This is a genomic window from Solirhodobacter olei, from assembly GCF_004010155.1.
GTDB classification, from domain to species: Bacteria; Pseudomonadota; Alphaproteobacteria; order Rhodobacterales; family Rhodobacteraceae; genus Solirhodobacter; species Solirhodobacter olei.
Map to the genome: position 1 here is coordinate 1 of NZ_RRYH01000038.1, position 42,277 is coordinate 42,277.

34 protein-coding genes and 1 pseudogene are annotated in these 42,277 nt (G+C 62.1%); 16 read left to right on the forward strand and 19 right to left on the reverse strand.

Annotation, left to right across the window (positions count from 1 at the left end):
• Nucleotides 1-261 (reverse strand): hypothetical protein (locus EIP85_RS20125; RefSeq protein ID WP_164871825.1); only part of this gene is annotated, 261 nt, incomplete at its 3' end.
• Between the two features lie 65 nt (nucleotides 262-326).
• Between EIP85_RS20125 and EIP85_RS20130 the strand changes: the two genes are divergently transcribed.
• The 4 genes from EIP85_RS20130 (at nucleotide 327) to EIP85_RS20145 (ending at nucleotide 3,926) form a co-directional block, all read left to right on the forward strand.
• Complete coding sequence (locus EIP85_RS20130) at nucleotides 327-545, forward strand: hypothetical protein (RefSeq protein WP_127904015.1); 219 nt, start codon at nucleotides 327-329, stop codon at nucleotides 543-545.
• Nucleotides 539-832 carry a biotin/lipoyl attachment domain-containing protein gene (locus EIP85_RS20135; protein WP_127904016.1) on the forward strand — a complete coding sequence of 98 codons (294 nt, stop codon included), beginning with the start codon at nucleotides 539-541 and terminating at the stop codon, nucleotides 830-832. The genes EIP85_RS20130 and EIP85_RS20135 overlap by 7 nt, the downstream gene beginning before the upstream one ends.
• Nucleotides 833-1,051: 219 nt before the next feature.
• Nucleotides 1,052-2,599, forward strand: coding sequence for a Fic family protein (locus EIP85_RS20140; protein WP_127904017.1), 1,548 nt, complete (start codon nucleotides 1,052-1,054; stop codon nucleotides 2,597-2,599).
• 910 nt (nucleotides 2,600-3,509) lie between these two features.
• Nucleotides 3,510-3,926 carry a GNAT family N-acetyltransferase gene (locus tag EIP85_RS20145; RefSeq protein ID WP_127904018.1) on the forward strand — a complete coding sequence of 139 codons (417 nt, stop codon included), beginning with the start codon at nucleotides 3,510-3,512 and terminating at the stop codon, nucleotides 3,924-3,926.
• Here EIP85_RS20145 and EIP85_RS20150 read toward each other — a convergent pair.
• The 9 genes from EIP85_RS20150 to murA form a co-directional block, all read right to left on the reverse strand.
• Complete coding sequence (locus EIP85_RS20150; RefSeq protein WP_127904019.1) at nucleotides 3,923-5,038, reverse strand: anhydro-N-acetylmuramic acid kinase; 1,116 nt, start codon at nucleotides 5,036-5,038, stop codon at nucleotides 3,923-3,925. The two genes, EIP85_RS20145 and EIP85_RS20150, sit on opposite strands and share 4 nt — an antisense overlap.
• 2 nt (nucleotides 5,039-5,040) lie before the next feature.
• Entirely contained in the window at nucleotides 5,041-6,036 is a 996-nt protein-coding gene (locus tag EIP85_RS20155) for a serine hydrolase domain-containing protein (protein ID WP_127904020.1), read from the reverse strand.
• The gene (locus tag EIP85_RS20160; protein ID WP_127904021.1) at nucleotides 6,033-7,763 is read right to left on the reverse strand and encodes an ABC transporter ATP-binding protein; all 1,731 of its coding nucleotides are present in this window, start codon (nucleotides 7,761-7,763) and stop codon (nucleotides 6,033-6,035) included. Before EIP85_RS20160 ends, EIP85_RS20155 begins: the two co-directional genes overlap by 4 nt.
• Nucleotides 7,760-8,599 (reverse strand): ABC transporter permease, encoded by an 840-nt coding sequence (locus EIP85_RS20165; protein WP_127904022.1) that lies wholly within the window; start codon nucleotides 8,597-8,599, stop codon nucleotides 7,760-7,762. The genes EIP85_RS20160 and EIP85_RS20165 overlap by 4 nt, the downstream gene beginning before the upstream one ends.
• Entirely contained in the window at nucleotides 8,599-9,555 is a 957-nt protein-coding gene (locus tag EIP85_RS20170; RefSeq protein ID WP_127904023.1) for an ABC transporter permease, read from the reverse strand. Before EIP85_RS20170 ends, EIP85_RS20165 begins: the two co-directional genes overlap by 1 nt.
• Nucleotides 9,556-9,604: 49 nt before the next feature.
• Nucleotides 9,605-11,119, reverse strand: a complete 1,515-nt coding sequence (locus EIP85_RS20175) for an ABC transporter substrate-binding protein (RefSeq protein WP_127904024.1) — start codon at nucleotides 11,117-11,119, stop codon at nucleotides 9,605-9,607.
• A gap of 25 nt (nucleotides 11,120-11,144) precedes the next feature.
• A complete protein-coding gene (gene murQ, locus EIP85_RS20180) occupies nucleotides 11,145-12,077 on the reverse strand; it encodes an N-acetylmuramic acid 6-phosphate etherase (RefSeq protein ID WP_127904025.1) in 933 nt (310 codons plus the stop codon).
• Nucleotides 12,078-12,217: 140 nt separating this feature from the next.
• On the reverse strand, nucleotides 12,218-13,087 hold the full coding sequence (locus EIP85_RS20185) for a BadF/BadG/BcrA/BcrD ATPase family protein (RefSeq protein WP_127904026.1): 870 nt from the start codon (nucleotides 13,085-13,087) through the stop codon (nucleotides 12,218-12,220).
• Nucleotides 13,084-14,340 (reverse strand): UDP-N-acetylglucosamine 1-carboxyvinyltransferase, encoded by a 1,257-nt coding sequence (gene murA, locus EIP85_RS20190; protein WP_127904027.1) that lies wholly within the window; start codon nucleotides 14,338-14,340, stop codon nucleotides 13,084-13,086. Before murA ends, EIP85_RS20185 begins: the two co-directional genes overlap by 4 nt.
• A 104-nt stretch (nucleotides 14,341-14,444) precedes the next feature.
• Here murA and EIP85_RS20195 point away from each other — a divergent pair, with 104 nt between their 5' ends.
• Nucleotides 14,445-15,305 (forward strand): MurR/RpiR family transcriptional regulator, encoded by an 861-nt coding sequence (locus EIP85_RS20195; RefSeq protein ID WP_127904028.1) that lies wholly within the window; start codon nucleotides 14,445-14,447, stop codon nucleotides 15,303-15,305.
• 407 nt (nucleotides 15,306-15,712) lie between these two features.
• Here EIP85_RS20195 and EIP85_RS20200 read toward each other — a convergent pair whose 3' ends face one another.
• The 3 genes from EIP85_RS20200 to EIP85_RS20210 form a co-directional block, all read right to left on the reverse strand.
• Nucleotides 15,713-16,459, reverse strand: coding sequence for an alpha/beta fold hydrolase (locus tag EIP85_RS20200; RefSeq protein WP_127904029.1), 747 nt, complete (start codon nucleotides 16,457-16,459; stop codon nucleotides 15,713-15,715).
• 74 nt (nucleotides 16,460-16,533) lie between these two features.
• Complete coding sequence (locus EIP85_RS20205) at nucleotides 16,534-17,268, reverse strand: hypothetical protein (protein ID WP_127904030.1); 735 nt, start codon at nucleotides 17,266-17,268, stop codon at nucleotides 16,534-16,536.
• A 348-nt stretch (nucleotides 17,269-17,616) separates the two neighbouring features.
• The gene (locus EIP85_RS20210) at nucleotides 17,617-18,489 is read right to left on the reverse strand and encodes a beta-keto acid cleavage family enzyme (RefSeq protein ID WP_338325356.1); all 873 of its coding nucleotides are present in this window, start codon (nucleotides 18,487-18,489) and stop codon (nucleotides 17,617-17,619) included.
• A 58-nt stretch (nucleotides 18,490-18,547) separates the two neighbouring features.
• Between EIP85_RS20210 and EIP85_RS20215 the strand changes: the two genes are divergently transcribed.
• From EIP85_RS20215 to EIP85_RS20230, 4 genes are all read left to right on the forward strand, one after another.
• On the forward strand, nucleotides 18,548-19,429 hold the full coding sequence (locus EIP85_RS20215; RefSeq protein WP_127904032.1) for a MurR/RpiR family transcriptional regulator: 882 nt from the start codon (nucleotides 18,548-18,550) through the stop codon (nucleotides 19,427-19,429).
• 6 nt (nucleotides 19,430-19,435) lie between these two features.
• Nucleotides 19,436-20,776, forward strand: coding sequence for an aspartate aminotransferase family protein (locus EIP85_RS20220; RefSeq protein ID WP_127904033.1), 1,341 nt, complete (start codon nucleotides 19,436-19,438; stop codon nucleotides 20,774-20,776).
• 112 nt (nucleotides 20,777-20,888) lie between these two features.
• Nucleotides 20,889-21,857: a TAXI family TRAP transporter solute-binding subunit gene (locus tag EIP85_RS20225; protein ID WP_127904034.1), complete on the forward strand. Its 969-nt coding sequence runs from the start codon at nucleotides 20,889-20,891 to the stop codon at nucleotides 21,855-21,857.
• Nucleotides 21,858-21,957: 100 nt separating this feature from the next.
• The gene (locus EIP85_RS20230; protein ID WP_127904035.1) at nucleotides 21,958-24,564 is read left to right on the forward strand and encodes a TRAP transporter permease; all 2,607 of its coding nucleotides are present in this window, start codon (nucleotides 21,958-21,960) and stop codon (nucleotides 24,562-24,564) included.
• 624 nt (nucleotides 24,565-25,188) lie between these two features.
• On the opposite strand, the gene EIP85_RS22905 is transcribed toward EIP85_RS20230, so the two are convergent.
• On the reverse strand, nucleotides 25,189-25,458 hold the full coding sequence (locus tag EIP85_RS22905) for a DUF1344 domain-containing protein (protein ID WP_164871826.1): 270 nt from the start codon (nucleotides 25,456-25,458) through the stop codon (nucleotides 25,189-25,191).
• Nucleotides 25,459-26,284: 826 nt separating this feature from the next.
• Between EIP85_RS22905 and EIP85_RS20240 the strand changes: the two genes are divergently transcribed.
• From EIP85_RS20240 to EIP85_RS20255, 4 genes are all read left to right on the forward strand, one after another.
• Complete coding sequence (locus EIP85_RS20240) at nucleotides 26,285-26,749, forward strand: outer membrane lipoprotein (RefSeq protein ID WP_127904037.1); 465 nt, start codon at nucleotides 26,285-26,287, stop codon at nucleotides 26,747-26,749.
• A 38-nt stretch (nucleotides 26,750-26,787) separates the two neighbouring features.
• Complete coding sequence (locus EIP85_RS20245; RefSeq protein ID WP_206615606.1) at nucleotides 26,788-28,044, forward strand: MgtC/SapB family protein; 1,257 nt, start codon at nucleotides 26,788-26,790, stop codon at nucleotides 28,042-28,044.
• Nucleotides 28,045-28,183: 139 nt separating this feature from the next.
• The gene (locus EIP85_RS20250; RefSeq protein ID WP_127904038.1) at nucleotides 28,184-29,194 is read left to right on the forward strand and encodes a sodium:calcium antiporter; all 1,011 of its coding nucleotides are present in this window, start codon (nucleotides 28,184-28,186) and stop codon (nucleotides 29,192-29,194) included.
• Nucleotides 29,195-29,236: 42 nt separating this feature from the next.
• Entirely contained in the window at nucleotides 29,237-30,184 is a 948-nt protein-coding gene (locus tag EIP85_RS20255; protein ID WP_127904039.1) for a universal stress protein, read from the forward strand.
• A gap of 286 nt (nucleotides 30,185-30,470) precedes the next feature.
• On the opposite strand, the gene EIP85_RS20260 is transcribed toward EIP85_RS20255, so the two are convergent.
• The 3 genes from EIP85_RS20260 to EIP85_RS20275 all read right to left on the reverse strand — a co-directional run bounded on the left by EIP85_RS20260 (nucleotide 30,471) and on the right by EIP85_RS20275 (nucleotide 34,572).
• On the reverse strand, nucleotides 30,471-32,234 hold the full coding sequence (locus EIP85_RS20260; protein WP_127904040.1) for an SLC13 family permease: 1,764 nt from the start codon (nucleotides 32,232-32,234) through the stop codon (nucleotides 30,471-30,473).
• Between the two features lie 518 nt (nucleotides 32,235-32,752).
• Nucleotides 32,753-33,076 (reverse strand): YdcH family protein, encoded by a 324-nt coding sequence (locus tag EIP85_RS23520; RefSeq protein ID WP_127904042.1) that lies wholly within the window; start codon nucleotides 33,074-33,076, stop codon nucleotides 32,753-32,755.
• On the reverse strand, nucleotides 33,076-34,572 hold the full coding sequence (locus EIP85_RS20275) for an isocitrate/isopropylmalate family dehydrogenase (RefSeq protein WP_164871827.1): 1,497 nt from the start codon (nucleotides 34,570-34,572) through the stop codon (nucleotides 33,076-33,078). Before EIP85_RS20275 ends, EIP85_RS23520 begins: the two co-directional genes overlap by 1 nt.
• Before the next feature lie 97 nt (nucleotides 34,573-34,669).
• On the opposite strand from EIP85_RS20275, the gene EIP85_RS20280 reads away from it, so the two are divergent.
• Nucleotides 34,670-35,611: a hydrogen peroxide-inducible genes activator gene (locus EIP85_RS20280; RefSeq protein WP_127904044.1), complete on the forward strand. Its 942-nt coding sequence runs from the start codon at nucleotides 34,670-34,672 to the stop codon at nucleotides 35,609-35,611.
• 428 nt (nucleotides 35,612-36,039) lie between these two features.
• A pseudogene (locus EIP85_RS20285) lies at nucleotides 36,040-38,715 on the forward strand (cation-transporting P-type ATPase); the annotation flags it as partial.
• A 690-nt stretch (nucleotides 38,716-39,405) separates the two neighbouring features.
• On the opposite strand, the gene EIP85_RS20290 reads toward EIP85_RS20285, so the two are convergent.
• Complete coding sequence (locus EIP85_RS20290) at nucleotides 39,406-40,860, reverse strand: ATP-binding protein (RefSeq protein ID WP_127904046.1); 1,455 nt, start codon at nucleotides 40,858-40,860, stop codon at nucleotides 39,406-39,408.
• Between the two features lie 217 nt (nucleotides 40,861-41,077).
• On the opposite strand from EIP85_RS20290, the gene EIP85_RS20295 reads away from it, so the two are divergent.
• The gene (locus EIP85_RS20295; RefSeq protein ID WP_164871828.1) at nucleotides 41,078-41,386 is read left to right on the forward strand and encodes a transposase; all 309 of its coding nucleotides are present in this window, start codon (nucleotides 41,078-41,080) and stop codon (nucleotides 41,384-41,386) included.
• Between the two features lie 575 nt (nucleotides 41,387-41,961).
• Here EIP85_RS20295 and EIP85_RS20300 read toward each other — a convergent pair.
• A partial coding sequence (locus tag EIP85_RS20300; RefSeq protein ID WP_164871829.1) for a helix-turn-helix domain-containing protein occupies nucleotides 41,962-42,277 on the reverse strand: 316 nt, incomplete at its 5' end.

Sequence of the window (42,277 nt, forward strand, 5' to 3'; positions counted from 1 at the left end):
CGGGGACCATCTCAAACCCATCCAGGCAAGTTGACAAAGCCAGCTCGCGACCGCGCTGAAAAACACGCCACGATTCAGAGACAACTGACCGAACGCCGCCAGCTTCAGCGGCGGATCGAAGCTGCGCGCCAGAAGCAGCAAGAACAGATCGCAGCGCTGAACCGCGATGTCGCCCAGTACATGATGATGGGCGGCCGCGCGCCCGTGGAACTCACGAAACCTGCCGACGCTGCGCGCAAACGCGCGGTCCGTCAGCGGCAACAAGGCCTTACGCGCGAGCGCAGACGTGGCCCGGATTTTACCCCGAAATAGGAAAGGAGACCCCTATGCGACGAACCTTCATGCTCAATCTCGATGACAAACATGCGGCCCAACTCGACGAGCTGTGCCGCCACTTCAGCCTGGCCTCGGACGATACGCTGCGGCTGGCGATCCGCCTGACGCATGCGCGCTGCAAGCAAAAGGCCGGTGCCCTGGTGCCGGAGTTCAAACCGCGCGCCGCAAAGCTCGATGACCACAACAAGGATGACTTTTCGCCATGGTGATGATGACCGACTATTTCCTGATCACGGGCGAGCGCGTCATAGCGACGGATGCCTTCATGCGCGTGAGCCTCAGTGCGCGCCTGCGCGTCTACACCGGCAATCTTGTCTATCTGCACCGCATTGCCGAGACCGGCCAACCCGTGCGCCGCGGTGATGCCGTGGTCGTGGTTGAAGGCTATCTTGGGGCCGTCGAGCTCTATGCGCCCTGCGACGGACAGCTCCATTGGGTGGATGAAATGCTGACCAGCCCGTTCGGCTGGCTGTTCACGATCCGCCGCGCGGAGTGATCCCTGCCGGGGCGTCGTAACGGTGCGCTCCCGCGCATGCGGCCTCTATCGTGGTCGCTGGTTGCCATCGATTCTGGGAAATGGTTTTCCGCGAGAGCGTGGCATGTGAGTAATTTTCGACGCTTGTGATTGATTTTCGATGCGTTTCGATGTATATATATTTTCTACATGGGATAGCCATGTAATCAATTTTCGACGTAGGTGAATGGTTTTCGACTGATGAAGCTAGACGAACTGAGCCCAGACTTCCTGAGAGACGAACCGCTACCGTACGGCACAAGTCTGGCCGGTTGGTCTGCGCTGGTTCACACTCTACAGATTGCCGCTCCGCTTCGCCATCTATCCTGTATCTCCGAAAAGCATGTCCGTGGGAACAAGCGAACCGAGGGGCCATGGGAAGTCTTCGACAAACGTTATCTGCCTGAGGGCAGCCTGGAGGGTCATCTTGGCTTTGCCCTGCGCCACGAGCCTATCGATCTGCTCGTTCTCAAACGCGTCTTCGACGCCGTGCCCGAAGGCGAGATCAAGAAGATCGTCGAGGCAACGCCAACAGGGACCCTCTCACGGCGGATATGGTTCTTCTACGAGACGTTGACGGGACGCGTTCTCGATCTGCCGGATGCTCCCAAGGTCACGGCGGTCGATGCTCTTGATCCGGCTGCATACTTCACGGGCAAGCCGAACTTTTCACAGCGCCACCGCGTTCGGGACAATCTGCTTGGAACCGGCGCGCTTTGTCCCGTCATTCGGCGAACGGAGAAGCTGCAAGGTCTTGTCGCGCAGGACCTGTCGGCCAAGGCGCAGGAAACGATAGGCCGAACGGGCGCGCAGGTGATCGCGCGCGCAGCAAGTTTCATGCTGCTGGCTGACAGCCGCGCAAGTTTCGAGATCGAGGGCGAGCGCGCGCCGGTCAATCGTCTGGAGCGTTGGGGCCGCGCGGTTCTTGAAGCTGGCAAGAGGCCGCTCAACCAGACCGAAATCTACCGCCTGCACCGCATCCTCATCGGCGATGACCGCTTCACCCCCATCGGCTACCGTGAGGAAGGCGTTTTCCTCGGCGAGCGCGATGTAGACGGAGCCCCGCTTCCCGAATTCATCGGCGCGCGCCATCAGGACCTGTTCGAGCTGATGACGGCGCTGAATGAATGCAACAACCGCATGCGGATCAGCGACCAGGATGATGCCGATCCGGTCGTGCAGGCTGCCTGCATCGCCTTTGCCTTCGTCTACATTCATCCGCTGGCCGATGGAAACGGGCGGCTTCATCGCTGCCTTATCCATCACGTTCTGGCGGAACGCGCATTCACCCCGCCGGGCATGGTATTCCCCGTTTCTGCCGCCATGCAGGACCGTATCGACGACTATAGAAACGTGCTTCAGGGACACTCCGGGCCTCTGATGGACTTCATCGACTGGCGCGCGCTGCCAAGCGGGAATGTCGAGGTCCTGAACGAGACGGCCGACCTCTATCGCTATTTCGACTGCACGGCCGAGGCCGAGTTCCTCTACGAATGCGTCCTGCGCACGGTTGAGGAAGACCTGCCTCGGGAGATCAACTATTTGAAGCGACATGATCGGGCGATGTCGGCGATCATGAATGCTGTGGAAATGCCGGATCGGTTGGCCGAAGACCTGATCATGTTCATCCGCCAGAACGACGGCTCGCTCTCGAAGCGCCGGAGGGAGCGTGATCCGGTCAACAAGCTGACCGACGAAGAAATCCGGCTGGTCGAGGAGATCATCGCCGAAGCGTTCGACGGCGTGTAGCTAGCCGATACGGCTCCTCTTTTCAGTCAAGAAACAGAATAGGAGTGGGATATGAGCCCCCCAAAAAACAGGCCCCCAGTTGCAAAGGGAGTTAGATTTCCGTTCCAAGTCTCTATCGCCGCTTGGGGTGATCTTCTTGGTTATGGAAAGAAGATTGCTGAGTCCAAATTCAACCCTCTTGATGATCGCGCGAAGGAAAGTATTCGACGCATACAGTGCGATGGCTCTGAGGCCCGTCCGCTCGCTCAGGTGAGTTATAATATTACATAAGAAGTCTTATCTGCCTTAGGCCTCGGTTTTTCGGACGGAAGACAACATTTGCACTATATAACAATAATTTACCTACATGCGCGGATTTAGAAGCTCCCTCTGGCGAACGAGGATGGCGGCCGAAGTTCATCAAAACCCCTGTAGATCATAGCGCCCAACGAGCGGTCACCCCGCGCTAACCGGTTCCGCCGCAAATGTTGCCGGAGGAGAGGAGCTCCGCCGGCGGATACAATCATGCTGCAAGCCCGGCGAAGATCTGGAAGGCGGTCGCCTCGTGCGGTGGGATCTGCACCTTGCGGATTTGTGTGTATGGTCTTGATCCTGGCGATGGTGGTGGGAAAGGCAAGTTTGGGGCTGTCTGCGGACCGGCAGGTTATGGTGACGATGGCGATTAATGCTGCCGCTCGGGGGAAACCGATGGTCGCCAAGTGCGTGTCGGTCAAAGCCATCCGCATCATGGCAACCCGCCATGTGGTGAACTCGAACTGCACGGATGCTTCTACCGGTTCAATTCTCAATCCGGAGGCTTGCCGAGGACCCAGGCTGGCGCAGCCCGGCGATCGCGGAGTAGAAAACTGTGATCCCGACAACGCGTCCCAGATCGCGGAAATTCGGGAGCGTCAATCATCGGAATTCAGCCATGTCGCCGAAGCTAGAGATCACCGCGTCCCCGTCGCAAGAGGACCTAGATTTTCTTGGCCGATCCCTGGCCAACTTCAATGACGCGGATGTCGGGCCTTCGGATAGGCAGGCGCTTGCAGTGTTCCATCGCGACGGAGACCGGATCGTCGCCGGCCTATCGGGTTATACCGGCTGGGGCTGGCTTTACGTCCAATGGCTCTGGGTCGACGAGGACTGGCGCGGTCGCGGTCTCGCGGGAAGGATGCTGGACGCCGCAGAGGATGAGGCCCGCCGCCGCGGCTGCCACGGCGCGCTAATCGACTCCTTCAGCCCGACGGGCATCCGAAGTTACGAAAAGCAGGGTTATCGCCGCTTCGGCCAATTGTCCGATTTTCCAAAGGGACGCAGCCGGGTCTTTTTACAAAAGTCCCTTTAGCGGGCCACGCGGCCGCCGCTCAGCGGCGCACGCGTACCGGTGGTGCCCGGGAAGCTCGTCGGAAGGTCACGCAGGCGGCGCAGTGCGAGGAATGCAAAGCACTCCGCCTCGATCGCATCCCCGCGCCAGCCGAATTCTTCCGCCGGAACTGCCTGCACCGCGGCCCTTTGCTCTAAAGCTTCCATAATTGCCGGGTTGTGGCGGCCGCCGCCACAGACGACGAGGCGTGTGGGGCGCATGGGCAGCAGATCAAGTCCACGGCCGACTGCCGCCGCTGTGAAGGCGGTCAGCGTGGCGGCCCCGTCGGCGGGGGAGAGCCCATCCGCCATGGCGGCGCTAAAGTCAAACCGATCAAGCGACTTGGGCGCAGGTGCGGAAAGGTACGGATGCTCGAGCAGCTTCGTCAAGCGGACCTCATCGACGCGGCCGGAACGGGCCGTGGCCCCACCGATGTCCATTTCGCCCAGGCCGTGGGACTTCATCCAGTCGTTGATCGGCGCGTTCGCCGGGCCGGTATCGAAGGCCAGAAGCCCCTCGGACCCGTCCCACCAAGTTACATTCGCGACGCCCCCAAGATTAAGCACCGCGGTCTTCCCCGGTGCTCCCGCACGCGCCAGTAACGCACGGTGATAGGCGGCCGAGAGCGGTGCCCCCTGCCCTCCAGCTGCCATATCGGCGCTGCGGAAGTCGTAGACGACCGGGACGCCGAGGAGCTGGTGCATCAGAGCCCCATCGCCCAGTTGCCGCGTCTGCCCAAGACGCTCGGCCTGCGGCGCGCGGTGCAGCACCGTCTGGCCGTGGAAACCCACAGCCGCGATGTCCGACATCGACATGCCGGCATCTTCCACCAGCGCGCGCACGGCCGTTGACTGAGCCCGGGTGATGGCAAGTTCGGCCACGGCGAAAATATCCGGCTCCGGCCCCTCGAAGGCCCAGTCGCGCGCCTGATCGAGCGTTTCCGCCAGCAACGCCCGGATCCAGTCCGGATAGGGGGCAAGGCGATAGGGTCCGAAATCTGTGACCGTTTCGCCGTCCGACCGGATCATCGCGACGTCTATATTTCCGTCAAGCACCGTGCCGGTCATCAGACCGACCGACCATGCAGGTTCCATATTCAATCCTCGTTTAGGCCATCGCCAGTCGCCCGGCGCAGTGAAGCGATGCCGCTGTCGAAGTGCCGAGTGGGGTGGATGCGGTTTGTAAGCAGCGTCCAGGCGCGGCCTCGATCGAAATCGATCCAGAGACCAGTGCCGGTAAAGCCGGTGTGTCCGATCGTGCCTGGCGGGCACAGGTCCCCGCCCATCCAGCCCGGATGGGCGCATTCCCAGCCATGGGTGCGATGGGGCGAGAGCTTTTCTCGCATGAGCAGCGTCGCCGGGGCATCCGGAGCGGCCAGCAGCCCCTCAGCGAAATCGAGAAGGCTTGCGGCAGTCCCGAAGAGGCCGGCATGGCCGGCACCACCGAGCGCCGAGCAATTGTCGTCATGCACTTCGCCGCAGAGGACCCGGTGGCGCCAAGTACAATCCTCCGTGGCCGCGGCATGGATCGGCTCGGCTGCGAAGGAGAAGCCGGGGCCGGGGTCCATCTCGCGGATCCGCCTGCCCATGTGGCGTTCGAGCGCGAAACCCAGGAGGATGAAGTTTATGTCTGAGTAGACTGGCTCCCCCTTACGCCATTCGCGCTGCAACACGAAGGCGCGCAGCAGATCGGCGTCGCGCCCATAAGTGTAGATAGGCTCTACCGCCGGAAACGGGGTCTGGTGGCCAAGGCACTGCCGGAACGTGACCTGGCGCTCCCAGGCGCCGACATCATACTGGCGCAGGTCTGGCAACAGCGTCGTCAAGGGTGCATCTAGATGGATCACCCCTGCTTCCGCCAATGCGAGAATTCGCGGCGTCGTGAAGACCGCCTTGGTCAGAGATGCGAGATCGAACCAGGTCTCCTCTGTCATCGCCCTCGTACTCGGCACGATCTGGGCCTGCCCGGTCGCGCGAAGGATGCGGCCCTGCCCCGACTCTGTTACGGCAAGTACGCCTCCGGGAACGCGCCCGGCCTCAACCGCCGCATGGAGCGGTGCGAAGGCCTTCTCGAAGCGGGTGGAGAGCGTCATGCCACCTCCTCACGAGCAAGATGACCGGGGCCGACCTCTAACCAGCGGACCTCCGGCGGTTCCCATCCTGCTGGATGGAGGATCGAGGGCACCTGGCTGGTGTCGAGATCAAAATGTACCCGCCTGCGGGCGATGTTCGGCACGGCGGCAATCAGTCGCCGTGTGTAGGAGTGGCGCGGGTCGGAGAGAACCGCTGCTGAAGGCCCCATCTCCACGATCTCGCCTCGGCAGACGACCGCCACGCGATGGGCAATCCGTTCAACCACGGCCATGTCGTGCGAGATGAAGAGATAGGCGAGTTGGAATTCCCGCTGCAGATCTACAAGGAGGTCGAGCACCCGAGCCTGTACCGAAACATCGAGCGCCGATACAGCTTCGTCCAGCACCACTACTGAGGGATTGAGCATCAACGCGCGGGCGATGCAGATCCGCTGGCGCTGACCGCCGGAGAATTCGTGCGGGTAGCGCGTGAGGCTGTCGGCCGGAAGATCGACCCGGTCGAGCAGCATATGCATCCGCTCCCGCGCATCGGCATCGAACCGATGGCCCGCCGCAAGAACCGGCTCGGCGAGAAGATCCTCGACGGCAAGCCGCGGGTTAAGAGAGGCATAGGGGTTCTGGAACACCATCTGAACCGGCCGCAGGCCCTGACCAGTGGCGGAGATCCTGCCGCTTGAGGGGGCCAGCCCGAGGATCGCCCGCGCCGTAGTGGACTTGCCCGACCCGCTTTCACCAACGATGCCGAGCGTCTCGCCCGGCAGCAGATCAAAACTGACGCGCTCTACCGCATGAATATTGCCCTGCGAGGGGCGGAATAGCGTGCGCTTGATATTGAAACGAACCGTAAGATCATCGACCTTCAGCGCCGGCGCGGGCCGCTCTGATCCATCCGCGCCAGGGCCATCGCAGCGCACAGCCTTGCCATGTGCGAAATGCGGCACCGAGTGTAGGAGATGTTTTGTGTAGGGGTGCTGCGGATCATCCAGCACCGCGCCCAACGCGCCCTGCTCCACTGAGCGACCGTCCCGCATCACCATCACCTTGTCGGCGATCCCGGCCACAAGCCCGATGTCGTGAGTGATGAAGATCATCCCCATGCCAGTCTCGTCTCGTAACTCGGCCAGAAGCGCCATAATCTGCGCCTGGATGGTCACGTCGAGCGCCGTCGTCGGCTCGTCGGCGATCAGCAGACGCGGATTGCATGCCAGGACCGAGGCAATCATCACCCGTTGCAGCATTCCGCCGGACATCTCGTGCGGGAACTGGCCAAGACGCCGCACTGGATCGGGAATGCGCACCCGCTCCAGCGCCTCCCGCGCAGCCGAGGTGACCGCCCGGCCGCTCAGCCCATGGTGCAGACGGAAGGCCTCCCCAATCTGAGCTCCAACCGTCTTCACCGGGTTCAGCGAGCTCATGGGCTCCTGGAAGATCATGCCGATCTCAGCGCCCCGGATGCGAGAAAGCTCCGCTTCGGGAGCACCGACGAGATCGAGCTGGCTGCCATCCTGCCGCTCGAGCAGGATCGTCCCGCGCGTGACGCGCCCGCCACCAAAATCGATGAGCCGATTCACTGAAAGGGCGGTCACTGACTTGCCTGACCCGCTTTCGCCGACCAGGGCCAAGGTCTCTCCGGCGGCCAAGTCGAAGCTGACCCCATGGACGACCTCACTCTTCTCCGGATCGCGGCCAAAGCCGACGTGGAGATCGCTTACCGACAGCAGTGTCATGCGCGCGCCACCCTGGTTTTCGGGTCAAGGATATCGCGCAAGGCATCGCCGAGAAGGTTGAAGCCGAGGATGCCTCCCATGATGGCGATGGCCGGGCAGATCATCAGCCAGGGCGCCATTTCCATCAGGTTCCGGCTGTCCGATAGCATCACGCCCAGCGAGGCAGCGGGCGGCTGTGTGCCGAGGCCAAGAAAACTCAGCCCGGCCTCGGTCAGAAGCGCCCAGGCAAGTGCGAGCGTCACCTGCACGGTCAGCGGCGCAACGATGTTCAGCAGAAGGTGGCGGGTAACAATGTAGCCGGTGGAACTGCCGAATGTGCGGGCCGCATCGACGAACTCACGGTTCTTCAATGATAGCGCCGGGCCGCGGACGACGCGGGTGAAGATCGGCATGTATACGAATGCGATGGCGAGGACCGATGTCCATGTCCCCGGCCCCAACACGGCAACCACCAGCATCGCGAGCAGGATCGCCGGGAAGGCAAGGAGTATGTCCATGCTACGCATCAGGATGCCGTCCCAGAACCGCTCGAACCAGGCCGCCACAAGGCCCAGCACAGTGCCGACGCTGGCGGCAACGGCGACCGATAAAAAAGCGATCAGGAACGACTGGCCAATCCCCGTCATCAGCCGGCTCGCCACGTCGCGCCCGAAGAGGTCTGTGCCGAGCCAATATCGCGCGCTCGGCGGCTGCAGCCGTGCGATCCGGTTCTGTGCGAGCGGGTCATGTGGGGTTAGCCCAATCCAACCCATCGCGGCGAGCAGAAGGTAGACCAGCACGATCGTCGCGCCGATGCGCCCGCTCGGATGACGGAAAAGGGCTTTAAGGAGGGACATCAGCCCCGCGCCCTGATGCGCGGGTCGAGCCAGACATAGGTCAGGTCCACGAGCAAGTTCACCACCATGAAGTTGAACGCGATGAACAGGACGGTTCCCTGCACCAGCGCGTAATCACGCTGAAGGATCGCGTCGAGTACCATGCGCCCGAGGCCCGGTAGTGCGAAAAGCTGTTCCACGATCACGGCGCCTCCGAGAAGATAGCCAAATTCGATACCAGAGACGGTGACGACGGGGATCAGGGCATTGGGCAGGGCGTGACGCCAAATCACGCCGCGCGCCGGGACGCCCCGGCTACGCGCGGTGCGGACGTAGTCCTCGCTCAGCACATCGAGCATCGCGGAGCGCGCAATGCGGGTGACCGCGGCAGCAAAGGCGGCACCCAACGTCAGGGCCGGCAGGATGAGCTGGCCGAGATTGGCTAACGGATCTTTTAGAAGGGGCGTAAAGGTGCCCATTGCGGGCAACACACCGAACCCCGCCGATAGCACGTAGATGATCACCAGGCCGAAAACGAAGCTCGGTGTCGACTGGCCGATCATCGCCCCGATGCGAAGCACCAAGTCCGAGCGCCGCTCTGCGTGGGTGGCGGCATAGACACCGGCCGGAACCCCAATCACCAAGGCGATGGCCATGGAAAGAAGCGCTAGTTCGAGCGTCAATGGGAAGCGCTGCAAGATCACCTCCAGCACCGGTTTGCCATAGGTGACGGAAATGCCCAGATCGCCGTGCAGAAGCGCCCGCAGCCAGTGCCAATATTGCGCGATCCAAGGCCGATCGAGGCCGAAATAGGCCGCCAGTGCTGCTTTCTGGGCGGGTGTCAGTAGCCCCGCTTGGGTGCCCAGCATCGCGGTAATCGCGTCGCCAGGCACCAGGCGGATTGCCACGAAGACGAGGCTGGAGACGCCCAGAAGCACCAATGGGAAGGCAGCCAGTCGTCGAATGAGGGTATTCATCGCGGGCCTTTCAGGCCCCCGGCCCATGCACGGGCCGGGGACGCCGGGTTCATTTCTTCAGCGTGACCGCGGAAAGCCCGAAGAGAGACCCCATCGGCGAGCCCACGAAGCCCTGAACGTCGGAGCGTTCGGCCACGTAGGTATCCGGCGTAAAGAGCCAGATCCACGGCGCCATCTCGGCCAGATGCAGGTCGAACTTGGCGAAGATCGCCTTGCGCTTGGCGGGATCTGTCTCCACCCGGCCCTGGTTCAACAGGCTGTCGAGCTCGTTGTCGGTGTAGTTCGACACTTTCAGCAGGTTGCCGGTCTTGGTGAAGTAGCGATTATACATCGTGTAGGGATCGGGCCGACCGCCGTTCAGTGCCACGGCCATATCAAAGTCCGCTTTCAACCAGGCGTCGACGTAGACGTTGAGCTGCATCATCTTGATATCGAGCTTGATGCCGATCTTCTTCAGCTCGGACTGGATCACCTGCGCCTCGGCCTCCGCGGTCGCGGGCTCGCCTGTCGCTGCAATCACGGTTGCGGTGAAGCCCTTCGCATAGCCCGCCTCCTTCATCAACTCCTTCGCCTTGGCAAGATCCGGCTTGTAGCAGAAGAGCTTGGAGGGATCTGTCGCATAGGCCGGCGCCGTGATCGGGCCGGTCACCTTGCCCTCCCCGAGCGCGGCTGTATCGAGCACGGCCTTGCGGTCGATCGCACAGGATATCGCCTGTCGTACCTTCAGCTCGGTCATCGGCTTGCGCGACGGGTTGAGCTGAAGGACGTTGTAGGAAATGGATGGCGTGCGCACGAGTTTCAATCCCGACACCTTCGGCACCATCGTTGCGACGAGAGGATCGTTGAGCAACGCGAAGTCGATCTTGCCTGTGCGGAGCGCGGCGACGATAGCCGTCTCATCGGGCAGAACCGAGATGTCGATCTGGTCGACGCCCGTCTTGCCTCCCGCCCAGTGGGGATTTGCGACGAGCACCTCACTGGCGTTCGGATCCCAGCTCTTCAGCATGAAGGGGCCCGAGCCGATTGCCTTTGTGCCGACGGACCCGTCCTTGATCGCGCTCGCCGGCAAGATGGCGGCGTTGACGCTCGCCATGGCGGCCAGGATAGGTACGTCCGGCTGGGACAGCTTGAATATGACGGTCTCGGGATCCGGCGTTTCGATCGAGGCGATCGAAAGGTAGTTGGACCGCGCGGCGGCTGCAGTCTTCTCGTCCAGCAGCCGCTCGAAGGAGGCCTTCACGTCCGAGGACGTCACTGCTTCGCCGTTCGAGAAGCTCGCCTTCGGATCGAGATGGAAGGTCAACGACTTGCCGCCATCGCCGAACGCCCAAGACTTGGCGATCGCCGGCACCACCTCCAACTTGGCATCAAGCCGGACGAGCGGTTCATAGATCAGTTCCAACAGGCGGATTGAGGAAAAGGCCGTCTGCTTTTGCGGATCAAGCCCCGTCGCGTCCTGCGACCAGGCCATCTTCAGCGTATCCGCGTGGACCGGCGCAATCGCCGGTATGGCAAGAAGCGCCGCGAGTGCGAGTGTTGACAAGCCTTTCTTGGTGGTACTCATGTTCGTCTCCCTGGCAGGTTGCTTTTTATCTTTCGTTCAGGCTCTTGGTCAGTTGCAATGCCGACCGCAGCACGCCACCAGCGGCGTCAAGTCGGGCACGGGCCGCGCGGGCGTCGTCTCCAGTCAACAGCATGAGAATGGCCAACTTGACCTCCTGCTGTGACGCTTCGAGCGCCGCCTCGGCGTCAGCCATGCTGCAGCCGGTCGCCTGCATCACAATGCGAGTGGCGCGGGCGGCGAGTTTGTCGTTGGTGACGCGCAGATCGACCATCAGGTTGCCATAGGCCTTGCCGATCCGGATCATGCTCGCCGTTGTCAGCATGTTGAGGACGAGTTTCTGCGCTGTGCCGGATTTCAGTCGAGTGGATCCGGTCAGGACCTCCGGACCGACGACAGGGGCGATTGCGATATCGGCAAGCGCATCGGCCGCAGAGCCAGGGTTGCAGGAAATCGAGACCGTCGCGGCGCCGCGCTGGCGGCCTTCCTTGAGCGCGCCCAGCACATAGGGCGTACGCCCTGACACGGAAATGCCCACGACAACGTCGCGATCGGAAACCCCGATCCGGTCGAGATCGTTACGGGCGGATTCGACCTCGTCCTCTGCACCCTCCATCGCGTGGCGAAGCGCATGATCTCCCCCGGCGATGAGGCCCACCACCATTCCCTCCGGCACGCCGAACGTCGGCGGGCATTCGGAGGCGTCCAGAATGCCGAGCCGGCCGCTCGTGCCGGCGCCGATATAGATCAGCCGGCCGCCAACACGGAACGCATTGGTGATCCGCTCCACCGCCTCGGAGATCTGCGGAAGAACGGCCGCGACCGCTGCGGGAACCCGCGCGTCCTCCTCGTTCATCCGCGCCAGAAGCTCGCGCGTCGGCAGCAGGTCGATATCTTCGGTGCGGGGGTTGCGCTCTTCCGAGACGAGGCTTTCGAGTTCGCTCAGAAGATCCCGACGCATTCCCATCCTCAACTTCACCCTAGCTGCGGCAGAGATTCCCCCTGCACTCACGTGTCAGCGGCAAGTGTGAATATTGAATTCCAATTGTCAACTGTCATCTGGAATATTATATTCTTAAGAATGACCAGACCCGGCAGGCGTCAACCTGCGGCCCGCTTTGCCAAGAGAATCGCGCCGCTCACCGCATCGCCGTCGGCGGGCTTGAGCCGGCGCCGCACGTCTGGTGCCAACCAGGGCTCAAGCGCGCTAGACAATCCCCCAAGCAGCGTAATGCGGGCCGCACCCATTGATGCAAGGGTACGCACCAGCGCGTCGATTTGTTCTGCCCCGCGCTGCACGATCTTCCGGGCCGCGCTGTCACCCTGATCGGCGTGCCGCAGCACGACCGGCGCAATCGTGGCATAGTCCGAGGCCGTTGCCTGATCCATCCAGCTCACAACCTCGAACGGATCGTCCCTGAAACGCTGCATGACCTCGGCAAGCAGGGAGGTCTGCTCCACCCGCCCATCCTGCGCTCGCAAGGCCATCTGCAGCGCATGCAGCCCCAGGGCCGCACCACTGCCCTCGTCGGAGACAGGGAAGCCGTAGCCGCCCACGCGCAATTCCCTACCGTCAACATATCCGATCCCGATCGAGCCCGTACCGGCGATCACAATCGCGCCGTCCTGCCCGGAGTGCGCCCCGAGGCAGGCCGCCTCCGCGTCGCTCGCGTAAACGGCGGAGGCGAACCGGCCAGGCATATCGGCAAGGGCAGCACGCGCGCCTTTTCGCCCGATCCCGGCGAGCGCGATCCCAGCCGTGAGATGCTGCCAGTCATCGGAAGACAGCCCGGCTTCGGCCATGGCGGCCTCGGCTGCAGCGTGAACGGAGGCCAGCGCGCGTTCCGGTCCGAGTCGCAGTGTAGCAGGGCCGGACAGCCCCTGGCCAAGCACCCGCCCTGTGGCGTCCTCGATCCTCGCCCGGCAACCGGTACCGCCTCCATCCACGCCGAGAAACATTTGTCCGGTCATTGCGCGGCCCGCTCGATCTGCGCCCCACAGCGGCGTAGCTTCAGGTCGAGTTGCTCATACCCCCTGTCGAGATGATAGACGCGGTTGAGAACCGTTTCGCCCTCGGCGATAAGCCCCGCGAGCACCAGCGACACGGACGCGCGCAGGTCGGTCGCCATTACCTGTGCGCCATGTAGCCTTGCCCCGCCCCGAACAACGGCCGTCCTCCCCTGCAGGCGAATGTTGGCCCCAAGGCGCACCAGCTCCGGCACATGCATGAAGCGGCTTTCGAAGATCGTCTCCCGGATCATCGACGCACCGTCCGCTTGCGTCATTAGCGCCATGAACTGCGCCTGCAGATCGGTCGGGAAGCCGGGATAGGGCTCCGTCGTGACATCCGTGCCACGAAGTGCGCCATCGCCCGAGACCACGAGACCACGGTCGCCCGGCCATACTCGTGCGCCGGCCAACTCAAGTGCCTGGACGACCGAGGCCATATGCTCCAGCCGAGCACCGGACAGCTCGATCTGGCCACCGGTGATAGCCGCCGCGATGGCATAGGTCCCCGCCTCAATCCGGTCCGGCATGATCCGATGCGCAGCTGGCCGCCAGGAAGCCGGGCCGTTGATAAGAATGCGGTGCGTACCCGCACCCTCGATGACTGCTCCCATCGCGCCAAGGCTTGCGGCTAGGTCAATTACCTCCGGCTCCCGTGCGGCATTGAGGATCTCGGTCTCGCCCGCGGCGGCGGTCGCGGCCATGATCGCCGTCTCTGTTGCCCCGACCGACGGAGACGGCAAGACCAAGCGGTTACCACGAAGCCCCTTAGGCGCACGCGCATGGATGAACCCGCCTTCCACCCTAACGTCGGCCCCAAGCGCCGAAAGCGCCGAGACATGCATGTCGACCGGCCGCGCTCCGATGGCGCAACCGCCCGGAAGCGAAACACGCGCTTCTCCGAAGCGGGCGAGCAGCGGACCCAGCACCAGAACAGTGGCGCGCATGCGGCGGACAGTGTCATAGCCGGTCTCGGCCGGCCGAGCCGGGCCCGCGTCGATGATGGCGTCGCGGTCGGTGCGGACGATCCGGGCGCCATATTGCTCGAGAAGGGTCAGCATATTGGCGACGTCGGAGACATCGGGCAGATTGGCTAGCTCAACGGGATGGGGGCTGAGTAGCGTGGCTGCCAGCTGAGGCAGTGCGGCGTTTTTCGCTCCGGCGATCGCGACGGACCCGTGCAGCGCCCGCCCGCCTTGAATTCTCAGCTTGTCCATCGCGCCTCGCTTTCCTGGGAGATCTTCACCTGCCATTCCCTGCTGTCAATATAGGTTGGAATAATCTATTCAAACTCACAGAGCAGACGACAAAGGGAGGCTCAATGTCAGTCATCCGTAAGATTCTCGCAAATCTCGATCGTATGTCCCCGGCCGACCGCGAAATCGGGCAGTTCATCGCGGATCATCCGGAACGGATGTTGAGCCTGTCTTCTGCCGCGCTGGCGGCCGAGACGGGGCGCAGCCAGTCAAGCGTGGTGAAATTCTCTCAAAAACTGGGTTTTGCCAGCTATCAAGACCTCAAACTGGCGATTTCGGCCGGTCAGGCGCGGGACTGGCGGATCCCCACCGGACCGATCCACGGTTCCATCGAGCAAGGCGATGGCTATACGACCATTGCCGAGAAGCTGGTTTCCTCCAAATATCGCGCGATGCGGGAGACGGTGGCCGCCAACGACTCCCGCGAGGTCGGGCGGGCAGTCGAAGCGATCATCTCCGCCCGTCGGGTCTTCCTGGCGGGGGTTGGCGCCTCGTCGCTGGTCGCAAGCGATCTCTGCTACAAGCTTCTTAAGCTTGGTCGTGCCGTCATTCACACAGTCGACAGCCACATCCAAATGGCGAATGTCGCCGGGGCGGAAGAGGCCGACGTTCTGATAGCCATCTCCTATTCCGGTTCCAGCATGGAGACCTGCCGCATTGCAGAGCTTGCCCGCGCTCAGGGCGCTCAGGTGGTGGCGATCACCGGAATGCAGGATAACCCTCTTGCCAAGTTGGCTGATGTTCTCCTCTACACGGTTGCCGACGAAGAACATGTGCGCTCCTCGTCGATCATGGCCCGCGACGCCCAGCTCGCACTGGCCGACCTGCTCTTCTTGCTGACCGTCCAACGCCAAGAGGATGCGCATGACTTCATCCATCGGAGCGAAATCGCGGTTACAGCCCTTAAAGCGGCCGGGCAGGTCTGATGCGCGCGCAAAGCGAGTTTTGTCATTTGTGGACGTATATGAACCCCACCTGATTGCAACGGTCTCGCTGGTTCTGGGTCGAGCGTCACGATTGCTGACGTATATCCGGCTTCCTGATGCGGCCCGTCTACTGGAAGGCGGATGTCTTGCCGTCGTTGATCGCGGTGGCAGTTGGTGCGTTTGCCGACTCAGCCTTCGCCCCATCACTAAGACTGGAGTCGTCAACCTACACAGCCTTATGTCCTGCCGCGACGGTCATGATGATCCGGGGAAGTGCGAGGCGTTGATGGTGTAACCACGCCACAACTTCCGATTGAAGGGCAGATGTGGATCTGTGCTTCAGTTTATGGTGTGGCTTTCATTCGTTGCACGGTCCTTGCGTCGCGGTCGGCTACCAAGAAAGTCCGTTAGCTCAGCCCATTGAGGAACCGATTTATTGTCTCGGCGGCTGCTTGGGGTTGCTGACACATCCACCAGTGGCCAGCACCTTCAAGTACCGCAACCTGAGCGCCCGCCCGCGCGGCCGAGCGCCGTATCAGTCTCTCGCCGCCGCAGAAATGATCTTCGGTCGGGATCAACGCGAGGCCGGGTCGTTCAGCTGCCGCGTCCAAGTGCTTTCCGGCTTCAAGCATGACGGGCTGTACGGCTGAGCGGTAAAGCGCCAGAATCGCCCGTCCCATGTCCGTACTTCGTGCCGACAGGATTTTTTCCGCGGTCGACCGCGTCATGCCCAAGCTTTCGTAGCGGTTCACAGCCGCCTCTATTGGCGCCTTCATCATTTGGGCGATCGCCTGTTCGCCCGTTTCGGGCGCCTGCCAAGCCTGCGCAAGATCATGCCAGACATAGTCAGGGTCATAGAGGCCCAGAATATCGGTGGTCCATGATCGGATCAGGTCAGGACGTTGCATCGCAACGCCCAGTACGTGGCCTCCTCCCCAATCGTGTCCGATCAGATCGACAGGTCGGGCCAGCGTCTCAAGCTCTCTGACAAGCCAAGTTCTGTAAGCGGCCATTGTGCAGTCGAAACCTTTGGGAACGGGCGCGCCGAAGCCCGGAGGCGAGAGGCAAACAACATCATCATCCGCCAGATGCGGAATCAGATCGTCCCATATTGCTGCGGTCTCGGGATTGCCATGCACGAGGACGGTCGTCATGTCGGGCTTCCTTTCGCCAAAGGGCCAAGCTGTCGAGGGAGCCAGGCCTGCCGGCTACGGGGGCAGCGCGAATCTCAACCGGACATTTCGAGTACCGGGTCACTGCCGCCCCAAACGCCCTTGCTGGAAATGATGCGGCCGCGGCTGAACGAGCTTCGATCGAACAGACCGTTCACACGGTGATAGTCGATCTGCGATCGGTGATGTCCGGGCTTATAGGCTGCGGCCATCATCGACGCGTCGTCCCGCCAGAGCGACACCGTGATCCCATCGTGTCCGTCCACGCCAGCTCCGCTATAGACTGCGCGCCGGATATTGCCGGGAAGAGTGGCGTAGTAGGCTTGGACATTGCCGATCTCTTTTAGGAACAACACGATGCGGGGCACATCGTCCCGCCCTGGATTTTCATATCCCGCCGAGGTGAAGACCATCAACGGGCCGCCAGGATCTGTTCGGGCCGCCGCAATGGTACCATTATGTCTTACCTCGCCACGCCAGTTCACCTCCCCCCGATGTGCGAACGGCACCACCAGAGCGTGATACTCCTCGGCCGCATCACCGAGAAACGAGAGATGGCTCTGTGGATTTTCATAGACCTCCTCGGCGTCAGCACGCGTCTGATAAAGACCGAACCCACCCCATTCGTCCGAGACGTTGGTACTCATGCCATCGGGGCCGAGTGGTGAGGCCGGATAGAACCGCCACGCCTCGGCCTTCCCTGGCCCAGGCAATGGTTTTCCGCTGCCGTCAATCGGATTTGTAAATCGAACACGGTGAAACACGATCCAATCGTGGTTCTCAGCAGTCATCGGTCCTCCCCCCCCATGACGTTTCTCTGTTAATGCGAGGATACTACCGAGTCCTCCAAGCGCAAAGCGGCGGCGCTTGGCGTCGACGGAGCACGAAAGCGCTCGCTCGTGTAATCCAAGAGGTCTTGCGCCGACCCGGTCTCACGGAGGCGGAAAGGCCTGCTTTCCTGCGCATCGCGGCCATTCGTGGTCATCGCAGCGAACGCGCGCGTCGCGCCCAGACTACCCAATGCTGCCTGGCAGCGCTGCGCAGAAAGATCCGTTTGGAGCGTCTACCCGCCAAGCATGATGGGCAGGCAGAACCGGCCCTAAGAAGGCCTCGGTGCGAAAGCCCAATTCGGCCATCGATTAGCGAAGAACGCTTTGAAGATCGGCGCGTAGTCGGTCGGCGCTCGCCAAGCTCCATCCAGCGTCACCCAGGATGCCAGCGATCGCACGCACGAGGTCGGCATTGCTGTCGGCCCGGCGGCCATCGGGCAAGTGAAGGTTGTTCTCAAACCCGACCCGGATATGCCCGTCCATGAAGGCGCCGGCGGTGACGCAGGCCGCCTCGTCCCGGCCGAAGGCGCAGGTGGTCCAATGGTCGAAGCGTGGGATATCCGGCGCCAGGAATGGCAGCAGGTCGGCCGGACAGGATATTTGGCCCGCAGCGTACCGGCCCAGAACGAAGAGCACCGGCACAGCGTTCCACGGCACGAGGCCGCGCTTCATCAGCGCGGCCAATGCCACGGCCTCGGCGGGGTCGTACAGGATGATCTGCGGTAGCACGCCTTCCCGCGCCATCCATGCCAGCGTTTCGGCAAAGGCTGTCTCGTGGCCCTGGTCCGGCACGAATTCGCGCAAGGCGAGGGACGCGGCCTCTGGATGCGTAGCGCGCAGCACCGCGGCCTGCTCCTCGGGCGCATATCGGCCGACGGACTCGGTGGTGATCTGGATCACCATGTCCTGCCCCACGGCGCGGCGAATGGCGGCGATCGCATCGTGGTAGGCCTCGGCATCAAGGAGATGCCGCCCGGCACCGTCGCGAACATGGACGTGGATCATTGAGGCCCCGCCATCGCGACATTCGGCTGCCGTTTCAGCAAGTTCCTTTGGCGTCAGCGGTAGCGCAGGGTGATCGGCCTTGGTGCGCCGACCGCCATTCGGCGCCACCATCAGGGCCACAAGTGGGGCCGCTTCAGCGATCGATTGAGAGGAGGGAACATGATTCATCTGAATCATTGTAGACCACTATGATACAAGTGTTGCAATCCCGGATTTGTGATCCTAGGCTCGGCGAATGGATTCTGCTCCTCTCGCCACAACCATCGTCGAAGCATTCGACAGCCTGCCCGGCCAGCTCCAGTTGGCCGCGCGCTTCGTGCTCGATCACCCGCATGACGTGGCGCTGCTGTCGATGCGCGAGCAGGCGCGGCGGGCCAAGGTGAAGCCCGCCACGATGATGCGGCTGGCCCAGCATCTGGGCTTCGATGGCTATGACGCCCTACGGCAACGATATGCCGAGGCGGTGCGCGATGGCGGCCTGGGTTTCGCCGGGCGGGCGAGTGATCAGGTCAGGAGCCAGCAACTCAAGGGCGAAATGGCTTTGGCCGCAGACATGTTGTCGTCGCTCGGGCGGCAGTTCGGCCAGATGGCGGGTCCTGAGACGATCGCGCGGATTGCCGCTGCGGCTCGGGAGCTCGGGGCGGCGCGGCGCATCTTCTGCCTCGGGCTGCGGTCGAGCTACGGCGCGGCCTGGCACTTCAGCTATATCCTGTCGCTTTTCGGCGATGCCGGAGTGATGCTCGACGGCACGGGCGGGATGAGCGCCGACCGGCTCCGCAGCGCGTCGTCCGAGGACGCGCTCGTCGTTGTCAGTGTCTCTCCTTACACCCGCGTGACGCTGGAGATCGCAGGGTATGCCGCCAAGCGGGGTGTGCCCATTGTCGCAGTGACCGACAGCGAGGTTGCCCCGCTCGCGCAGATCGCCCGCCACACGCTGGTGGCGCCGATCGAAAGCCCGTCCTTCTTTCACACCATGGCGCCAACCTTCGCGCTGGCCGAGATCCTCGCTGTGCTGGTTGCGGGGCGCGGCGGCGAGGCAGCGCTCGACACGCTGCGAAAGTCCGACGCCCTGATGGCCGAATTCCAGACCCACCATTCCCGCAACCCGAGGTCCTGAACGCCCATGAGCCAACTGCTGCATCGCCAGATCAAGACGGACCTCCCGATCGCAGTGGGAGGGGACGGCATCGAGTTGATCGACAAGGCCGGCAAACGCTATATCGACGCCTCGGGTGGGGCAGCTGTGTCCTGCCTTGGCCACAACCATCCCGACGTCATTTCCGCTCTGCATTCTCAGCTCGACAAGCTCGCCTATGCCCATACCGGCTTTTTCACCACCGAGGTAGCTGAGGCGCTGGCCGAAAGGCTGATCGCAGACGCGCCCGGGGACCTCTCGCATGTCTACCTGGTCTCCGGCGGCTCGGAGGCCGTCGAGGCGGCACTGAAGATGGCGCGGCAGTATTTCGTCGAGATGGGCGAGCCGCAGCGCCGCCACATCATCGCGCGCCGCCAGAGCTATCACGGCAACACGCTCGGGGCGCTGGCCGCGGGCGGCAACGCATGGCGGCGCCGGCAGTTTCAGCCGCTCCTGGTCGAGACCCATCACATCGACCCGTGCTTTGCCTATCGCCATCAGGATCCGATGGAAAGCGCCGAGGATTACGCAGCCCGCGCCGCCCAGGCGCTCGCCGACAAGGTCGAGGAACTCGGCGGCGAGAATGTAGTCGCCTTTGTCGCAGAGACGGTGGTGGGCGCCACGGCAGGGGCGGTGCCGCCCGTTGCGGACTACTTCAAGCGCATCCGCGAGATCTGCGACCGCCATGGAATCCTCCTCATCCTCGACGAGGTGATGTCGGGCATGGGCCGCACCGGGACGCTGCATGCCTTCGAGCAGGAGGGCGTCGTGCCGGACCTGCTGACAATCGCCAAGGGTCTTGGCGGCGGCTACCAGCCGGTCGGCGCGGTGCTGCTCGGGCGCCACATCTACGACGCCTTCGCAGGTGGCTCCGGCTTCTTCCAGCACGGGCATACCTACATGGGCCACCCGATGGCGGCGGCAGCGGCGCTGGCGGTGCAGGAGGTGATCGCCCGCGACAACCTGCTGGCCAACGTACGGGAAATGGGAGGTGCTCTCGCCGACCGGCTCACATCGCGCTTCGGCAATCACCCGCATATCGGCGATATCCGCGGCCGTGGCCTGTTCCAGGCCATCGAGCTTGTCGCCGATCGAGGGACCAAGGCAGCGTTCGATCCCGCACTGAAGCTCAACGCAAAGATCAAGGCAGCCGCCATGGCCCGCGGCCTCATGGTCTACCCGATGGGCGGTACCATCGACGGGGTACGCGGCGATCACGTCCTGCTGGCGCCGCCTTTCATCGTGACGGAAGAGCAGATCGACACCATCGCCAACAGGCTCAGCGAAGCGGTCGAGGACGCGCTCGCGCAGATCGCGCCGGGGCGATGAAGAGAAGACCGGCCGACCGATGCATCGGTGCCGGGAAGACCGCCCCGGGGGCAACAATCCGAGGCGCAAAACATGTCCCCGGCCGGGGGCACAACCACATGGGAGACATTGAATGTCCAGAGTCTTGAAAACCCTGTTCTCGGCGGCCATCGTCGCGGGCGGCCTGAACGCCGCCCCGGTTTCGGCGGCCGATCAGTTCATCACCATCGGCACCGGTGGCGTGACGGGCGTCTACTACGCGGTTGGCGGCGCAATCTGCCGGCTGATGAACAAGACCCGGGCCGAGACCCATATCCGTTGCTCGACCGAATCTACCGGCGGCTCGGTTTTCAACGTCAACGCGATCCATACTGGCGACCTCGACTTCGGCATGGCGCAGTCCGACGTGCAGTATCAGGCCATCAACGGCACCGGCCATTTCAAGGGCAAGAAGGTGGGCGAACTGCGCGCCGTCTTCTCCGTCCATCCCGAGCCGTTCACGGTGCTGGCCCGCCCGGGCGAGGGCATCAAGACCTTTGCTGACTTCAAGGGCAAGCGCTTCAATATCGGCAACCCCGGCTCCGGCACCCGCGCCTCGATGGAGGAACTGCTGAAGCAGATGGGCTGGAGTGACAAGTCCTTCTCGCTGGCCGCGGAGCTGAAAGCCGACGAGCAGGGCTCCGCGCTCTGCGACAACAAGATCGACGGCTTCTTCTACGGCGTGGGCCATCCGTCGGCCGCCATTCAGGACCCGACGACCCAGTGCAACGCCAAGCTGATCCCGCTGACCGGGCCGGCGGTCGACGCGCTGGTCAAGGCGCACCCCTATTACTCCTACGCCACGATCCCGGGCGGCATGTACAACGCCAACCCAAACCCGACCAAGACCTTCGGTGTGCGGGCGACGCTGGTCACGAGCGCCAACACGCCCGATCAAGTGGTCTACGACCTGGTGAAGTCGGTGTTCGAGAACTTCGATGAGTTCAAGAAGCTGCACCCGGCCTTCGCGCATCTCGATCCGAAGGAGATGATTACGAAGGGGCTGTCCGCGCCGCTGCATCCGGGCGCCATCAAGTATTACAAGGAACGCGGCTGGATGTGATCCTGCCGACGGCGGAGGGCGCGTCATGGTGCCCTCCGTGCCTTTTCGTCGTGACAGATGACGAGCGCCAAACAGCAAGAGAAGAACGGGGAGACCGGCCATGAGCCAGGTTGACGACGGACACCAGCATGTCGATGTCGATGCGCTCAACGAGATGGTCGCAGAGGCCGATACCGGTGGGCGCAAGCCCGGCGGATTGACCGGCAAACTGATCGTCGCGGTCGCTATCGCCTGGTCGCTCTTCCAGATCTGGTATGCGTCGCCGATCCCCTACGCGATCACCTGGGGCGTGATCAGTGACAGCATCGCGCGCGACATCCACCTCGCCTTCGCGCTTTTCCTCGTGATGCTGACCTTCCCAGCCTTCAAACGGTCGCCTCGGGACCGAGTGCCGCTTTTCGACTGGGCGCTGGCCATCGCGGGCGCCGCCTCGACCCTCTACCTCGTGGTCTTCTACGTTGCGATCGCCAATCGGCCCGGCCTGCCCACGACGGCAGACATCGTGGTCAGCGTCATCGGCGTCCTGATCCTTCTGGAGGCGGCGCGCCGGGCCGTGGGTCCGGCAATCACGGTCATTGCCGTCATCATGCTGGCCTATATCTTCCTCGGCCCCTACATGCCTGGGCTTCTCGCGCACAAGAGCTCGTCTCTCTCCCGCGTCGCTTCGCAGATGTGGCTGACCTCCGAAGGCGTCTTCGGCGTGGCACTCGGTGTGTCGACCAATGTCGTCTTCATGTTCGTCCTCTTTGGCACGCTCCTGGAACGGGCGGGTGCCGGCGGTTATTTCATCCAGCTCGCCTTCTCGCTTCTGGGGAAATACCGCGGCGGCCCGGCCAAGGCCGGCGTTGTGGCCTCCGGCCTCACCGGGATGATCTCGGGCTCGTCGATCGCCAATGTTGTCACCACCGGTACCTTCACCATCCCGTTGATGAAGCGCGTCGGCTATCCGGCGGTGAAGGCGGGGGCGATCGAGTGCGCCGCTGGCGTCAACGGACAGCTGATGCCGCCGGTGATGGGGGCTGCGGCCTTCCTGATCGCCGAGTATGTCGGCATCAGCTATGCAGAGGTGGTCAGGCACGCCTTCCTGCCCGCACTGCTGACCTATGGCTCCTTGTTTTACATCGTCGATATCGAGGCGATGAAGATGGGCTTGACCGGCCTGCCGTCCCCGCAAGCATCCGGACGCTTTCAGAGCCTCGCCCGCGGGCTCATGGGCATCTGTGGCTTCGTAGTGCTGGCGGGGGTCGTCTACTACGGTATCGGCTGGACCAAGGTGGTGTTCGGCCCGGCCGCGACCTGGATCGTGCTCGCGGCGCTGATCGCACTCTACATCGTCCTTGTTCGCTACCGCGCCGGTCACCCGGACCTGCCGCTTGATGATATCGACAAGGCCTTTGACGAGGTCCCGCATTTCGGCGAGACCGCGCGCACGGGCCTGCACTTCATCCTGCCGGTGGTGCTCTTGATCTGGTGCCTGATGGTTGAGGAGCTTTCGCCCGGCCTTTCCGCGTTTTACGGCGTCGTGGCGCTGATGGCGTTGATTGTGACGCAGCGGCCCCTCACGGCCTACTTCCGGCGCGAACGCGACCTTGGCCCGCATTGGAAGGCAGGCTTTGTCGAGCTTTTCGAGGGCCTTTCGGCGGCCGGGCGAAATATGACTTCGGTCGGTATCGCTACGGCCACGGCGGGCATAATCGTTGGTACCGTGCTTCTGACAGGTGTCGGGCTTGTGATGACCGAGCTCGTGGAGTTCATCTCTGGTGGCCATCTGATTATCATCCTGATCTTCACGGCCTTCATCTGCATCATCCTAGGCATGGGGATGCCGACGACCGCTTCCTATGTCGTCGTCGCCACTCTGATGGCGCCGGTGATTGTCAACCTCGCCGCCCAGAACGACCTTGCCGTGTCACTGGTGGCGGTGCATCTCTTCGTCTTCTACTTCGGGCTGATGGCGGACGTGACACCACCGGTCGGACTTGCCGCCTACGCTGCGGCGGCCATCTCCGGCGCCGATCCGGTGAAGACCGGCTTCCAGGGGTTCAAATACGAGATCCGGACTGCCCTTCTGCCCTTCATCTTCATCTTCAACGGCGGCTTGCTGATGATTGGCATAAATGGTCCGCTCGACTTCCTGATGATGCTGGTGACCTCGGTGCTGGCGATGCTGTCCTTTGTGTCCGCGACACAGGGTTGGTTTCTCGTCCGAAACCGGTGGTGGGAGTCGGTGGCGCTGCTGCTTGTCTGCTTCACGCTCTTCCGGCCGGGCTTCTGGCTCGACCAGATCTATGCCCCCTTCGTCACCCGTCCCGCGACCGAGCTGATGACCCAGATCGATCACACCGAGGCCGGCCAGCCCTTGCACCTTCTTGTGAAATCGCTCGACTACAAGGGCGACGAGGTGGAGAAGCTCGTCCGCATCAATCTCGGTGACGGCAAGACCGCCGCAGCCCGGCTCAGTGAGGGTGGATTGAGAGTCAATGTGCTCGGGGAGAGCGTGACCGTAAGCTCGGTTCGCCTCGGCAGCCAGGCCGCCAAGTTCGGCCTGCAATTCGGTGACACGATCATCGGCATCAACGTGCCCGCGGTGCGACCCTCCCGCTACTGGTTCGCGATACCTGGCCTGCTTCTTCTTGGCTTCATCTTTTGGGCACAGCGCCGTAGGCGGCGTGCGAGCGGCTTTCGGCCGGCAGCCATTCGGACCTGACCTATTGTCCAATGACAGTCACCGGGAAGACGCGTCGCGACCCTCCGCGTGACGGCTGCCAGGCCTGCTGCAGATGCTATGGGCCGGGATCAACGCAGGTGACGTACCAATGGGTTGATGCCGGCCGATTCACAGCATGCGCCGCCCCCACCCCCCATCGTGATTCCGTTGCGGGCTGAGATGGTGCCGGAGGTGCGAGCCGTGGGCGGTGAATTGAGAGATCAGAATGACCTCACTGTGTATTCCCGGATGAGCTTATTCTAAGCGCTTGGCGGCGGTGGCTTAGGCCCGCGGCATCAGGGCGTAGATGTCCTTCTCGAGATGGCCTTGGCGAGGTTGGGGTCTGATGCCGGAGGGGGCAGGATCCTACGCTAAGCTCTTTTCGGCCATCTGTACTCCCCCGTGAGCAGGATATGTGCCCAGCCGAGAGGCGAGATGTGGGCCAGGAGGTTGGGAGAGCGTTGGTATGTGTGGTGTCGGGGACGTGATCGAAACACGCTACCCGATGGCTCGCTAGCCCGATGGCGGGTGAACTTGTCAGCGCCCGCCAGTGGGCGGGCGCCTTTGATATCCGCTTTGGGAGTTGGTGCCCTTGGGCCCCGTTCCACTCTGCGCGGTGCGCGATCAGCTGGCAGGGGTCACGTCAGTGACAACCCACTTGCCGTTGATATCTTTCCAGTGGAAATCCACCCTGGCACCCGGCTGCAGCCGTTCGTGCAAAGCGGCCGGCAGGACGTTGTGGGTCGTTCCGTGGGCGAAAGTCACCGTCATCGCTGCGGGATCGATAGCCGTGATAATTGCCCCAGTATAATCTCCGCTGTCCTGGGCGGAAGCCACCAGCGGGGCGAATGAAAACACGGCCGCCACAGCGGCCGGAATCAGAATTATCTTCATGTCAGCCTCCTTCTTCGGTCGTGCACGGTTAGTATCTACGTCACGACTGTGGACGATATTCGCTTGTCCCGTCGGCCCATTCTGGCCCGGCAAGTCGTCGTCCGTAGCGAGCCATATGGGGCCGTGAGGAACGAATGAAAGGCGAATGAGGGGCGAGACGCTCCCTTGGCTTCGCCTCGGCGGTTTGGCGCCACAAACGTGCCTCTCCAGGTGTTTTCGATGGGCACTCGGCCGCCGAGCACGAACAGCAATAAGCGTGGCAGGAAACATTGCGCAATTGCCTTGAGGCCAAGAAAACAAACGAAAAACTTGCCCTCGCCTCTGTCGGGGAAGACTTCCTACGGCAGCTATGGGGACTTTTCTAAGAGTGCCGAATGACCGTTATCAACGACCCAGGTTTGTTTTCGTGCTCGGCTGCAGCGACGCATGAGTCGCGATAAAACTGATAGTCGCTTTCAGGTGAGGCGCTGCGTTCGGGATGCGGTTAGGAGACTTTGGAAACAACCGATATCGGTCTTTCAGGCCTCTAACTGGCCGCTGAAATGATTGGGTGTTTTGGATAACATGATGCGCTTCGGGGCGGCCTTCGCCTGAATGGCAGTCGCGGCCGAGCTTTCGCTGTCCTTGCGTCACGTCAAGGCGGATCATCCGAAACCGTGCGATCAGGGCCGCGATGCAGCCTTGGGTAGGGCGTGGGAGCGGGGACTTTGGATGATCAATCTGACCGCCGCAGGGCGAGGTTCTGAACCAAGTCTAATGCTGTTCCCGCAGCTTGGATGGCATTGATGCCGCTGGCGACTGGACGGTCCAAGAAGGGGGCAGTTCGATGCTGAAACCTTCAATGTTGGCGCCAGCTGCGCTTGCGGTGCGCGCCTGCGATCAAAGTTATACGCCTTATGCGCAGGGGCTGGGCTTGGGCTACGGCGCAGCGTCACCGGCAACCTACAGTAAGGATGGCACGATCATACATGTACGATCCGCGACGATGGAGCGCACCGCTGAGGACGAACAGGTGGTCGGCGCCATCGCAGGCGGTCTGGTCGCGGCCGTCATCGGCCACGAGTTCGGTGCAGGGATCGGTCAGGACCTGATGACGGGCGCCGGCGTCATTACCGGCGCGGTCATTGGCAGCAATCTGTTTAGACGCTCTGGAACCTATGCGTCGCAGGCTTGGACAATCCGCCTTGATAGCGGCAGTACGAGTAGGGTCATCCAACCTTCCGACCTCTTCCGGGTTGGTAAGAGGGTCCGGGTCGTCCAGCGTGAAGACGAAAAATACCTGGAGCGTTAACCTGGCTCAACACTAGGTCCGGCCGAGGAGCGATCCGCGTGACTGAGAGTGACCTCTTTTACAGGCTTGGTGTTGCCACTGCGATAGGGCTTATGGTCGGTCTCGAGCGGGGCTGGCGAGAGAGAGAGGCCGAAAGCGGAAGCCGTACTGCGGGAATACGGACGTATGCGGTCACAGGCCTGCTGGGCGGGAGTGCAATGGCGGTTATGCCACCCCCTGCGATGCCCTTGGTGTTTGTGGCAGCTCTCATCGTCTTCGGTGTGCTATTCGGGCTCTTTTCGCTTCGCGAGGCTCGGGCGGATCGCACGTTCTCGGTGACTGGTACCATAGCCGCTCTCTGCGTCTTTATGCTCGGCGGTCTGGCGGTGACGGGTGAGATCGAAGTCGCGGCGGCCGGAGGAACGGTCCTGGCCGCGGTCCTTGCGAGCAGGGAGATCCTGCACCAGTGGCTGCGCCGGATCACATGGATCGAAATCCGATCCGCCATTGTCCTTGCAGTGATGACTGCAGTCATCCTGCCGCTGCTCCCGAACAGGACGGTTGATCCATGGGGCGGTCTCAACCCATGGGATATATGGCTCTTCACCGTCCTCACCGCGGCAATCTCTTATGTCGGCTACATCCTGATCCGTATTGCAGGACCAACCCGCGGCTTGGCCCTCAGCAGTCTTGCGGGCGGCCTGGTGTCCTCTACGGCCACCGTTCTTGCCCTCGCTCGACAGGCGGCAACCGGAGGTCCGGAAAGGTTGCTTTCCGCGGGTGCTGCACTCGCTTCGATGGTTTCCGTGCTTCGGGCGAGTGTGATCGTGCTGATTGTGTCTCCCTCTGTTTTCCTGTTGGTCATCCCAGTAACCGCAGTTGCCGCATCGGTGCTCGGAATCGGGGGCGGCCTTCTTATGCTCCGAGCATCGGCAGTCTCGGCCAATAGCCGAGAGCCTGGAAACCCCTTTCAACTGATGCCCCTACTCGTCTTCGCCGCATTCTTTGCGGCAGTATCAACGCTGAACGCCGCACTCTCACCCCGCCTTGGTGAACAGAGCGTGATCGTTAGCGCTGCGGTGTCGGGATTGTTCGATGTCGACGTTGCGGTCCTTAGCTCGCTGCGCCTGACCGCTCAGGCAATCGCGTCCTCAGACATTGCACTGGCCGTGCTGAGTGGGATGGCCGCTAACGCGTTGGTGCGACTTGGGATCGCTTACTGGACACCAGGCATCCGGTTTTTCGCCCCGTTCGCGACGTTGACGCTTCTTGCTATCGGCTCTGGCGTTGTCGTCTGGAGCCTCATTCATGGATGATATCATTTGCCGCATATAACGGGCCTTGAGCTCGCGCCGTCGAGCGGCCGACGCTGACAGTAGAGTTCGGCATTAGAGCCGCACCGACCATGCTCTCGAAGGTCATCATCCTTTCTCGCCGCGCAAGGAAGCCTGAGCCATGACTCCCACTGCCGTCCCCTGGCTGGAGCTCGGGCTTTGCGCCGCGGTGATTGCCATTGCCGGCTCGGTTCTGGTTCGCTACGGGGAGGCGGTGGCACGCCTCACCGGTCTGTCACGTTCTTGGGTGGGACTAGTGCTGTTGGCGACGGCGACTTCGCTGCCGGAGCTTTTCACCGGAATCAGCGCCGTTACCGCTGCGGGCGCGCCCAACATCGCGGTGGGCGATGCGCTTGGCAGCTGCGTCTTCAACCTTCTCCTGCTGGTCTTGCTTGACGAGCTCAGCCGCTCGGAGCCGATGTACCGCCGTATCGATCAGGGCCACATTCTGACGGCGGGCTTCGGCGTCATCATGATCGGCGCGGTGGGCGCACTGGTCCTGCTCAGCCGGGAGCAGCTCGACCTCCGCTTCCTCCACATCAGCGCCTACACACCGCTAATCATCGTGGTCTACCTCGTCGCCATGCGCGCCGCCTTCGACTACGAGCGGCGGAGCCGGAGCCACGCGGCGCCGGAGGAGGCCATTGAGGGGCTCACCCTGCGGACCGCCCTGCTGCGCTACATGGCGGCTGCGATCTTCGTCGTCGCAGCGGGCAGTTGGCTGCCCTTCGTGGGTCAGGACATCGCCACGGCGATGGGCTGGAAGCCGACCTTCGTCGGCACGCTGCTGATCGCCGGGGCCACTTCTCTGCCGGAGCTGGTAGTCACAGTCTCTGCCCTGCGGATCGGGGCGGTGGACATGGCTATCGGCAATCTCCTCGGCAGCAACCTCTTCGACATCCTAATCATTGCGATCGATGATATCGCCTACACCAAGGGGCCACTGCTCTCCTCCGTCGCCTTGGCTCATGCCATCACCGCCTTCGCCGCGGTCATCATGTCGGGCATCTTCGTCGTGGCGATGCTCTTCAAGCCTGAGACCCGCCTGCGCGGCACCGTCGGCTGGGTCAGCCTGTCGATGCTGGTTGTCTACCTATTCAGCTCCTACGCGGTTTACCTCCATGGGCTCTGACCCGGTCGGCGGAGGCAGGCCAGCGATACGTTGATCTGGGTCATGTCCCACCAAGAGATTTGCGGTCAGCATTATTTTGTCCGGCCCGACAGGGGGCCGCTCGACGCAATGATCAAGGCATGGGAGCCCATGACACCGAAGTTGATCCTCGTTGCAACCGATATGTCTGAGCGGTCCGATCGCGCACTTGCGCGCGCCAGTCAGCTGGCCCGCCAGACCGGAGCCGCGCTTCACATCCTTCACGTGGTCGATGAGGAACTGCCCGCAACGATCGCCGAGGCGGAAATCGCCTCGGCGAAGGTCAATCTGAACCAGCTCACCTCGGTGGGCAGAGGCCTTCGCGGACTCGAAGCCCGCCTGGAGGTCGTCCCTGGCGATCCCTGGAGGACGATTGTGCAGAAGGCGAATCTTGTCGATGCCGATCTGATCGTCCTAGGGACCCACAGGCGACGCGGCCTTAGCGGCATGTTTGAGGGTACGACCATCGAGCGTGTAGCCCGAACGTCCGCACGACCTGTCTTGCGGGTTATGGCGCCGGCGCTTGAGGCATATAGAGAGGTACTCGTCGCCGTCGACTTCTCCGAGTGCGCGCGAGGCGCTGCGCGGCTCGCATTTGCTCTGGCCCCGACAGCGGCGGTGACGCTCGTGCACGCCTACCACATTCCCTACAAGGGGTTGACAGTGCACATCGGGCCGGAAGGCGATATGTCCAAGGCTGAAAAGGATGAGATCGAGAGTGGCCTGAGCAAACAGATTGCCACGTTCCTGCGCGAGGTTGATGCGACCGGCCGGGACGTTCGGAGCTTCCTTGCCGAAGGCACCCCAGATCATGTTCTTCGACAGCAAATAGCCGCGCGGAACGCGGACCTACTTTGCCTTGGTCTTCATTCGCGATCCTGGCTCCAGGACTCGATCCTCGGCAGCACAGCCTGGGAGATGTTGGCGGACTGCCCATGCGACCTTCTTCTGGCGCCGCTTGAACGGAGATAGCTGTTCTCAATTGCACGTCGGCGTCATGCAAGGCGGGCAGAAGCGAACTAAAGTGTGCAGAACGCCAAGCCAAGCGATTCAGTACCTTTTTGCCGCTCTCCTCTCAGGGGCTCCGGGCGATCTGGGATAGTCTTGTTCGGACGCGATCTGTTTCCATGAACTCATGGATCATGCATCGCCATCTCGTATTCTCCGGAGGTCGTCCGAGACCTTTCTCCCCAAGTACGACTTGAATGGGACGCAAGGGGCCAGGCTTCAAGCACTTCGGTCTCCGTAAGGTGGGCCACTAGGGCCAGAAGACGGGCACCAGAACGAGGAGCAGCGTCAGGCTAAGGAGCGTCAGCGGAAGGCCGGCACGCACGAAGTCCAGAAACCGATAGCGCCCCAGATCGTAGACGAGCAGGCAAGCCGGTTCGAACGGCGACACAAAGGACAGGGACGCCGAGAGCGTCACCAGCACTGCCAGCGTACGCGGGTCCATATCAAGGCCGGGTGCTGCGGCCACCGCCACTGGCAAAACCGCAAGCGCCGCAGCCGCGTTCGACATCGGCTGAGTCAGAACGATGGTAAGAAGCGCGAAGATTGCCATAGCGACCCACGGACCGAAGCTCCTACCGGCGACCACTACATATCCGGCCAAGTACTGCGCCGCTCCTGTTTTCTCCATCGCAAGGCCAAGGCTCGTCATGCCTCCGATCAGGATTAGCAGGCGCCAATCGATCGACTGGTAGGCCTGCTGCATGGAGATCCCGCCTGTTACTACAATGACAAGTACGGCCGTCAGGATTGCCACCGGGAAGGGCACGAGCCCGGCTGCGCCCGCAATGACGGCAATCACCATGGCAATGAGTGTCAGCAGGCCTTCGCGTGGCGTCATCGCTTCCGCGTCAACTTCCATCAGAACGCGAAGATCTTTGTCTCCGTGAAAGCGGCCCAATTCTTCTCGTGGCCCCTGCAGCAACAGAACATCACCTGCCTTGAGGCGCATGTTTTCGATGCGTGCGGGTCGACTCCCCCTATGGCGATAGACCGCGAGAACGATGCCGCGAAACTCATCGAAGAAACTGAGCTGTTTGAGAGTCTGCCCAACAAGGCGTGACTGCGGAGCGATCAACGCCTCAGCGAGCAGGAGATCCTCCCTCTCTGAATAGCGTTCGGAGAAATGCGCGTCAGGCTCGAGCCTATATTGCTTTGACTTCTTAAGGAGAAGGAGGCCCCGTCGCGTGGCGCGGATGATCAGCTCGTCACCGTCCCGCAGTTTGCGCGAGGGATGCGGCGCCAGTCTTTGCCCTGCGCGCTCGATCGCCAGTAGATCCGCCTCGAGTTGATCGAGCTTCAGTTCGTGCACTGGGCACCCGATCGCCTGTGACCCTGCCGGAAGACATAACGTCGTCACAAAGCTCTGCGGATCGGCCGTATCCTCGGACCCTTCCGCGGTTCGGGCGGGCAGAAACCAGCCCGCACCAAAGACCAGCCACAAGATTCCCACGCCGGCGATGATTGTTCCTATTCCTGCGAACTCGAACAACGAGAATGGCGCCATGCCGAGCCGCTCGACCATCGCACTGCCCGCGAGATTGGTCGATGTTCCTATGAGGGTGCAGGTCCCTCCGAGGATCGACGCATAGGCCAAGGGCATGAGTACGCGGTTCGGGCTGATTCCAGCGTTGCGGGCTGCGCCGATGGCAGCTGGCGTCATGATCGCTGTAACATTGGTGTTGCTGAGAAAGGCTGAACTGGCTGCCGAGATCGACAGAAGCGCGAGAAGCAGCGAACTCTGACGCCCCCCAGCCAGCCGGTGGAGGGCGTCAGCGAGCCGCTCCATCGCCCCCGCCTTAACAATAGCCCCGGCGAGAACCATGATTGAGGCAAGCATGACGATAACGTCGCTTCCGAAGCCCGCGAATGCCTCGGCTGGTGTCAAAATGCCGGTCATCGTTAAGACGGCCACCACCGCAAGCGTGACCACATCGACAGAATACCATTCGGTGGTGAACAGAACCATCGCGGCGACGAAGAGCGAGAGAACGATCAGGATGTCCATCGTCATTGCGTGCCACCGTCATTTGTCCGCTTCAAACGAACCGCGCCAGCGCCGGCGCCCCGGCTCAGCCCTTGCATCACACGTCGAAACTCGTCTCGCTTTTCGTGGATCGTTGCGATTGCAGATCCTGCGGGAACCCCCAGCCCGACCAGTGCGGCTTCCGAGAGCTGGAGGAGTTTCGGGCTACCGCCGCCTACACCCACATTCACACCGCAATAATGCTCACGCTTCGCGATCGAAGCCATCTCAGGCAATCAGGCGATCTCATCGAAATCCGTGGCGATACCCCGGCCTTCCGAGCTACTTGGTCATAGGCTCGCGAGTCCCAGCCCCACGCGCTCCAAAGCCTGGCTCCGGACTCCTGCTAGCCCGGTCCCGCAGCGGGATTACCCGTGCCGAGTGACGGGTCGCACGAGGAGTTTGGGGTGGCGGCGCTCCCATCGCATCAGGCGCCCGCTCGTCATGGGTCAGCGCTTCTTCGAGTTCGCTGATATTGGCACTGTGGAAGAAGCGCGTTGCCATGATCATGTCGTGAAGACTGTTGAAATACATCTCCGAAGGCCTCCTATGAGCTTAAACGGTGGGCAGGGACAGCCCGCCCCGACGCGCACATTGCTGCCGTGATGGAAGGTCAAGTCGTGACATCTCCGCGCGCTCAGGGTCCTGAGCAGGCCCTCGTGGAGAGCAAGGTCGTCCCTGAGGCGCAGCTTCTGGCGCTTGAGCCTCTGGACCAAGGAGGCCTCAGGTAGCGGATTCCGTGTTTCCCTGGCGACCTCCGCGTCGAGCGCTCGGTGACGGGTGCGCATCGCCGCGATGCGGGCCTCGAGGGCGGCGGGGTGCTTGGTCATCAGTTTGATCTCCCAGGAATTGGCAATCTGGCCGCGGCCTGGGAGCGAGCGTAGGCAGGAAATCCATTGTACGCCTCAAGCTTCTCGACGTGCGTCCAGCGCAGCTGTTCGCCGAGAGCAACAAGTAGCTTGGGCAATTCGTGCTCCAGGGGTTCGCCGGCGGTCGCCACAAACCGGCAACTCCAATGCGTCCCCGTCTCTGCCGTTGCCGATCTGGCCGGCCAAATTGCTTTGCCCCGGCTCGAAATCATAGATAGTCGGAAGTTGCCCGTGTCCATCGCGTGGATCCGCTCTGCCAGTGCCCCCGGGGTGCCATGCCACTCGACGCAAATGTCTACGCCCTCGAACACGCGGATCAGCTCCCCTCGCGGGGACCGCCGACGCAGTTGCGGATTATGAGTGATCGTTCGTAGTGCTGGCTCAGGGGTAATCGGTGGAACCGCGTCGAGTTCGGCGACGATCCCCTCGACGAACGCCATCGCCGATATGACGTCACCAGACTGGACCGCATCGGAACGCAGCGTGTTGTGCCGCGCGTATGCACGTCGAACCGCCGCTTCGACTCGCGCCGCGGCACCGGCAATTCCAAGGTGGCGCAGCATCATTGCGGCAGCGAGGATCATGGCGGTCGGATTGGCGCGGTCCCGCCCTGCGAGCCGAGGGGAACAGCCTTGAAGAACCTCGAACATTGCAACGTCGCGACCGAGATAGGCCGAAGGAACGAACGCCAGCCCGCCAGCGAGCCCGGTTGCGAGGTCGGCAAGGACGTCGCCGGACGTGCCGCTGGCGAGCACCATCTCGAACTGCTCAGGGTGAAGAACCAACTGCCGGGCGCAGTTATCGGCCAGGATATCATGGGCGCCTATCTCCGGATGCTCAGCCGCAACGCTTTCGAAGGCACGCAGGAAGAGACCTTCCGTCAGCTTTAGAGTGTCGGATCGGTGGGCGCAGATGATCCTCTTGCGTCCTTCGTTTCGTGCCAATCCAATGGCGAGCCGAGCGATCCGCTCCGCGCCTTGACGAGTGACCAGATTGACGCCCTGCGCCACGTCGGGCGAATGCATCTTCTCCAATGCGCCAACCAAGCCCTCCTCCGTATCGCGCACAATGGTCAGGTCGATGTCGCGGCCGGGATAGGGCCCCGGAACGCCCGGAAGCGTTCTGATGCGTCGGACGTTTCCGTAGAGTTCGAACGTCTGCACTAGGGTGCGGCCGACGCCGTCACCAAACCCGCCGAGGGGTGGCCCCATCGGGGCTTTCAGCACGACGCCTGCCGTCGCGATCGCATCAAGAGCTTCCGACGGCAGCTCCGCGCCATCCATTTCCGCCTCGATCCAGTCGATCCCAGGACAGACCGCGTTGATGACGGTCCGGGCCGCGCGAGCCAGTTCGGGTCCGACGCCGGCACCGGAGATCAGCGCAACAGGAATTACAGCAGGTGTGGCCTCAACGTTCGGAGCCGCGAGACCGGTTGAAATGGCGCGCCTGTCAAGCATCGGGTCCTCCAGGTCAGCGTTCCGACTTGGAGGGAGGTGATGTTGCAGCGTCCTAAGTGCAACCATAACTATTCTGAAACTCTGATTGGAAAAATCTATGGATCCGACCCCACTCCCGACCCTCAAGCAGCTTCGCTACTTCGTGGCTCTGGCCGAGGCCGGGCATTACCGCAAGGCCGCCGAAAGGCTGGGGATCAGCCAGCCCTCGCTGAGTGTACAGATCGGCAACCTCGAGGCTACCTTGCGCCATTTGCTGGTCGAGCGTGGCCGGGCCGGTGCGATCTTGACCCCAGCCGGGCGGGAGGTGCTTGCGCGGGCAAAGGCGATCATCGACGATGTGGCCGCGTTGACAGAGACGTCCGAGAGCCTGCGCAGCGGCCTGGCGGGGACGTTCCGGCTCGGGTCCTCCACTACACTTGGTCCTTATCTGTTGCCTCGAGTGGTGCGTCGGCTTCATGCAGACCATCCGGCATTGCGCCTCCTCATCCGCGATGGCATCCCACGTGACCTGTTGACGGACCTTCTCGAAGGACGGCTCGATCTGGTGCTGACCCAGCTGCCGGTGCCCTCGGCCGACCTGATGGTGACGCGGCTCTTTCGCGAGCCGCTCTGGCTGGCGGTGGCGCATGATCACCCGCTGGCGGATCGTTCCAATACTGAGGACGTAGATCTCGCGAAGGAAACGCTCTTGACCCTGTCGGATGGGTTTGCGCTGCACGCCCAGATCGCCGAACTCGCCCATGACGCTGGCGCGGCTCTTCGGCTGGACTACGAGGGAACGAGCCTTGATGCGTTACGCCAGATGGTGGCCATGAATATGGGGGTCGCGCTCCTACCAGCGCTCTACGCTCAGTCTGAGATCCGATCGCGCAACGGTGATGTCTCACTCCTGCCGTTCCGGCACGGCCGCCTCACGCGCTCGATCGGAGTAGTCTGGCGAAAGACTACAGGTCGGACTCCAGGACTCGCCGCCTTTGCCGAAGTCATTCGCTCCGTGGTGGGTGATGACTTCGTCGGCGTGGTTCATATGGATGGGTAATGCCGGAGGGTGGATACGATGGTGCTTCTCACTGCCCCTTTTTGTGGCGATCCATCAGGCAGAAGCTACGCTGCCCAGATCATTCCTTCTGGGACGTTTCCCCGCACTGACCCGACACCATCCTATCTCGTTCTTGCACGCCGCTCCCTTGCAGATGAGTCCTTCAACAACGGCACAGTTTCCGTAGAGGGGGCTATCGGAGCGGGGAATAGATCACGTCTGAGGAGCGCATGCCGGGCACAATGATCTAGCGCATCAAAGGAAGCGGTATGCTCTGCTAACCTCCGTTCATGAGGTACATTGCGTCGGTGAGACCCTGAGCCATGCCATCGCATCTGACTTCCCAAACGCTCCGGAGTGCGGCGGCGGCGAGCACTGCGCCTGGCGGTCAGGAATCGACCGCAGCGTCCGGCAATACACTCAACGCTCACGCTCTTCCTGAGGCGGAACTTCTGCGGACCTTGCAGGCATCTCGCGACGGGCTCACCTCTGACGAAGCCAAGCGACGTCTAGCAGAGACCGGACCGAACCGACTGCCCGAGCCGCCGCCGCGCAGCCAGATCATGCGACTTCTGACACAGTTCCACAACATCCTCATCTACATGCTCGTCGCCTCGGCGGCGGTTGCGATTGTGCTCTCCCACTGGGTCGACGCGGGTGTGATTCTCGCAGTTGTGGTCGTCAATGCGATGATTGGCTATGTGCAGGAAGGTCGCGCCGAAAAGGCGATGGAGGCAATACGGGGAATGTTGGCGCCTCACGCCACCGTGCTCCGCGATGGACGGCGGAAGAGTGTGGACACGGCCGAGCTGGTGCTGGGCGACATCGTTCTGGTCGAGCCAGGCGACCGAGTACCTGCTGATTTGAGGCTTATTGAGACGCGCAGCCTGAAGACACAGGAAGCGATCCTGACTGGCGAGTCGGTTCCCGTCGATAAGAGTACAGTGGCCGTGAGCAAGGATGCGGCGCTCGGCGACCGGAGCTCCATGCTATTTTCCGGCACGCTTGTCGCAGCAGGCACGGGCCGGGGCCTAGTCGCAGCGACTGGCGCCCAGACTCAGATAGGTCAGATCAGTGGAATGCTGGGTGAGGTCGAGACCCTAACGACGCCGCTCGTTTTGCAAATGGATCGCTTTGCGCGCTGGCTGACGGTCTTCATCCTCCTCGTCGCTGGATCTCTCCTGGTCTACGGTTATTTCGTCGGGCACCTTCCGTTCCCGGATCTGTTCATGGCCGTCGTCGGCCTTTCGGTGGCAGCGATCCCAGAGGGGCTTCCCGCCGTCCTGACGATCACACTCGCGGTGGGAATTAAGGCCATGGCGCAGCGCAACGCCATCGTCCGTCGGCTGCCCGCAATTGAGACGCTGGGATCGGTTTCCGTGATCTGCTCGGACAAGACCGGCACGCTGACCCGCAACGAGATGGTGGCGACATCATTGGCCACCGCCGGGCATGTCTACTCTGTCGAAGGCAACGGTTACGCGCCCGAAGGCGCCGTGCGTTGGCGCGAGGCTGACGCCCATCCCGCGGAACATCTCGCGTTGATGGAGTTCGCCCGTGTGGCCGCGCTTTGCAATGACGCAATGCTCCATACCCATGCCGACGGCTGGCGCGTCGAGGGAGACCCGATGGAGGGTGCGCTGATCGCACTCGCCGGCAAGATCACTGGAGATGGTCCTGAGCCCTTCCCGCAATGGAGCCGCACCGACGCGATTCCCTTCGATGCCGCGCATCGTTACATGGCTACGCTCCACCACGACCACGAAGGCCACGCCTGCATCCACGTCAAGGGCGCGCCCGAAACGGTGCTCGCGCTCTGCGCCGACCAGCGCAGCGCCGATGGCGGGGTCGAGCCGCTCGACAGCGCCCAGTGGCACGAACTGGTTGAAGACCTTGCCGCCGGCGGCCAAAGGGTTATCGCAGTCGCGCTGCGCGCCGTACCGCAGGACCATACCATCCTGAACGCCACCGATCTGGAGGGCCGGCTCACCTTGATTGGTCTGATCGGTCTGATCGACCCGCCGCGTATCGAGGTGATCAAGGCGGTCGCCGACTGCCATGCCGCGGGGATCCGGGTGAAGATGATCACGGGCGACCATGCCGCGACGGCACGCGCCATCGCCGCGATCATCGGGCTGAAGAACCACGACCGAGTCCTGACCGGCGCGGATATAGAGGCGATGACCGACGCCGAGCTGGCCCAGGCAGCGGTTGACACCGACATCTTCGCGCGCACCTCTCCCGCTCACAAGCTTCGCCTCGTCGCGGCGCTGCAGTCCCGCGGGCTGACGGTCGCCATGACTGGAGACGGGGTGAACGACGCACCTGCGCTCAAACGCGCCGACGCCGGAGTCGCAATGGGTCAGAAGGGCAGCGAGGCGGCCAAGGAGGCCGCCGATCTGGTACTCGCCGACGACAATTTTGCCTCCATAGCGGCCGCCGTGCGCGAGGGCCGCACCGTCTACGACAACATCAAGAAGGTCATCAACTGGACGCTGCCGACCAGCACCGGCGAAGCGATGACCATCGTCGTCGCACTGTTCGCCGGCATGACCCTGCCGATCACAGCGGTGCAGATCCTCTGGATCAACCTCATCACCGCGGCCACTCTTGGGCTTGCCCTCGCCTTTGAGCCCTCCGAGCCCGGCACCATGCGCCGCCCACCCCGCCGGCGCGACGAGCCACTGCTGACGGGAGCGCTGATCTGGCACATCGTGTTCGTCTCGAGCCTGTTTCTGGTCGCGGTCTTCGGCATGTATGTCTACGCCACCAATCGGGGATATTCGACGGAACTCGCCCAGACGATCGCGTTGAACACACTGGTCGTGTTCGAAATCTTCCATCTGTTCTTCATCCGTAATATCTACAGCGCATCGCTCACCTGGGCCGCGGCGAGGGGTACACCGATCGTGTGGGCCTGCGTCGTGACCGTGACCGTGGCGCAGTTTGCCATCACCTATCTGCCCCCGCTGCAGGCGATATTCGGAACCCAGGCCGTTCCGGTTCGCGACGGGCTCCTGATCGTCGCTGCCGGTACCGTCTTCTTCGCCCTCATCGAGACGGAAAAGCAGATGCGGCTCGCCTTTCGTAGTCTCGGCACCTGATCGGGTCGACCCGGCCTGGTCGAGCGACGATCCTTGATATGACAGCGCACTCCACTGTTGGGGACAAATCCAGTGGTTTCATCAATTTTCGAAGAAGCCGTTTTGCCTGAGGCCGGAAATCGACTGATCGTCGGCTCAGCGATGGGCATGACCCACTTTCCACGCCCGCAGGAGGTGCAATCACCGGTAGTGCAAAGGCTGAATTCTCGACTCGTGTAGGCGCAGCCGGTCCCAGAGATTCTTCTGCATGACGCACGTGAACGACTTTTCCCGTCCCACTTAGGCTGGAACCGCACGCCCACCTCCCAGACCGCGTCCTCGCGACAAATTGAGACCCGTTAAAGAACGTGCGCACTCCGAGAGTGTGGCAATGATTGAAGTGCGTCCTCTCCCGGAACTGGGATCCGGGTGTTCGCACTGCAATCCGAGATGCGAACCTCGAGACAGGAGCAGAATTGGGCAATCAGAGATAGCACAGTCACGACTTATCACATAGAGTTTATATGCCAGCCTCCAAGCAACACAAACCAAGCCTCGCTATCTCAGGCGGGCCCATGCTGGAATGCGCACTCTCTTTCGCCAAATTGTCCTCGATTACCGACGGTCGCGCATCGCGGCGGATGCGGTGAGCGCATTATCAGAGCTGGCGGGCGCTGTGCTTAACCATCCAACTTCTGATCGCAGTTCGAACTATGATGGACCGGACTCTGCTGGCAATTCAAAATAGAATGTTGTCCCAGCTCCCGAATAAGAGTTGAAGTCAATCAGGCCACCGTGCATTTCAACAATCTTGCGGGCAATGGCCAATCCCAATCCCGTTCCACTGTGCTTCCGGCTGTCCGAAGTATCAACCTGGGTAAATTTATCGAAAATGGTGGCTTTCGCTTCATCCGGTATCCCGCACCCATCGTCGCTAACTTCAACACGGATACGCCTCGAGGTAAGGTTGAATTTCCCTGAAATACGGACCACCCCGCCGGTCGGCGAGAACTTCACGGCGTTAGACAATAGATTTGCCATTACCTGCATGAGGCGATCACGATCCCCTAACACGATCACATCCCGGCAATGGTCCGTCACCTCGTAAGTGACGCCGTATTGCTGACCATAGCCACCGTATGCCTCGAGCGCATCCCGGACGAGATTGCAGAGGTCGAGTGGCTCTCTCGACAATTTGAGTTTGCCGGCCTCGAGCTTTTCCATGTCGAGAATACTGTCAATTAGCCGCCCCAAGCGCTCACTGTTTTGCAGGGCGATTGCCGTCAATCGTTTGACCTTCGAGGGGTCCTCGCTCACCGAGTCCGCCTGCAACATTCCGAGGGCCCCTCTTATAGACGTGAGCGGGGTTCTCAGTTCGTGACTTACCGTCGCGAGGAACTCGGACTTGGCCTTTTCCGCCACCTTCCGATCGGCGATATCACGCAGGATGCCGACATAAACGAGCCGCCCGGCGATATGGATCTGTGTGACAGTGAGTTCAATTGGAAACTCAGTTCCGTCCGCGCGACGCGCATGCTCGATACGTCCAGTCCAATCGAAGTGCTTTCTGCCCGTGGTCGCGTATCGTCGCAGATAGGCGTCGTGTGTTCTTGCTTGTGCACCCGGCATCAGTACATTCACATTCTTGCCGATGACCGTTTCTGCAGCCCAACCAAAAATCCGCTCGCACGCCGGGTTGAAGCTCCCAATATATCCTTGTTCATCAATTGTAATTATCCCCTCCCCAATATTGTCAATGATTAAACCCAACCGCCTCTCGATTTCATCAGGGTCCCTCATGAGTTGATCGAGCAGACGCGCTAATAGGGTCTTGGCAGGGCCTCGCTTATTGAGTAGGCCGAGGTCTATCAAATTTGGATCTGCAAATGGCCGGGTCACCCCCGACAACTTTCCCAGGCCCCATAGATTACGCGTCATTGCCTCAGATAGCGCCAGAAGTGCAATCGGAACGGCCAATATCGCCATAGCACTCTGCCAGCTCGCGGACAAATGCGTCAGCCAAAGCGCATTCAAACCCGCATAGCCACCGCGCGTAATTATCTCGATCGATTTCAATGCATATGACTGATCAAGTGACAGGTCCAGAACGGAACCTAAAATGATCAGGCCCGCAACCATCAAGAATGCCAAACGCACCCTACGCATAATCCCCTCCCCGATGAGGACCCGGTTTGTTCAGAGCCACTTCGGACCTGGTATCCGGATCTCTCCAATGACAGCCGCCTACGCTGTCGAGACGCATGCCGAGGAAGACACGTATCTTATGTCTAAAATCGGAAATACATGTATTTCCCCCATATAATTGACGTTGTCACACTTATCCGTGATGCGGATTCACGCGACGAGTCCGGCGTGTTAGCTGGTGCATGCCGAAGCCATCGCCATTCATTACTGCAGGAACAGGTTTTCGGCCTATGATGCGTCACTGTCCCGTCGTGGTTGGCTCTGGATCTGGTTCGATCCGAACAGGGAGTGGCGCCCCGCGAAGGCCGACAAGCGCGGCCATCCTCAAGCCTTCTCGGAGTGCGCGGTCCAGTTCTGTCTCACCATGACGGTCCAGTTTGACCTGCCGCTTCGGCAATTAATGGACGTGGTCGCCAGCCTGCTGGAGATGGCGGGACCGGACCGTGCCAGATTACTCGCCCCGTTATCTTCGGGAGGTGAAGATTGAACCGCGCCGCCAACGACGGAAATGCGGCAAGCCGATAGGCGCAGAGTACGCGTCCAACGTGTTCATGGTTTGGCACGGCCCGTTGTCGCCGAAAGCCAACCTCGCTTATGGTGTGAAGTTGAGGGGTAGGGAGGAAGCATTGTCCTGGCAAATTTGGACAAAGGCACCGAACGGGGAGACCTACAGGATTCGCTGTGACACCAGGGAGCAAGTCGCGAGAGACTACCGCGATTTGCGAGCGCGAGGGCGCGAGGTCGAGGTGCAGGATCATACTGGACAACCCGTCGATCTCGATCAGTTTGGCATCCAAGACGAGGAGTGATGCCCTGATCCGAAACGGCCAAGGCAACAAGCGAGACGGCTTTGTCGGGAATCGATGTTAGCCTGCTTCTGCCCTATTCGAATTGCTGGTTTGGAGATGCTGCAATGCCTCACCGGGTTATGATCGATACTCCGCATTGGGCCGCAAGCGTCGACCGCCATCTCCTCCCGCTTTAGGGGGCTGAGAGAGGCCACTTGCATGAAGGGCGGTTTGGTGCGGTGCGCGGTAACGCCAGAGGCCGGCTGCGAGTCGTTCACGCCGCGGCAGTTCCACAAATTTGAGATGCCTTCGTGCCGCTCAGGTCGAGTGAGCAGCCGCTGACGGCAGATGCATTCCGTAAGGCGCGTAAGGCTTCGATGTCCGGCTCCGACAACTCCAGCGTCGCGATGTCCGCCAGCCGGGGCAAATCGAGGATATCGAAATCGTTTGGGGTGTTGATCTGGATCGTCCCATTGTCGCGCAGCGCGTGGATAGCCCGGCTAATAGACTCGGCGCGCGTGCCAAGATAGTGGGCGAGATCCACGCGCCCCATGGGAAGACGGATATGAAGCGCATTCGGGCGTTGTGAC

Coding starts and splice junctions, on each gene's coding strand:
- EIP85_RS20130 (WP_127904015.1), top strand. CDS start 327: ATGCGACGAACCTTCATGCTCAATCTCGATGACAAACATGCGGCCCAA.
- EIP85_RS20135 (WP_127904016.1), top strand. CDS start 539: ATGGTGATGATGACCGACTATTTCCTGATCACGGGCGAGCGCGTCATA.
- EIP85_RS20140 (WP_127904017.1), top strand. CDS start 1,052: ATGAAGCTAGACGAACTGAGCCCAGACTTCCTGAGAGACGAACCGCTA.
- EIP85_RS20145 (WP_127904018.1), top strand. CDS start 3,510: ATGTCGCCGAAGCTAGAGATCACCGCGTCCCCGTCGCAAGAGGACCTA.
- EIP85_RS20150 (WP_127904019.1), bottom strand. CDS start 5,038: ATGGAACCTGCATGGTCGGTCGGTCTGATGACCGGCACGGTGCTTGAC.
- EIP85_RS20155 (WP_127904020.1), bottom strand. CDS start 6,036: ATGACGCTCTCCACCCGCTTCGAGAAGGCCTTCGCACCGCTCCATGCG.
- EIP85_RS20160 (WP_127904021.1), bottom strand. CDS start 7,763: ATGACACTGCTGTCGGTAAGCGATCTCCACGTCGGCTTTGGCCGCGAT.
- EIP85_RS20165 (WP_127904022.1), bottom strand. CDS start 8,599: ATGTCCCTCCTTAAAGCCCTTTTCCGTCATCCGAGCGGGCGCATCGGC.
- EIP85_RS20170 (WP_127904023.1), bottom strand. CDS start 9,555: ATGAATACCCTCATTCGACGACTGGCTGCCTTCCCATTGGTGCTTCTG.
- EIP85_RS20175 (WP_127904024.1), bottom strand. CDS start 11,119: ATGAGTACCACCAAGAAAGGCTTGTCAACACTCGCACTCGCGGCGCTT.
- murQ (WP_127904025.1), bottom strand. CDS start 12,077: ATGCGTCGGGATCTTCTGAGCGAACTCGAAAGCCTCGTCTCGGAAGAG.
- EIP85_RS20185 (WP_127904026.1), bottom strand. CDS start 13,087: ATGACCGGACAAATGTTTCTCGGCGTGGATGGAGGCGGTACCGGTTGC.
- murA (WP_127904027.1), bottom strand. CDS start 14,340: ATGGACAAGCTGAGAATTCAAGGCGGGCGGGCGCTGCACGGGTCCGTC.
- EIP85_RS20195 (WP_127904028.1), top strand. CDS start 14,445: ATGTCAGTCATCCGTAAGATTCTCGCAAATCTCGATCGTATGTCCCCG.
- EIP85_RS20200 (WP_127904029.1), bottom strand. CDS start 16,459: ATGACGACCGTCCTCGTGCATGGCAATCCCGAGACCGCAGCAATATGG.
- EIP85_RS20205 (WP_127904030.1), bottom strand. CDS start 17,268: ATGACTGCTGAGAACCACGATTGGATCGTGTTTCACCGTGTTCGATTT.
- EIP85_RS20210 (WP_338325356.1), bottom strand. CDS start 18,489: ATGATTCAGATGAATCATGTTCCCTCCTCTCAATCGATCGCTGAAGCG.
- EIP85_RS20215 (WP_127904032.1), top strand. CDS start 18,548: ATGGATTCTGCTCCTCTCGCCACAACCATCGTCGAAGCATTCGACAGC.
- EIP85_RS20220 (WP_127904033.1), top strand. CDS start 19,436: ATGAGCCAACTGCTGCATCGCCAGATCAAGACGGACCTCCCGATCGCA.
- EIP85_RS20225 (WP_127904034.1), top strand. CDS start 20,889: ATGTCCAGAGTCTTGAAAACCCTGTTCTCGGCGGCCATCGTCGCGGGC.
- EIP85_RS20230 (WP_127904035.1), top strand. CDS start 21,958: ATGAGCCAGGTTGACGACGGACACCAGCATGTCGATGTCGATGCGCTC.
- EIP85_RS22905 (WP_164871826.1), bottom strand. CDS start 25,458: ATGAAGATAATTCTGATTCCGGCCGCTGTGGCGGCCGTGTTTTCATTC.
- EIP85_RS20240 (WP_127904037.1), top strand. CDS start 26,285: ATGCTGAAACCTTCAATGTTGGCGCCAGCTGCGCTTGCGGTGCGCGCC.
- EIP85_RS20250 (WP_127904038.1), top strand. CDS start 28,184: ATGACTCCCACTGCCGTCCCCTGGCTGGAGCTCGGGCTTTGCGCCGCG.
- EIP85_RS20255 (WP_127904039.1), top strand. CDS start 29,237: ATGTCCCACCAAGAGATTTGCGGTCAGCATTATTTTGTCCGGCCCGAC.
- EIP85_RS20260 (WP_127904040.1), bottom strand. CDS start 32,234: ATGACGATGGACATCCTGATCGTTCTCTCGCTCTTCGTCGCCGCGATG.
- EIP85_RS23520 (WP_127904042.1), bottom strand. CDS start 33,076: ATGACCAAGCACCCCGCCGCCCTCGAGGCCCGCATCGCGGCGATGCGC.
- EIP85_RS20275 (WP_164871827.1), bottom strand. CDS start 34,572: ATGCTTGACAGGCGCGCCATTTCAACCGGTCTCGCGGCTCCGAACGTT.
- EIP85_RS20280 (WP_127904044.1), top strand. CDS start 34,670: ATGGATCCGACCCCACTCCCGACCCTCAAGCAGCTTCGCTACTTCGTG.
- EIP85_RS20290 (WP_127904046.1), bottom strand. CDS start 40,860: ATGCGTAGGGTGCGTTTGGCATTCTTGATGGTTGCGGGCCTGATCATT.